At 40.4% G+C, this 57,671-nt stretch carries 54 protein-coding genes and 1 pseudogene (1 of these 55 running past the window's edge); 21 read left to right on the top strand and 34 right to left on the bottom strand.

Going from position 1 to position 57,671, the window contains the following annotated elements; translation table 11 throughout:
• The 4 genes from R0J88_RS10550 to R0J88_RS10535 all read right to left on the bottom strand — a co-directional run.
• A protein-coding gene (locus tag R0J88_RS10550; protein ID WP_243532075.1) for a sensor histidine kinase crosses the window boundary here: on the bottom strand, window positions 1–825 show its 5' portion. Its footprint begins 657 nt before the window's first position; 825 of the gene's 1,482 nt are visible here — the first part of the coding sequence; the start codon lies at window positions 823–825; its stop codon lies beyond the left edge, outside the window.
• A 9-nt stretch (window positions 826–834) separates the two neighbouring features.
• Window positions 835–1,560, bottom strand: coding sequence for a response regulator transcription factor (locus tag R0J88_RS10545; RefSeq protein WP_006792495.1), 726 nt, complete (start codon window positions 1,558–1,560; stop codon window positions 835–837).
• Window positions 1,561–1,648: 88 nt separating this feature from the next.
• Window positions 1,649–2,371, bottom strand: a complete 723-nt coding sequence (locus R0J88_RS10540; protein ID WP_058551219.1) for a spondin domain-containing protein — start codon at window positions 2,369–2,371, stop codon at window positions 1,649–1,651.
• A 10-nt stretch (window positions 2,372–2,381) separates the two neighbouring features.
• Window positions 2,382–3,083, bottom strand: a complete 702-nt coding sequence (locus tag R0J88_RS10535) for a spondin domain-containing protein (RefSeq protein ID WP_006792493.1) — start codon at window positions 3,081–3,083, stop codon at window positions 2,382–2,384.
• A gap of 182 nt (window positions 3,084–3,265) precedes the next feature.
• On the opposite strand from R0J88_RS10535, the gene R0J88_RS10530 reads away from it, so the two are divergent.
• Together R0J88_RS10530 and R0J88_RS10525 are read left to right on the top strand one after the other, a co-directional pair.
• The gene (locus R0J88_RS10530; protein ID WP_006792492.1) at window positions 3,266–3,631 is read left to right on the top strand and encodes a DUF4870 domain-containing protein; all 366 of its coding nucleotides are present in this window, start codon (window positions 3,266–3,268) and stop codon (window positions 3,629–3,631) included.
• A 69-nt stretch (window positions 3,632–3,700) separates the two neighbouring features.
• Window positions 3,701–4,135, top strand: coding sequence for a YqaA family protein (locus R0J88_RS10525; protein ID WP_006792491.1), 435 nt, complete (start codon window positions 3,701–3,703; stop codon window positions 4,133–4,135).
• A 12-nt stretch (window positions 4,136–4,147) separates the two neighbouring features.
• Here R0J88_RS10525 and folX read toward each other — a convergent pair whose 3' ends face one another.
• The 7 genes from folX to ycaO form a co-directional block, all read right to left on the bottom strand.
• Window positions 4,148–4,504, bottom strand: a complete 357-nt coding sequence (gene folX, locus R0J88_RS10520) for a dihydroneopterin triphosphate 2'-epimerase (protein ID WP_008129424.1) — start codon at window positions 4,502–4,504, stop codon at window positions 4,148–4,150.
• 3 nt (window positions 4,505–4,507) lie between these two features.
• Window positions 4,508–5,062: a GTP cyclohydrolase I FolE gene (gene folE / locus R0J88_RS10515; protein ID WP_006792489.1), complete on the bottom strand. Its 555-nt coding sequence runs from the start codon at window positions 5,060–5,062 to the stop codon at window positions 4,508–4,510.
• Window positions 5,063–5,079: 17 nt separating this feature from the next.
• Window positions 5,080–5,799, bottom strand: a complete 720-nt coding sequence (folM, locus tag R0J88_RS10510; RefSeq protein WP_410899863.1) for a dihydromonapterin reductase — start codon at window positions 5,797–5,799, stop codon at window positions 5,080–5,082.
• A 135-nt stretch (window positions 5,800–5,934) separates the two neighbouring features.
• Complete coding sequence (gene nadE / locus R0J88_RS10505) at window positions 5,935–6,765, bottom strand: ammonia-dependent NAD(+) synthetase (protein WP_410899862.1); 831 nt, start codon at window positions 6,763–6,765, stop codon at window positions 5,935–5,937.
• A gap of 68 nt (window positions 6,766–6,833) precedes the next feature.
• Window positions 6,834–7,463, bottom strand: coding sequence for a YceH family protein (locus R0J88_RS10500; RefSeq protein ID WP_203985432.1), 630 nt, complete (start codon window positions 7,461–7,463; stop codon window positions 6,834–6,836).
• A gap of 51 nt (window positions 7,464–7,514) precedes the next feature.
• On the bottom strand, window positions 7,515–10,871 hold the full coding sequence (locus R0J88_RS10495) for an ATP-binding protein (protein WP_410899861.1): 3,357 nt from the start codon (window positions 10,869–10,871) through the stop codon (window positions 7,515–7,517).
• Between the two features lie 111 nt (window positions 10,872–10,982).
• On the bottom strand, window positions 10,983–12,743 hold the full coding sequence (gene ycaO / locus R0J88_RS10490; RefSeq protein WP_410899860.1) for a 30S ribosomal protein S12 methylthiotransferase accessory factor YcaO: 1,761 nt from the start codon (window positions 12,741–12,743) through the stop codon (window positions 10,983–10,985).
• Window positions 12,744–12,890: 147 nt separating this feature from the next.
• Here ycaO and R0J88_RS10485 point away from each other — a divergent pair, with 147 nt between their 5' ends.
• From R0J88_RS10485 to R0J88_RS10470, 4 genes are all read left to right on the top strand, one after another.
• Window positions 12,891–15,173, top strand: a complete 2,283-nt coding sequence (locus R0J88_RS10485) for a penicillin acylase family protein (protein ID WP_410899859.1) — start codon at window positions 12,891–12,893, stop codon at window positions 15,171–15,173.
• 57 nt (window positions 15,174–15,230) lie between these two features.
• Complete coding sequence (locus R0J88_RS10480; RefSeq protein WP_006792482.1) at window positions 15,231–16,079, top strand: MBL fold metallo-hydrolase; 849 nt, start codon at window positions 15,231–15,233, stop codon at window positions 16,077–16,079.
• An 88-nt stretch (window positions 16,080–16,167) separates the two neighbouring features.
• Window positions 16,168–17,700: a bifunctional GNAT family N-acetyltransferase/carbon-nitrogen hydrolase family protein gene (locus tag R0J88_RS10475; protein WP_008129436.1), complete on the top strand. Its 1,533-nt coding sequence runs from the start codon at window positions 16,168–16,170 to the stop codon at window positions 17,698–17,700.
• Window positions 17,700–18,017 (top strand): DMT family transporter, encoded by a 318-nt coding sequence (locus R0J88_RS10470; RefSeq protein WP_004588993.1) that lies wholly within the window; start codon window positions 17,700–17,702, stop codon window positions 18,015–18,017. The genes R0J88_RS10475 and R0J88_RS10470 overlap by 1 nt, the downstream gene beginning before the upstream one ends.
• Before the next feature lie 63 nt (window positions 18,018–18,080).
• On the opposite strand, the gene R0J88_RS10465 is transcribed toward R0J88_RS10470, so the two are convergent.
• Window positions 18,081–18,761 (bottom strand): hypothetical protein, encoded by a 681-nt coding sequence (locus R0J88_RS10465; protein WP_410899858.1) that lies wholly within the window; start codon window positions 18,759–18,761, stop codon window positions 18,081–18,083.
• A 17-nt stretch (window positions 18,762–18,778) separates the two neighbouring features.
• On the bottom strand, window positions 18,779–19,657 hold the full coding sequence (locus tag R0J88_RS10460) for a multidrug transporter (protein WP_410899857.1): 879 nt from the start codon (window positions 19,655–19,657) through the stop codon (window positions 18,779–18,781).
• 256 nt (window positions 19,658–19,913) lie between these two features.
• Here R0J88_RS10460 and R0J88_RS10455 point away from each other — a divergent pair, with 256 nt between their 5' ends.
• Complete coding sequence (locus tag R0J88_RS10455) at window positions 19,914–20,297, top strand: MAPEG family protein (protein WP_010557925.1); 384 nt, start codon at window positions 19,914–19,916, stop codon at window positions 20,295–20,297.
• Between the two features lie 73 nt (window positions 20,298–20,370).
• Here R0J88_RS10455 and R0J88_RS10450 read toward each other — a convergent pair.
• From R0J88_RS10450 to R0J88_RS10440, 3 genes and pseudogenes are all read right to left on the bottom strand, one after another.
• Window positions 20,371–21,590, bottom strand: a pseudogene (locus R0J88_RS10450) (TonB family protein).
• 2 nt (window positions 21,591–21,592) lie between these two features.
• Window positions 21,593–21,973, bottom strand: coding sequence for a BlaI/MecI/CopY family transcriptional regulator (locus R0J88_RS10445; RefSeq protein WP_410899856.1), 381 nt, complete (start codon window positions 21,971–21,973; stop codon window positions 21,593–21,595).
• Between the two features lie 102 nt (window positions 21,974–22,075).
• The gene (locus tag R0J88_RS10440; protein WP_410899855.1) at window positions 22,076–22,768 is read right to left on the bottom strand and encodes a pseudouridine synthase; all 693 of its coding nucleotides are present in this window, start codon (window positions 22,766–22,768) and stop codon (window positions 22,076–22,078) included.
• Window positions 22,769–22,860: 92 nt separating this feature from the next.
• On the opposite strand from R0J88_RS10440, the gene R0J88_RS10435 reads away from it, so the two are divergent.
• Both R0J88_RS10435 and R0J88_RS10430 read left to right on the top strand, forming a co-directional pair.
• Window positions 22,861–23,166: a DUF6482 family protein gene (locus R0J88_RS10435; protein ID WP_006792473.1), complete on the top strand. Its 306-nt coding sequence runs from the start codon at window positions 22,861–22,863 to the stop codon at window positions 23,164–23,166.
• Window positions 23,167–23,206: 40 nt separating this feature from the next.
• Complete coding sequence (locus R0J88_RS10430) at window positions 23,207–23,614, top strand: GNAT family N-acetyltransferase (RefSeq protein ID WP_410899854.1); 408 nt, start codon at window positions 23,207–23,209, stop codon at window positions 23,612–23,614.
• A 36-nt stretch (window positions 23,615–23,650) separates the two neighbouring features.
• On the opposite strand, the gene R0J88_RS10425 is transcribed toward R0J88_RS10430, so the two are convergent.
• The 7 genes from R0J88_RS10425 to lptM all read right to left on the bottom strand — a co-directional run bounded on the left by R0J88_RS10425 (window position 23,651) and on the right by lptM (window position 28,667).
• On the bottom strand, window positions 23,651–24,007 hold the full coding sequence (locus R0J88_RS10425; RefSeq protein ID WP_410899853.1) for a HopJ type III effector protein: 357 nt from the start codon (window positions 24,005–24,007) through the stop codon (window positions 23,651–23,653).
• A gap of 47 nt (window positions 24,008–24,054) precedes the next feature.
• Complete coding sequence (locus tag R0J88_RS10420; protein WP_410899852.1) at window positions 24,055–24,765, bottom strand: HAD-IA family hydrolase; 711 nt, start codon at window positions 24,763–24,765, stop codon at window positions 24,055–24,057.
• A gap of 9 nt (window positions 24,766–24,774) precedes the next feature.
• Window positions 24,775–25,719 (bottom strand): tyrosine recombinase XerC, encoded by a 945-nt coding sequence (locus R0J88_RS10415; protein WP_008129459.1) that lies wholly within the window; start codon window positions 25,717–25,719, stop codon window positions 24,775–24,777.
• On the bottom strand, window positions 25,716–26,327 hold the full coding sequence (locus R0J88_RS10410) for a DUF484 family protein (RefSeq protein WP_410899851.1): 612 nt from the start codon (window positions 26,325–26,327) through the stop codon (window positions 25,716–25,718). The genes R0J88_RS10415 and R0J88_RS10410 overlap by 4 nt, the downstream gene beginning before the upstream one ends.
• Window positions 26,324–27,154, bottom strand: coding sequence for a diaminopimelate epimerase (dapF, locus tag R0J88_RS10405; RefSeq protein WP_010557932.1), 831 nt, complete (start codon window positions 27,152–27,154; stop codon window positions 26,324–26,326). Before dapF ends, R0J88_RS10410 begins: the two co-directional genes overlap by 4 nt.
• Window positions 27,155–27,218: 64 nt before the next feature.
• Window positions 27,219–28,472 (bottom strand): diaminopimelate decarboxylase, encoded by a 1,254-nt coding sequence (lysA, locus tag R0J88_RS10400; RefSeq protein WP_410899850.1) that lies wholly within the window; start codon window positions 28,470–28,472, stop codon window positions 27,219–27,221.
• Window positions 28,473–28,667, bottom strand: coding sequence for an LPS translocon maturation chaperone LptM (gene lptM / locus R0J88_RS10395; RefSeq protein ID WP_006792465.1), 195 nt, complete (start codon window positions 28,665–28,667; stop codon window positions 28,473–28,475).
• Between the two features lie 157 nt (window positions 28,668–28,824).
• Between lptM and cyaY the strand changes: the two genes are divergently transcribed.
• The 7 genes from cyaY (at window position 28,825) to add (ending at window position 35,998) form a co-directional block, all read left to right on the top strand.
• Window positions 28,825–29,148, top strand: a complete 324-nt coding sequence (gene cyaY, locus R0J88_RS10390) for an iron donor protein CyaY (RefSeq protein WP_006792464.1) — start codon at window positions 28,825–28,827, stop codon at window positions 29,146–29,148.
• Complete coding sequence (locus tag R0J88_RS10385) at window positions 29,145–29,801, top strand: alpha/beta hydrolase (RefSeq protein ID WP_410899903.1); 657 nt, start codon at window positions 29,145–29,147, stop codon at window positions 29,799–29,801. Before cyaY ends, R0J88_RS10385 begins: the two co-directional genes overlap by 4 nt.
• Before the next feature lie 22 nt (window positions 29,802–29,823).
• Window positions 29,824–30,816: a DUF2914 domain-containing protein gene (locus R0J88_RS10380; RefSeq protein ID WP_410899849.1), complete on the top strand. Its 993-nt coding sequence runs from the start codon at window positions 29,824–29,826 to the stop codon at window positions 30,814–30,816.
• 31 nt (window positions 30,817–30,847) lie between these two features.
• Window positions 30,848–31,786 (top strand): hydroxymethylbilane synthase, encoded by a 939-nt coding sequence (gene hemC, locus R0J88_RS10375; RefSeq protein ID WP_008129468.1) that lies wholly within the window; start codon window positions 30,848–30,850, stop codon window positions 31,784–31,786.
• Window positions 31,787–33,619: a uroporphyrinogen-III C-methyltransferase gene (locus tag R0J88_RS10370; RefSeq protein WP_410899848.1), complete on the top strand. Its 1,833-nt coding sequence runs from the start codon at window positions 31,787–31,789 to the stop codon at window positions 33,617–33,619.
• Window positions 33,616–34,728 carry a heme biosynthesis HemY N-terminal domain-containing protein gene (locus R0J88_RS10365; RefSeq protein ID WP_410899847.1) on the top strand — a complete coding sequence of 371 codons (1,113 nt, stop codon included), beginning with the start codon at window positions 33,616–33,618 and terminating at the stop codon, window positions 34,726–34,728. Before R0J88_RS10370 ends, R0J88_RS10365 begins: the two co-directional genes overlap by 4 nt.
• A gap of 268 nt (window positions 34,729–34,996) precedes the next feature.
• The gene (add, locus tag R0J88_RS10360) at window positions 34,997–35,998 is read left to right on the top strand and encodes an adenosine deaminase (RefSeq protein WP_010557938.1); all 1,002 of its coding nucleotides are present in this window, start codon (window positions 34,997–34,999) and stop codon (window positions 35,996–35,998) included.
• 95 nt (window positions 35,999–36,093) lie between these two features.
• Here the strand turns inward: add and R0J88_RS10355 are convergent, their stop codons facing one another.
• From R0J88_RS10355 to R0J88_RS10335, 5 genes are all read right to left on the bottom strand, one after another.
• Window positions 36,094–36,504: a CBS domain-containing protein gene (locus R0J88_RS10355; protein WP_006792457.1), complete on the bottom strand. Its 411-nt coding sequence runs from the start codon at window positions 36,502–36,504 to the stop codon at window positions 36,094–36,096.
• Window positions 36,505–36,662: 158 nt separating this feature from the next.
• Window positions 36,663–37,376, bottom strand: a complete 714-nt coding sequence (gene fre / locus R0J88_RS10350) for an NAD(P)H-flavin reductase (RefSeq protein ID WP_006792456.1) — start codon at window positions 37,374–37,376, stop codon at window positions 36,663–36,665.
• A 148-nt stretch (window positions 37,377–37,524) separates the two neighbouring features.
• The gene (gene ubiD, locus R0J88_RS10345) at window positions 37,525–38,991 is read right to left on the bottom strand and encodes a 4-hydroxy-3-polyprenylbenzoate decarboxylase (protein WP_006792455.1); all 1,467 of its coding nucleotides are present in this window, start codon (window positions 38,989–38,991) and stop codon (window positions 37,525–37,527) included.
• 73 nt (window positions 38,992–39,064) lie between these two features.
• The gene (locus R0J88_RS10340) at window positions 39,065–41,095 is read right to left on the bottom strand and encodes a methyl-accepting chemotaxis protein (protein ID WP_410899846.1); all 2,031 of its coding nucleotides are present in this window, start codon (window positions 41,093–41,095) and stop codon (window positions 39,065–39,067) included.
• A gap of 67 nt (window positions 41,096–41,162) precedes the next feature.
• On the bottom strand, window positions 41,163–41,444 hold the full coding sequence (locus R0J88_RS10335; protein WP_410899845.1) for an MliC family protein: 282 nt from the start codon (window positions 41,442–41,444) through the stop codon (window positions 41,163–41,165).
• A 293-nt stretch (window positions 41,445–41,737) separates the two neighbouring features.
• Here R0J88_RS10335 and R0J88_RS10330 point away from each other — a divergent pair, with 293 nt between their 5' ends.
• Window positions 41,738–42,649, top strand: a complete 912-nt coding sequence (locus tag R0J88_RS10330; RefSeq protein WP_410899844.1) for a DUF808 domain-containing protein — start codon at window positions 41,738–41,740, stop codon at window positions 42,647–42,649.
• Between the two features lie 25 nt (window positions 42,650–42,674).
• Here the strand turns inward: R0J88_RS10330 and R0J88_RS10325 are convergent, their stop codons facing one another.
• From R0J88_RS10325 to R0J88_RS10315, 3 genes are all read right to left on the bottom strand, one after another.
• Window positions 42,675–43,616, bottom strand: a complete 942-nt coding sequence (locus R0J88_RS10325) for a tetratricopeptide repeat protein (RefSeq protein WP_410899843.1) — start codon at window positions 43,614–43,616, stop codon at window positions 42,675–42,677.
• An 86-nt stretch (window positions 43,617–43,702) separates the two neighbouring features.
• Window positions 43,703–45,106, bottom strand: coding sequence for a M20/M25/M40 family metallo-hydrolase (locus tag R0J88_RS10320; protein ID WP_410899842.1), 1,404 nt, complete (start codon window positions 45,104–45,106; stop codon window positions 43,703–43,705).
• Window positions 45,107–45,244: 138 nt separating this feature from the next.
• Entirely contained in the window at window positions 45,245–47,323 is a 2,079-nt protein-coding gene (locus tag R0J88_RS10315; RefSeq protein WP_410899841.1) for a TonB-dependent siderophore receptor, read from the bottom strand.
• Window positions 47,324–47,520: 197 nt separating this feature from the next.
• Between R0J88_RS10315 and dbpA the strand changes: the two genes are divergently transcribed.
• Window positions 47,521–48,909, top strand: a complete 1,389-nt coding sequence (dbpA, locus tag R0J88_RS10310; RefSeq protein ID WP_039038219.1) for an ATP-dependent RNA helicase DbpA — start codon at window positions 47,521–47,523, stop codon at window positions 48,907–48,909.
• A 5-nt stretch (window positions 48,910–48,914) separates the two neighbouring features.
• Here the strand turns inward: dbpA and R0J88_RS10305 are convergent, their stop codons facing one another.
• Window positions 48,915–49,490, bottom strand: a complete 576-nt coding sequence (locus R0J88_RS10305) for a DNA-J related domain-containing protein (protein ID WP_410899840.1) — start codon at window positions 49,488–49,490, stop codon at window positions 48,915–48,917.
• A 76-nt stretch (window positions 49,491–49,566) separates the two neighbouring features.
• Between R0J88_RS10305 and R0J88_RS10300 the strand changes: the two genes are divergently transcribed.
• Window positions 49,567–52,377, top strand: a complete 2,811-nt coding sequence (locus tag R0J88_RS10300; RefSeq protein ID WP_410899839.1) for an ATP-binding protein — start codon at window positions 49,567–49,569, stop codon at window positions 52,375–52,377.
• A gap of 64 nt (window positions 52,378–52,441) precedes the next feature.
• Here R0J88_RS10300 and rho read toward each other — a convergent pair whose 3' ends face one another.
• Both rho and trxA read right to left on the bottom strand, forming a co-directional pair.
• Window positions 52,442–53,701, bottom strand: coding sequence for a transcription termination factor Rho (rho, locus tag R0J88_RS10295; RefSeq protein ID WP_006792445.1), 1,260 nt, complete (start codon window positions 53,699–53,701; stop codon window positions 52,442–52,444).
• A 182-nt stretch (window positions 53,702–53,883) separates the two neighbouring features.
• On the bottom strand, window positions 53,884–54,210 hold the full coding sequence (gene trxA, locus R0J88_RS10290) for a thioredoxin TrxA (protein WP_006792444.1): 327 nt from the start codon (window positions 54,208–54,210) through the stop codon (window positions 53,884–53,886).
• Between the two features lie 91 nt (window positions 54,211–54,301).
• On the opposite strand from trxA, the gene rhlB reads away from it, so the two are divergent.
• Window positions 54,302–55,579 (top strand): ATP-dependent RNA helicase RhlB, encoded by a 1,278-nt coding sequence (gene rhlB, locus R0J88_RS10285; protein ID WP_006792443.1) that lies wholly within the window; start codon window positions 54,302–54,304, stop codon window positions 55,577–55,579.
• A gap of 43 nt (window positions 55,580–55,622) precedes the next feature.
• The gene (gppA, locus tag R0J88_RS10280; RefSeq protein WP_410899838.1) at window positions 55,623–57,116 is read left to right on the top strand and encodes a guanosine-5'-triphosphate,3'-diphosphate diphosphatase; all 1,494 of its coding nucleotides are present in this window, start codon (window positions 55,623–55,625) and stop codon (window positions 57,114–57,116) included.
• The last annotated feature ends 555 nt before the right edge of the window (window positions 57,117–57,671 follow it).

The following is a 57,671-nucleotide window of genomic DNA, read 5'->3' as shown; positions in this document are numbered from 1 at the left end:
ATGAGATAAGTGAGTAAGTAGCTCTTTGCGTTGTTTATCGCCTTGCTCTAGTGCTTTAAATTGCTCATTTATACGTGTGAGCATTGCTTGAATAGTTCGGCTTAAGCTATGGACTTCATTACTTTTTTGAGTTGAATAAATACTCAGTTTTGTGTCGTTTAGGCTGTAGTTTGCAGCCTCTATTTTGCTTACATCTTTTGCAAGGCGTTGAATAGGGTTTGTAAAAAATCGCAGTAGAATAAGCATCGCAATAAATAAAAAAACGAGTGCTGAGCCTAGCCATATGGCAGCCAATAATAACGAGTCGTTACTTTTTATATGATTAAGAGAGGTGTCGTATGCCTCACCACCAATAATCACATATAAATACCCTTGCAATGTGTTGTTATTAAAAACAGGCGCCACAGAAAATATTTTTTGTTGATCAGGGTTTCTTGGGTTGTCGCCATAAACTGGTGTAGCACTTGGGTTAGCTATAAGGTGCTTTAATGGCGTTAAATTAATATGTGTACGCTTCACTTTTCCGGGTTCTGCGGAGTAAGTTAATATTTTTCCGTTTTCGTCTACAAAGTAAAATTCAAAGGCGGGGCCGAGTAACATTAAGGTATGAAATAGGTTTTCAAGGGCTTCGTAATCGTATACGCCTTCTTTTATCAATGGGTTATCTTGTACTAAATGCTCAGCTAGCGCTAAATGTAAATTTTGTTCTCCATGGTGTTTAGAGTTGAGTTCTAGTTGTTTACTCCAGCTATAAACCAGCGCGCAAATAAAACAAAAAATGACGGCTAACGACACTGCTAATTTTTGGTACAAAGAAAGTCTCATAATAAAATCTTAATTAAGTTGGCTTGGATTGAGTTTGTATCCCACACCCCAAACGGTTTCTATAATAGGTGTCGATTGATGCAATTCAAGCTTTGCGCGCAACCGATTAATATGTGAATTAACAGTATGTTCGTAACCGCTATGTTGGTAGCCCCAGACTTTATCAAGTAGTTGTTGGCGACTAAATACATGGTTAGGGTGGCGTGCAAAATACACCAGCAAATCAAACTCGGTGGCAGTTAGGTTAATTGCCTGTTCGGCCAAGTACACTTGATGAGAGTCAAACTCAATGTTTAATGAGCCAACTTTAAGGGTTTGTTCACTTGCAACAGAGGGTTCATCGGTATTTTGGCTGGCGAGTAACTGTGCTCTGTGTCGAAGTTGGGTTTTTACTCTGGCTTGTAGTTCACGTGCAAAAAAGGGTTTACAAATATAGTCGTCTGCGCCCATTTCTAGGCCAATAACCCTATCCATGTCACTACTTAGTGCGGTGAGTAAAATAACGGAGGTCGTTGGATAGTGCTCTTTTATTTTACGACATAAACTTAATCCATCCATTTGCGGCAGGTTTATATCCAGTAAAATAAGCCCGTACGGATGCTTGGCAATTTTTTTTAGAGCCAGTTCAGCACTGATCACATGATCCACATGTAAATTTAGCGATGTAAGCTGTGTGGTAATTAATTTACCAATTTCTCTGTCGTCTTCAACTATGAGTAATTTTTCATGACGCATTGTTTATCCTCGTAAAAAAAGGGGGCTTCCATGCGCCCCTACTTCCCCATTACAAGCTGGTATATCAAGGTCAATACTGATAAACGAATTACTGAGTGCGGGTAATAACTACTTTTGCTAATGGGTTATCAAACTTATGTTCAGGGCTAAGTACTGAACTAGATAAGCCATCTTCATTTGTAACTACACCTGGGTGCCTTGCTACAAAATTAACATCATCACGGGCTTCATTAAAACCTTCTCCGCCATCAGCAGGACCGGGTATCGTACCAGCTGCTTCTGTATTTGCTTCAGTACCTGCATCGTAAGCAACTGTGGTGCGAGTTAAAGAGTCGCCCACGGCTAATGAAGATACGTCTAAAGCACTAAGACCGGTAAATCCATCATTCGTATTCACCATCATAGTGGCAAGCGACAGCTTAAGTGCTTCAAGTGAGTCCGTGGTTAATGTGATCGTGGTATTAGCACCAGGTCCAACAGGGCCTTCGCTTGATGCGTTGGCAATGGCGTTTTCTAATGCAAGTAGTTGGCTGTTGTCGCCTCCTTCAGCCATGGTTTCTAATGCAACCGATGCCGCACTGCCAATTTGCCAAAGTGTGCCTTCTGTATGTGCAATAACGGCAATAGGCGATAGTGGCTGCCCTGCGGTTAAATTACTGACGGTTACATCAAATGTATAGCTTACAGGCTCAGGAGTCGGTGGTGTGACAACTTGAACAGGATCGTTACTGTCGTTGTCGCCACAGGCTGCAAGTGAAGCTGCAAGTGCAACAACCACGATGCTTTTTTTAAAGTTATTTAAAGATACCATGATTACGCTCCTACTTAACCGTAACGGTTAGCTTAGCTACAGGGTTTAACCATCTGTGAACCGTGTTGCTTAAATCACTATTACCAGCGGTTAAGTCGTCGTCACCTAGTGTACCAGGATGAATATGCACATTAATGTTGCTATCGGTGCTTGTTAAGCCTGCGCCACCTGTACCCGCATCACCACCTGGTGCTGCAGGAATACCTGGTGTACCAGGTGCTCCAGAACCTTCAACCACTAGCTCATTATTTTGCTCAGTGCCCGCATCGTATGCATTTAAATAAACTGTGTAGGTACCGGCTTCGGTTGGTATTTTCCAGCTATCAAGGCCAACAAAGCCATCGTTTGTAGGTAGTAACATAGCGGTCACTGATAAGTAATCGTTACCGTCTGTCGTCATTAGTGTTGTCATGGTTGATGACGATGGTGCTAATAGACCTTCTGCTGGGTTTGCAGCCATATCGCTACCTGCTGCAGTGGCTTGTGCCATTAGCTCAGCAATGTTGCCGCCTTCAGCCATTGTTTGTAATGCGGTAGAAGCTTCAGTTGCAACTTCAAAAAGCTTATCTTCACTGTTGTGTGCTGTAACGAGTAGCGGAGTGAAGTGAATGCCTTGGGTTAGGTTGGTTATTGTTAAGTCTAACTCTGCAGCCATGGTTGACTGGCTAGCTACCGCTAAAAGAGTTGCAAGTGTAAAAGTTGAAGCTTTCATTTTTTATTTCCTGTAAGTGATGATTCGAGATAAGTATTGAACAATCGTCTCCAGAAACTCTCACAAACTTATCACTTTTTTATCACAGGAATGTAGGTTGTGATTTTTGTAAATAAATACGCCAGAAAATTTATAGACCTGTGTATAATTAAACCGCATTATAAAAATTAAAGGATTGTGTTATGGAAGAAAATCAACAGGTTAAAGTAGTAAATAAAGATGAGCGCACATGGGCAATGTTGTGCCATTTAAGCGCGTTTGCTGGATTTATTGTGCCGTTTGGTTCAATCATAGGACCATTAATTATTTGGTTAATTAAAAAAGATGAAATGCAAATGGTCAATGAGCACGGTAAAAAAGCGCTTAATTTTCAGATAACCATGGCAATTGCCTATATAATTTGTTTTGTATTGATGTTTGTTGTGATCGGTGTAATTTTATTACCTATTGTGGCTATCTTTTCTTTTATTATGGTGGTTTTAGCGAGTATTAAAGCCAATGAAGGTAAAGAGTTTAATTATCCACTGAGTTTAAATTTGATAAAATAAGCGCTCAATTATTTGTATAAACCGACCCTAGCCTTAGGCTGGGGTTTTACCTTTTCCCGCAAGGTTATTATGCTTTATCTAACGCTGTTTTTAAGCGCATTTATTTCAGCTACGCTATTGCCGAGTTCTTCAGAGGTGATCATGGTGGGAATGATCACACAAAGCCAAGTTAACCTTTGGCTTTTATGGTTGGTAGCAACACTAGGTAATGTATTGGGAAGCTGTGTTAACTATTGGTTAGGCACGCAAGTTTTACGTTTTAAACATAAAAAGTGGTTTCCGGTATCAGAACAAGGGCTTGAAAAGGCACAAAATCAGTTTAATAAATATGGCGTATATAGCCTATTGTTTGCATGGCTGCCTGTTGTTGGCGACCCATTAACAGTTATTGGCGGTATTTTTAAAGTGAGGTTTAGCGTGTTTTTACTTTTAGTAACACTTGGCAAAGGCGCACGCTATTTAGCGGTTATTGCCCTTGCCGTGGGAGTCGAAGCTCTTATTTAAGCTATACGCACACTACTTTGTCCAATCAAGTGTTAACGATACAGAGTCAGCAAAGCGAAGCGCATGCGGTTTATCTACACGGGCTTTGGCATAATTTACACTCGGGTGTGAATGACAAACAGCAAGAATTTCAGCGACTAGCTTTTCTAGTAATAAAAAGTGTCCTTGCTCAACTAAACTAATCACCTCTTTGGTGATCACTTTATAGTTAAGTGCTTGGTCTACTTCATCGGTTTTACATGCGTTGTCGGCAGGGTAGTGAATCTCAAGGTTGATCACTACGTCTTGCTTTTTTTCACGCTCTTCAGGATTAAAACCAATAAATGTACGTAAGCGTAAGTTAGTAACATTAATAATTGCGTTGGCCATAGATTACCCTTTAATAAGCTGCAAAAATTCGTTGCGTGTTTTAGGGTCGCTTCTAAAGTTACCCAGCATTACTGATGTACGCATGCTTGAGTTTTGCTTTTCTACACCGCGCATCATCATACACATGTGCTTAGCTTCAACAATAACGCCTACACCTTTTGCGCCAGTCACTTCTTCAACGGCTTTGGCAATTTGATGCGTTAACTGTTCTTGTATTTGAAAACGACGCGAAAACATATCAACAATACGCGCAAATTTAGATAACCCCAGCACCTTGCCGTTTGGAATATAAGCAATATGGCAGCGGCCAATAAATGGTAGCAAATGATGCTCACACATAGAGTAAAGTTCTATATTTTGCACAAGTACCATGTCGTCTGCATCAGAGGTAAATACGGCATTATTAGTAATTTCATCAAGCGTTTGGCGATACCCTTGTGTCAGGTATTCCATTGCTTTTGCAGCACGTTTTGGTGTGTCTAATAAACCTTCGCGTTCAGCGTCTTCGCCTACGGCGGTTATAATTTTTTGGTAGCTGTCTTTTAATTCGTTATGCATAGGTGTCTCAGTGTTTTTTACTTTAAATGACGTCCGCCATCAACAGGGATAGAGCGCCCTGTTATGTACTGACTTTGTAATAGTAAATCAATGCTGTTTATAATTTCTTGGCACCCAGGTTCGATGCCCATCAATGATTTTTTGAGTGTTTTAGCGCGGTATTGTTCGTCGTCGTGCTCGTTAAAAATAATAAGCGAAGGCGCAACCGCATTTACTTTTATATTTGGTGCGTATTTAGCACTAAACGATTTTGTTAGATTATCAAGTGCGCCCTTGCTTGCCGCATATGCCAAATGCTTAGGGCTTCCTGTTTCAACTATATAGTCAGTAAGGTGTACAATATCTGCCGCAGTACCGCTAGCTTGCTGGTACGCTAAAAGTAAGTCAGCGCACTGCATATTAATTAAGTAGGGTGTTTTGGCATGAATGCGCATCATGTTATCAAAAAGCTTGGCGTGGTCTGGGTTATTTGCTTCACAATCCCAGCTAGACGCATTGTGTATAATAGCCTTTAAAGATTGGGTATGAGCCTTCAACGTATTAATAAACTCATTAATTCCCGCATCAGTACTGAAATCGGCATGGATACAAGTCACTCCCTGCTGCGCTAGTTTTTCTACGGCATCATGGCGAGTACGATAAGTAATAATCACTTTTTGCCCTTGGGTTAAGTAATGCTGAGCAAGGGCTAGGCCGATTCGTTGGCCTGCGCCAGTAATTAAAATAGGCGATGTCATATAATGCAGTGTTCTCTTTGGCAAGTTTTTAATAAATATTAGTACGTTAAGTGCAATGTGTACGTAATATTTGAATAGGGCGATCAAAAAAGCAATTAAACTAGATGCTGTTAATTGCTTTTTATATCACTTATATCAATCGTAAATTGTTGGTATTGGCTGGCGTTTATGTTGCGTGCGCAGATATATACCGATTAACTTTTTCTCCACCTCTTCAGAGACAGGTTTGCCCTCTAAAAAATCATCAATTTGATTGTAACTTAAACCGAGCGCTTCTTCATCGGTGAGGCCCGGTCGGTCGCTTTCTAAATCGGCTGTAGGGGCTTTTTCAACAAGCACTGCTGGCGCACCTAGGGCAGTCGCTAGTGCGCGAACTTGGCGCTTAGATAAACCAAAAAGAGGCGCTAAATCACATGCACCATCGCCAAATTTAGTGTAAAAGCCTGTAATGTTTTCTGCGCTATGATCGGTACCTACAACTAAGCCTTGGCTAAAACCAGCAATTTCGTATTGAGAAACCATACGTTGGCGTGCTTTAACGTTACCTTTAATAAAATCTATTTGAGCTTGCTCTGGTAATACGTCACCGCTGCTAGTCATTGCGATTAACACTTGCTCATGTAACGCATCAGCAGCAGGCTGAATATTAACGGTCATACGCTTACTTGGCTGAATAAAATCTACCGCCATTTGTGCTTCGTCTTCATCAGCTTGCACGCCGTAAGGTAGGCGCACAGCAATAAATTGATATTTGTTGGTGCTGTGTTCTTTATTTAATTCGTTAACAGCTAATTGGCATAAACGGCCGCAAGTTGAAGAATCAACCCCGCCACTAATACCAAGCACAAGCGAGCGTGAGTGGGCTGCAGCTAAACGTGCTTTTATAAAGTTAACTCGACGAGAGATCTCAGCGTTTACATCAATGGTTGGCTGAACTTTCATTTCAGCCATTATTTCGGCGCGCATTGCCGGCTCCTTGTAAGATTTTAAATGTGATACGCAATAAACTTATTATGTGATTTAGTTTTACTTATTTAAAGCCCTAAATGTGCTTTTATCTGGTTAAGTTCTGCTTTTAGCTCTTCTACTTCGCGTAATAAATCGTTTAGCTCTTTATCTTTAATGGCTTCGCTGGGTAAATTAATGGTATCGCTATCAGGCGTAATTGGTTGTTCACCAAATAAATGAATATATCGGCTTTCACGTTTACCGGCTTCGCGCGGTAACTTTGCAACTTGCTCATTTTCAATTAATTTATTTAGCGCATTTTCAACTTCATCTACATTATTAAAATCAGCGAGACGAGCGCTGCGTGTTCTTAATTCACCGGGTGTTTGGGCGCCGCGTAACAGCAATAGGCAAATAATGGCACGTTGTTGTGCTGAAAACTGTAAGCTACTAAATTCGGTATTACAAAAGCGGTGGTCGTATTTATTTACTCGCCCCGAAAGTGCTTCATCAACAGTAACTAGGCGCATGTCACTAAGTTCATCTAGCGCAACTTGCACATCACTTTCGGTTAAATTAAGAACAGGATCGCGATTCGATTTTTGATTACATGCATTGGTTAACCCATTCAGTGACAAAGGATAATGCTCTGGTGTAGTGCTTTGTTTTTCTAGGAGACAACCAATAACACGTTGTTGGTGTGGTGATAACTGCATAAGTACCCTTAAAAATATTAATTGTTAATGCTAATTAGTGGTAAGCCTTATTTAACTGCCAAGCCAGTGCTGCAACTTGGGTTTTAAGGCGGCCATATCAAGCGGCTTAGTTAAGTAATCGTCCATGCCCGCAGCAATACATTTTTCTCTATCGCCTTGCATGGCATTAGCCGTTAAAGCAATAATTGATACAGCATTATATTTTTCACCTGCTCCGCCTTGTCTGATTGCCTGCGTGGCTTGATAACCATCCATTATTGGCATTTGGCAATCCATTAAAATAAGTTTATACGGGTTATTTTGTTTGGCGTTTAGTTTGCTAATTGCTTGCTCACCATTTTCAGCAATATCAAAGATCACCCCGGCCTCTTTTAACAATGCAGAGGCCACAACTTGATTTATTTTATTGTCTTCTACTAACAATAAAACGGGCTCTGATGAATCTTTAATAGGTGCTTTTGTAAGTGTATTAGTGAGTTGCGCCTGATTTAATTGCTGCTCTAAAAATTTTTCATTAGTGAGTGAATCAAACAGATCTGATGGCGTAAGAGGTTTAAAAATCATGCAGTCGACATTCATTTTAAGCGTTGATTCTTTTTGTGAATAACTCATTGGCGCCATAATTACTGATTTACATTTAAACTTTTTAATAAAGTTTTGTAAGGCGGTTGTTTGCGTTTTTGCAGCAACAGAAAAAAAGTGATAATCAACTAAAATTGCATCGTATGAACGAGCCATCTCTTCTAAGTGTATCAGCACCTCATTATAGTCATTAATAAACTCCACATGGCCCCCCCAAATTGTCAGCTGTTTAGTGGCTATACTGGTATTTAAGTGGCACTCATCAATAATTAAAATACGTTTGTTGTTTATTAGATGGCTTGGTAAATCTTGCTCTTTACTTAATCTAGGCTGTATTTTTACACTAAATGAAAACGTACTGCCTTCGCCTTCAACACTGTTGACACTGACGCTTCCGCCCATTAATTCACATAGTTGTTTTACTATCGTTAGCCCAAGGCCTGTACCGCCAAACTGGCGCGTAGTTGAAGTGTCGGCCTGTGTAAATGAATTAAATAATGATGTATGCTGGTTTTTATTAATTCCAATACCAGTATCAATTACTGAGCACTCTAAAAAGGAGCCATCGGTGGAGTCGTCCACTCTGGCTATAATAATAACGTCACCGTTTTTAGTAAATTTAACAGCATTGCCAATCAGGTTATTAAGAATTTGCCTAAGCCTATTCGGATCACTAATTATTTCACTTACTGTAATTTGGGTTGCGTCTAAAATTAGTTTTGTATTGTTTTGCTCTACTTTTAGTGCAAACGATTCAACCACTTCACCTAATAATTTTGGGAGATTAAATTGAATACTATCAATATTAAGTTTACCCGCTTCCATTTTAGAGAAGTCTAATATGTCATTAATAATATTAAGCAATGATTCGGCAGATGATTGCGCAAGCTCTATATGATGTGCTTGTTGTTGATCTAACTTTGTTTGCTTAATTATATTTAGCATGCCTAGCACCCCATTCATAGGAGTGCGAATTTCGTGGCTCATAGTTGCTAAAAATTCACTTTTTGCTGCCACCGCTTGTTCGGCTAATTCCTTAGCTTCTACTAATTCTTGTTCTGCTTCTATGCGTTGCTGGCTTGAATGTAAACTGCCTATAAGCGTAGCCACTGTGATTAAAAAACTTTCTTCGTTTTTTGTCCACAAGCGTGTGGTTTTGCATTGCTCAGCACATATTATTCCTAATACTCCGTTGCCGGCAGGGATTGTTACGCACAGCATCGATTTTATTCCCAATGGCAATAAGTAATATGACGACAAAGGAGATAGCGCTGAATTATGAATAACGTCGGGAATATTAAAAACAGCTTGGTGATCAAGCATATTAAAAAAGTCAGGAAGGTGTTTTCTAAGCCAAGTTAGTTCAACGCTCTCGGCCTGTGTTAATTCGCTATGGAGTGCAAACGGTATTAACTGTGTTTGGTCTTCGTTATAAAAACGAATGCTGGCACGCTCAATTTTTAAAGCATGGCAAATAGCCTCAGTGAGTATGTCTTTTGATTGGCTAAGTTTACCGTTTAAAATGAGCTTATTAACTGTTAATGAGGCTAACGTTTCATTGTGCAGCGCTGTAAAGCTGTTTTCTAATTCAATTTTTTTACGGGTATCAATATTTTGTAGCGAACCAAAAATACGCACACATCGACCATTTTTATGTTCAGCTTCTGCGTTAACAAGTACCCATACCGCTTCCCCTTCACCGTTTATTACCTCTAGTTCAACTTCATAACTATGGCCATATTTAATAGCACGTTCGAGTAGAGGTTTGATCGTTTCTCTGCTTTCGCCCTCTTTAAAGTAGCTTAAATCTTCAGGCCATTGTGGCTGGGTATTGAGTGGGTATTTAAACAGTTTTTTAGTCATATCTGACCAATAAACTTGCTTAGTTTCTAAATTAAACGACCACGCACCTATTTGCGCCAAATCGCTCATGGTTTCTAGCATTCTTTCGTTTTTTTGCTGGCGGTCAAGCATTTTTAAAAAGAACAAAAATGCCCATGTAAGTAACGCACAAATAATAATTATTGCTAAACGTAATGGCCAAACTGCTGAGTTGGGTGGGCTCCAGCCCTGCTTGGGTGCAACGTATAACTGCCAGCTTCCGCCTTGAAAGTTTAACGAAAATGCGAGGGGATCTTGATTTAATATTGCGGCGTCACCAAAAAAAAACTCGCCTTTATCGCCCAGCCCATTTCTGCCTTGGAGTGCAACGTTATATTTTTCTTTAAGATCTAAAATTCCGGCGTTTTTATAAATTTTATTAATATCTAGAACAACAGAGAGTAATCCCCAAAAATTTTTATCAGGCGGGGTATAGACTGGCACACGCGCTATGAGTGCCTCACCTCCTTGCACTAGCGTTAACGGGCCAGCCATTATAATTGTGTTGGTGTCTCGCGCTTTAATAGCGTCAGCGCGTTGATTTTTATTCGCCAGCAAGTTGAGGCCCAGAGCCGCTTCATTTCCTTCAAGCGGGTAAGTCATTTTAATAATCATATTGGGTGCACCGCCAATATTTCTAAGCTCTTTTGATGTATTAAAAAGGGGGGCTGCAATTTGTGCAAAGCGTTCTTGATTTAAGTTAGGCTCTGCAGAAACAGCCACGCCTAAGCCGCGTACTAACTGAATGTTAGAAATTAAAATGGCTTCTAGTTGTGCTCTATAGGTGCTTACATCGGAGAGGATTTGAAGGCGATGAGCGTCTTTCACGCGAGTGTAATTAATGCGCTCTAGTACAACACTAATAAGCAGTAGTAGTGTCATCGATAACCAAAAAGTTCGGTTATAGTTGTGCGCACTTGCTTTTTTATTGTTAGTTGGTGGCATTAGCTACTATTGGCTTGAATTTAGGCTATTCCACTATAGCTATTTATTGTACAAATTAAAATGACGCTTATGCATAAGCGCCATTTTATTTCTATAGATAGCATTTTAAAACTATGAGTCGCTTACTTCACGCGCCCAATGATTTTGCTTAGCTACATGTAACTTGCGGTAGCCATCAAGTAGCGCTGCATGCTTTTTAAAGCCTTCAAGCGATAAACCTGGGAAGGTTAAACCATTAAATAATGTACGGCCTTCAGCAATTTCAATTGCAAGCGCTACGTTGTCGCTACCAAACATTAAACCCAGTGCATCTTGGTAGTCGGCGTATTCACGCTCGTCATCGTATTTAATTTCAAGAATGGCTTTTAAGCAGCGGAAATGGCGCATTGCCTCTTCGTTTACTTGGCCTGTATGCAGTATCCAATCAACCCAATCAATGGCTTCTTCGCTGCCTGCGGCTAAACATAGGTGCGCTTTAAGCTCACCAATACGTAGCGTATGCCAAGGTGTATCGGCATCGGTTGCAAGGCCAATAAACTCTGCTGCGCGAATAATATCGCTGTGGCCGGCTTCTTCTAAGCTATCGTAAATGTCCATCCATTGCTCAGCATCGTACTGATCAAGCGATAGGAATGCTTCACGGAATTTAGCGCCTTCGTTGTTGTTACGCCAAATCAGCTCATCTACTGGGTAAATGTCTGACATGCCCGGTACTAAAATTCGACATGCATACACGTTTAAGTGCGTGTAATCCATAATGTAAATGTCGTGGTTCATGCTATGAATTAAATCTGTACAGAAGTTATATTCTTGCTCTGTTGTACCGCTGAAGTCCCAGTGTACAAAGTCAAAATCAGGCGTTGCACGGAAAAAGTCATGCGATATTAAACCGCTAGAATCAATAAAGTGCAGTTCAATGTTTTCAGGCGTTGCTACTTCGTCGTTATCAAATGTAGCTGGTTGGAACACATCAAGCTGATCAAGGCGGCGACCTTGTAAAAGTTCGGTAACCGTACGCTCAAGGGCTACTTCAAATGAAGGGTGAGCACCAAACGAGGCAAATACAGAGCCATCTGTTGGGTTAATCAGCGTTACGCTCATTACTGGGTATTTACCGCCTAGTGATGCATCGGCAATACGTAAATGAAAACCATGGCTACGCAGTTCTTCACATGCTTCGTGAATTTGTGGGTACTGCTTAACAACCTCTTCAGGCACGATTGGTAAACAAATGCCTTCAGCAATAATACGGTTTTTTATTGCGCGTTCAAATACTTCAGACAAGCCCTGAACTCGCGCTTCAAACTTGGTGTTACCTGCGCTCATACCGTTAGATACAAAAATATTACCAATCACGTTTACTGGAATGTACACGTCTTGGTTATCGCGTTGGCGCGTGTATGGCAATGTACAAATGCCGCGCTCGTTATTACCAGAGTTAAAATCAAAAAGGTGTGATGCATTAAGTTCGCGCTCTGGATCAAAGTAATCCCACAGGCTTTCATCCATTATGCCCTCAGGCACTTCTTCACCTTCAACTTTAAACCATTTTTCGTTTGGGTAATGAGTAAACTCGCCGTTGGCAAATTCTTCACCTAGGTAAAAGTCAGCAAAAAAGTAGTTACAGCTTAAACGCTCAAAATATTCACCAAGTGCAGAAGCAATAGATGCTTTATCAGTTGCACCTTTACCATTAGTAAACATAACACCGCAGTCGCTATCTTTTATATGAACCGAATAACAGTTAGCTACAGGTTTAAGCCAAAGCGCCTCTTCAACATTAATATTTAGGGCTTTAAGCTTGTTTTGCATGGTAGAGATTGACGATTCTAAATCGCGGTCTTTACCTTTGATAAACGTTTTTTCAGTCATATTGATCTCAACTAGTTCTGCACGATGTGTGGAAGTGACATTATCGTGGATTTTGATGTTTATTTCATCCTTTGCGAGCAAGATCATGATTATTTAATAAATCTGTGGTTATTATATAAGCAACGCAAAGGGTGGAAGGGCAACTCAATGTATAAACTAATCAAACGCTTGTTGTTATTAATTGTAATTTTAGGGCTGAGTGGCACCGCTGTTGTGTATGGGGTACTTAGCTTAAGTTTACCTGCACTTGATGGCAACGGGCGCAGTATGGCAGTGAATGACCCCGTTAAAATTTCCCGTGATACATTGGGCCAAGCTGTTATCAACGCTAAAAGTCGTAACGATGCCGCTTATGGCTTAGGGTATGCGCACGGACAGGACCGATTTTTTCAAATGGACCTACTTAGGCGTAATGCTGCAGGAGAGCTAAGTGAATTATTTGGTAAAGCCGCTGTTGAGCTTGATAAAAAAATGCGTTTTCATCAACTACGAAAACGTAGCCTCGCTATTTTAAATACCTTACCAGAGCGCGATAAACAGCTGTTAAAAAGTTATGCTCAAGGCGTAAACGAAGGTTTAGCCCAAGTAGGGTATGCAAGCTTTGAATATATACTTACCGGCGCAACTCAAAAACCGTGGCAAAGCGAAGACAGCTTATTAGTGATTTTTAGCATGTACTTAGATTTACAAAGTATGACATTTAATCGCGATCAAACTTTGATTCAATTAGAGCAAATATACAGTAAAAATATGGTTGATTTTTTAACGCAACCTAGCCGATACCAAGCTGCGCTTGATGGTAGTAAATTAGCCCCATTTGCAGGTGAATTACCCATTCTTACATCGCAAACGACTCATGTTGCAAGCCACATTGAAGCCCCTCCAGAGCTTGGTAGTAACAATTGGGCCGTTACCGGAGAGCTTACAAAAACAGGTGCTGGTATGGTGTCTGACGATATGCACTTATCAATGGCGGTGCCAGTTATTTGGTACAGAGCGCAACTTAATTACACACAAAATGGTAAACAATCTCAAATAACAGGCGTATCACTTCCTGGCACTCCTGCCATTGTAGTGGGAACTAATAATAAAATTGCATGGGGTTTCACTAACGGTTATTTAGATACTGCCGATTGGATTGAGCTAAATAGCGATAGCAAAACATGGCTTGTTGATGAGCCTATTTTATTACCTGAAGGAGGCGTTGAAACTTACTCGCTAATAATGAGCGAATACGGCCCAGTAAAATACATTAACGAAAAGCCTTATGCACTTAGTTGGGCGGCGCATCAACCTTATGCGGTCAACATGCAGCTATTAAAGCTTGAGCAAGCAGATACTGTGGACGATGCGCTCGCCCTTGCAAGTAATGTGGGTATACCTGTACAGAATTTAATGGTTGTTGATAGCCTAGGTAATGCGGCATGGAAAAATATAGGCGGTATTCCGGCGCGTACAAATGCCAGTGAGTTAAGTGTAAATGCACAGCACTACTCTGCACTTTTTGAGCAAAACGAAATTAATCGTCCATTTGTTAAAAACCCACCCAGCGGGCGATTATGGACAGGAAACTCTCGGGTTGTATCTGCCAGCGACAATGCACGTTTTGGTAATGGCGGCTACGCATTAGGTGCACGTTCAAGCCAAATTCGTGACCGTTTATTTGAAAAACAAACCTTTGCCGAGAGCGACTTTTACGCACTACAGCTTGATAACCAAGCCCGCTTTTTAATGCCATGGCATGAGTTGTTACTCAAGCAGTTAAAAACCAATGAGGTTAAAAATGCGCAGTACATCACAGAGCTTGAAAACTGGCAGCAATGCGCATGCGCTTCTTCGGTAGGCTATACCCTGGTTAAACGCTATCGAGACGAAGTTATTAACCTTGTGTTTAACCATATTGAAGTCACTCTTAATGAGTATGAGGGCACACTTAAGCCTATCAAGCGTGGGTTGGAGCCTGCGCTGTGGCAACTTATTAATAATAAACCTGCATCTTGGATTAACCCTCAATTTAATAGTTGGGACGAACAATTAGCGGGCGCTTTTGATCACACTGTAAATAAATTGAGTGAGCAATTTGGCACTAATATAAAACAGTGGCAGTGGGGTAAAGTAAATGAGCTGGTAATCGAGCATCCTTTTGCAAAACAAATCCCTTTATTGGCAAAATTACTTAATATGCCAACCGCTGCAGGATTTGGTGACTCCTATATGCCTGCGGTACAGGGGCGGAGTTTTGGTGCATCACAACGTTTTATTGCTCAACCAGGGCATTTAGAACAGGCTATTTTAAGCGTGCCGGGTGGCCAATCGGGTCACCCGCTATCAGAGTTTTATAGAGCTGGTTTTAGCGACTATATTGAAGGGAAGCAAACTGCGCTATTACCACAAACGCTAATGCATCAAATCGTTATCTCACCAAAGTAGTGTGAGCCAAAATGTAAGTAATCACGTTCTATATAACTCTAACAATGGAGAACTAAAATGAAAAAATTACTACCCGCGTTAATAACAGGTTTACTACTGAGCGCATCGGCTCATGCAGACGATAACCCCGTTACCGCAGAAAAATTAAGTGAAAGTGTCTATGTACTATTTGGACAAGGTGGCAACATTGCTGCAAGTGTGGGTGATGACGGCATTTATATTATTGACGATCAGTTTGCTAAGCTCTCAGATGATATAAAAAAAACCATCAGCGACTTAAAGCCTGGTAGCGCCGAATTTGTAATTAATACCCATCACCATGGCGACCATACCGGCGGCAATGAAAATTTTGCTAAAGCAGGTGCACATGTCATTGCGCACGACAATGTTCATAAGCGTTTGAAAGAAAAGCATGGTGAGGGTTCTAAATTTTTACCTCGTATTAGTTTTGGTCACGATTTAAAACTTCATTTTAATAACGAACACGCACATGTTGTGCATTACAAACATGCCCATACCGATGGTGACTCAGTTATCTTTTTTAGTAACGACAACATAGTTCACATGGGTGATATTTATTTTAATTTTGGTAGCTTACCGTTTGTTGATGTAGATAGTGGCGGCAGTGTTGATGGAGTATTAGCTGCGGTTGACGATGTTATTAACCAAATTGACGATAATACACAAGTTATTCCGGGGCATGGTCCAGTAAGTGACCGTTCAGGGCTGATAACGTATCGTAAGCTGGTGCAAAAAGCCAAAGATGTTATGCTTAAGGCAATGCAAAACGATGCAAGTTTGCAGCAAGTACTTGACGCCGACCCACTATCAGAGCTGGGTCTTAAATATGCAAAATGGCTACCAAAAGAGCGAGTAACCACATTGTTTTATCGTAGCTTAAAGTAACTTGCAAAGTGAGTTAGCACGCATAATATAGTTTATTAAGCTGAGCATTTGTTCAGCTTTTTTGTTCCCATGCCCCAAGGAGTTGTGTATGTCGGCAGAAAAAACCCACCTAGAAATTTGTAACTTGACCAAAGAGCAGTACCCACAAATAAAAACGCTAATGGATCAAGCTTACCCAGACTTAGGTGGCGCATGGCCAAGCCATACCATTTTTAGATTAATCGATCAGTTTCCAGAAGGGCAAATAGGCATAGTAGATGACGGCGTGCTGGTGGGGTTAGCACTCAGTGTGCAAGTAGACTACGCCCGCTTTTCAAATCCGCATACCTACGAAGACATTGCTGACGGCCATGACCGTGTATTTAGCGATACCGATGGCGATGCGCTATACGGTTTGGATGTTGCTATTAGCGAAACTCACCGAGGTATGCGTTTAGGGCGTCGCCTTTATGATGCCCGTAAAGAATTGTGCCGCCAATATAACTTACGCGCTATTTTAGCGGGTGGCCGTATTCCGCGTTATTACAATCACAGCAGTGAAATGACGCCAATGGAATACATTGAAAAGGTTGACCAAAAAGAGCTTTATGACCCAATTTTAAGCTTTCAGCTTTCTAATGACTTTCAGGTAAAGCGATTATTAAAAAAGTACCTACCAGAGGATCAAGAGTCTGTAGGTTACGCCACCTTACTTGAGTGGAATAACATAATGTACGAGCCAACCGACACCGTACTCGAATCGACTAAATCGATAGTACGAGTAGGGGCAGTGCAGTGGCAAATGCGTTGTGTTGAGTCGGTTGAAGAAATGCTCAAGCAGGTAGAGTACTTTGTAGATACGGTATCTGATTACAAAAGTGACTTTATTTTATTCCCTGAATTTTTTAACGCGCCGCTGATGGGATTAACCGAGCAAAGCAATCAAACTGAAGCAATCCGCTATTTAGCCGAATACACCGAAACATTTAAAAACGCCATGTCGCGTATGGCAATAGAATATAACGCCAATATTATTACTGGCTCTATGCCACTTGCCGAAGACGACAAAATTTATAACGTAAGTTATTTATGCCACCGTAGCGGTAAAATAGACGAGCAGCGCAAAATACATATAACCCCGCATGAACAAAATGATTGGGTTATTCAAGGCGGCGATAAAATTGCCGTGTTTGATACCGACGCTGGGCGCGTAGGTATTCAAATTTGTTACGATGTAGAGTTCCCAGAGCTTTCACGCATATTAGCTAAGCAAGGGCTTGATATACTGTTTGTGCCGTTTTGGACCGATACTAAAAATAGTTATTTACGGGTTCGCCATTGTGCACAAGCGCGGGCAATCGAAAACGAATGTTATGTGGTTATTGCAGGTTCAGTGGGTAACTTACCGCAAGTAGAAAGCCTAGACGTACAGTACTCGCAATCGGCAGTACTAACGCCATCTGACTTTTCGTTCCCGCACGATGCAACATTAAATGAAGCCACACCTAATACCGAAATGTTATTATTTAGCGACCTTGATATGGATAAGCTAAAAATTCTTCATAGCGAAGGGACAGTGCGTAATTTAAAAGATCGCCGCGAAGATTTATACGACGTAATTTTGAAAAAGAGAGATGTTTAATGGCGTGGGTTTATTTAGTGATTGCCGGTTTGCTTGAAATAGGCTGGCCAATTGGTTTAAAAATTTCACAAAATCCCGACACACGCTGGCAGGGTATAGTAATGGCCATTGCATTTTTAACAGCCAGTGGTTTTATGTTGTGGCTTGCACAAAAACAAATATCAATGGGGACTTCCTACGCCGTATGGACCGGAATAGGTGCTGCAGGTACGTTTTTAGTGGGTATATTACTTTACGGTGATGCAGCCACGTTTGGCCGTATTGCGGGTGTGCTTATGATCATTTGCGGTGTGATAACGCTAAAAATCAGCTCTTAATTTATATTTTATGGCGGCGCCTGATTTCACTAGCGCCGTTTTATTTAAATTAAAAATATTGAGTCATTTATTCTCATATATCTCTTTTTTTATAATGTCAGCACATTTAATAGGGTTTGTCTGAGCAATAAAATGCCCACCGGATATTGTGATTACCTTTGTATTATTAAATACGCTTTTAACCTCATCAACAGCACGGTTATTAACTAATATGTCGTTTGTAGGCTTAATATACACCACAGGTGTAGCGTGTGGGTTTTGAGGTTTACGTAATCGAGATATGTTCTGTAATCTATTTTTTAGTTTAGCTTTATTTGCGAAGCTAATTGATTTAAATACATCTAGAATTTGACTGTCACTTCCCGCACCTGCAAATCCTATTTTATTTAATAACCACATATTTAATTCTGATGCCTGCAAAGCAAATGTAGGGATTAGATGGGCACACCGAGATAATGAACTAGGCGCCGAAATAAAGCTTGCCAGAAATACAATCTGCTTTACATTACTACCCAATATATTACATAGCTCATATGCTATTGGCCCAGAGTATGACTCCGCTACGATAAATAATTCAGTACTTTGCAAATGTTCAGCTAGGTATTGTGCTTTTTTAGCATAGCTATCGCCTTCGAGTTCATCTAAACAAAACACTTGAATATTTAAAGCCTTAGGAAGTACTTCGAGTATTCCTTTAAAAAGCATTCCTGTTCCATCAAGCCCCGGTAGTAGTATTATTTTCAATTAAAACCCTTTTTTATTTATAGTGGTAACATCACCAAAATAGCGGCGATGGCTATAAGTATTAAGCCCGCGGTATCTTGCTTTTTAAGCGGTTGTTTTAACCAAAGAACGGCAATTAGCATGGTAAAAAATACCTCTACCTGACCAAGCGTTTTAACATACGCCACATGCTGTAAACTCATTGCACTAAACCAGCCAATAGAGCCTACACAACTAAAAACACTAATTGCGGCAGTAATGCCTTTATATTGCCAAAGTTTGCCAACTGTGTGTGGCTCTTTTAGTAATAAATAGCCAAGTAATATAAGTGTTTGTAGGCTTATTACAAATAGTAAAACCCATGCAGCCGAGTGCGGAAATAATAACCCTGAATTTAAACTCGCTTCACGCACCCACAGCGATGTAAGGGCAAAGCTGGTACCACAGGCAAGGCCAAGTAACGCTGTTTTAGCATCAAACTGTTTTACGCTGGTTATACCGCTAAGTAAAAGCACCGCAATAGCACCTAAAAATACACCCAGCCAGCCAAGAAGGCTAAGCGCAGAGCCAAAAAACAATACCCCTAAAATAGCCGCTACTAAGGCTTCACTTTTGGCAAGGCCTGCACCTATGGCGTAATTATTCATTTTAAATAGCTTTACCATTAAACCCGTGGCAAGTATTTGCATAACACTTGCGCCAATAACAAACCCCCAAAAGGCATTATTAAAGGTAGGCATGGCGGTATCTTGATATTGATACAAGCCGTACAAATACACTGCAGCAATGGGGCCGGCTAAAATAAAGCGTGAAAGCGTTACGCCAGCCACACTTGCATGTGCGCTTAATTTACTTTGCAGGGCATTTCGCCATGCTTGCATAAAAGCGGCTAAAAAAGTGAAAAAGATCCAGATCATGGGGGTCGTCTGTAAAAAAATAAGGTCTATAAGTTAGCAATCTTTGATTATTAAAGCGACGAATTAAGGGTGATAGTGAATATTCATCACCTGCGACATTATGCCGCACTGCTTTATGAGTAAACTTAGCTATAGTAAGTGTGATGTTATTGTTTAGCCGCCAGCGTTTGTCATAAAACGTATTGGCGGCTTTTTTTGTGCGTGTATGGTATATGTATTGCTCAAATTATCAGATTTTATAATAAGAGAATAAACTATGACGACATTAGTAGTATGCGCATTATTGGCCGTATTAATGCCTTACTTTGCAAAAGTGCCTGTGGCAGTTGCGATGGCAAAGCTTGGCCAATACGACAATAAACACCCACGTTCCCAACAAGCAAAACTAACTGGCTTTGGTGCTCGGACGCTCGCTGCTCATCAAAATTGTTTTGAATCACTCGCTGTTTTTGCTGTTGCTATTGCAGTGGTATTTGGTACTAACTCGGTAAACGCAGTAACCGAAACCTTGGCGGTTACTCATATAGTCTCGCGCATTTTGTATTGTATTTTTTATTGGTTGAACTTAGATATTATACGTTCGCTTGTATGGTTTATTGGCTTAGGTACTGCCATTGCCATGATTGTAGTGAGTATTTAACTTTATTGTTAAAACCATAAAGCAAGCGGCCTAAAAGGGCGCTTGCTTTATGCTCTTGTATTACCCAACAGCATTAATGTGATACTTTAATTCGCTCTATTAAATCGGTATGTGCAACCTCGCTGTTTATGGCAAAATCGAGCTGTACAAGTACATCATTAAAGCCTGCCTTAGAGGTTTTATACTCCCACTTTGCCAAGGCTTCCTTGGCTGCTTTATCAAAAACGTCTGACGGCTTAGATTGAATGACACTAATGTTTTTTGTTCTGCCATTAGCTGCAATATCGTATTTTAACACCACAGATCCGCTAATGCCTTGCTTAGCTGCTTAGCTGCTTGGGCTGGGTAGTGGGGCTCAATGCGAATTATTGGTGAAATATGATCGTGTTTAGCGCCCTCTGTTTGCGGTTGCTTTGCAATAGCGAGCGTGCTTAACATACTTGCTGCAACTAGCAGTAAGCCACCTTTGGCAAAGCGAGAATGATTGCCACTGTGCTTTATATTGGTAAGTCGTTGTAACATGGTTTTTTTATCTCCGTAGTGTGAATAAGCCATTAGGCCTGCGGGCGTTGCTGCCGCGCAGTTCACTAAGGCTTTGCTGTATAAAATGTGTTGGTGTGTGGTTTTATTGGCAAGTACCCGTTCATCACAAGTCAGCTCTTGTAGACGGCGCATGCTTGCGTAACAAAACCAAGCGAGTGGGTTAAACCAAAGTAAAATAGTGGGTAACAGCATGAATGCGTTTGTTAGGTTGTCTTTGCGTTGAATGTGTACGTTTTCGTGCTCTAAAATAAGCGCCAATGTGGCTTTATCAAACTGGGTATTATAATCACTTGGCAGTACTAGCTTGCTTTGAAAAATACCCACCACCATTGGTGTGGCTACATGTTGGCTGATATAAGTTTTAGCACTTGTAGTAAGTGTATGGTTAAAGTGTGTTAGCTCAGTTAGCTGCAGGCTTTTAACAAAACGAGTATGTGTAATAAAACTAGCTATTAATAACCCCGCAGTAATAAGTACATACATAAGTGCCCAGCTAATACCCATTTCATGTGTAAAAGGCTGGTTAGGGGTAATTAAGTAATGGCTAATATTGCTATTTTGCAGTGGTTTAATCGCATTGGGTAAATTAGCAATAACTATTGCCGCAGGCATTAACCACGCTAACTTGTATACAAACCGCGCGCCAAGGGTTTTTAAACCAAATCGCTCGAGTAAAATAAATCCACAAAACAAAATACTCAATAGTAGTTGTTGCTCAATTAACCAATTAAACCCAGTTTGAATATCCATAGCTAATCCTTACTTTTGTTTTTTTCCCAGTCATCAATGACTTTTTTAAGCTCATTTATATCTTGCTGCGAAAGCTGCTCTGATTTAGCAAACCCGCTTACCAGCGGCGCTATACGGCCACTAAAAAAGCGCTCAATAAAATTTTTGCTTTCTTTTAATGTGTAGTCGGCGCGCTCCATACAGGGAGTATAAATATATTGGCGGCCGTCTTTTTCAAAGGTCAGTGCGCCTTTTTTAACTAATCGACCCAGTAGGGTTTTAATGGTTTTTTCGTGCCATTGCTTATCATCGCTTAAGCGCTCAATAATTTGGCTCGCGGTTGCTGGGTAATTAATCCAAAGCGCATCAAGCACGTCGAACTCTGCTTTTGATAACTCAATCATTTTATTGCCTACAAATGTAATCTTTAAGTTAAGACTACACCTGTAATCTATTTTTGCAAGGTTATTTTTTAACTTTTTGCGGTGTAATTAAGCGATTTGGTATTAGATTTTCGAAATATCAGCTTTATTAATTTGTATAGAGTGGTTTTCAGGTAGGTTTAGGTTTGAGAGGGCGAGTTCGCTAAATTGCACTCTAAATAAATCAATTACTTTAAAGCCGCAGTAATGCGCCATTTTACGTATTTGTCTGTTAAGCCCTTGTTTTAAAATAATACTAAATTGGTTGTCAGCTATTTTAGTTACTTCACACGGTAAGGTTATTTGTTTATTAATGGGGATACCTGCAGCCATTTTTTCACAAAACGCGTTATTAATCGGTTTATCTACCGTGACTAAATAACGTTTAGGCTGGTGGAAGTCAGGGTGAATAAGTTGATTACAAAAGTCACCGTCGTTGGTCAAAATAAGCAAGCCGCGTGAGTCTTTATCTAATCGGCCAATGGGGTAAACCCGGGTGAGGGTAGGTAAATGGTGAATAAGGCTGGCGGGGTCATTTTCATTTAATTTGCAGTCAATACCTACAGGCTTGTGGTACGCAAAATAAACTAAATCGGCTGCCCCTTTAACTACTTGGCCATTAACTATTATGTCGTCTTGCTCATCAACGTGATCAATATGATTAGCAGGGCGATTATTTACCGTTACTACCCCTTCATCTATTAAACGCGATGCCTGTTTACGCGAGCACACGCCTGCATGAGCAATGTATTTAGCAAGGCGAATTTTGGGGCTCATAAAGTGTTCTCGTTAGTTGGCAATAAAAAACTGATCGCGATTATAGCAAAGCTGCGTATCGATAAAGCGATATTTAATTAAGGTGAACAAAAATGGGTATGAAATTTTCTGAACTAAAAAATCATGAGCCGCTACAAAAAGTAGTTGTTCACTCACTTGAAATGGCGCTGTATCAGGTTTCTGTGATCATTAATAATGTTGAATATTATGTAACAGAGGAAGATGGCGAATTTGTAAGAGCTGTAAGCCCGCTGCATGTACAAAAGCGGTTTGAAAAAATAGCGTACGCACAAATGATGCTTCGCCACACAAGCGCTTACGACGAAATGTGCGGGCAGCCCGAAAAAACTTCTAGCAACTTACTTGAAGTGCCTTTTGGTAAAAATAATCTTTTTTAATTAAGTGTGTTTGCTAATATCGCTTTTTTAGGAGCGGTATATGTATCAATTAAAATCTGATAACAGTGATGCGTTAAACTCAACTTTACGTAATAAAATAGCTGATTTTAATGCCAAGCATTTTGATGCGCAAAGAGTGCCACTCGGCTATAAATTTGTTGATAATAATAACGAACTAATGGCTGGTATTAGTGGTTGCGTATTTGGCAATTGGCTAATTATAAATTGGCTTTGGTGCAGTGAAATCGCTCGTAATGAAGGCCTTGCAGGGCAGTTGCTCACAGAATTAGAGCAAGCTGCGATATTGCTTGGCGCTAAAAAAGCCCAGCTAGACACTCTCGACTTTCAAGCAAAACCTTTTTATGAAAAACGCGGATACAGCGTAAAGTATCAACTTGATAACTACCCACTTTGCGGCACCCGCTATTTTATGGAAAAACCACTTTAATTTATAGCATAACTCAATTTTTTAACGGGAGCTCAGTTACTTAGCTGTTAAAGGCTCGCCCTCAAACGTAACGCCTAAAAATGGTGTCGTCTCTGGCGCTAACATAAACGTGCGAATGTTCATATGATCGTCGCCGTTAGGGTTTTTAAGCACCTCATCGCGGTAAAACTTACCAAAGCAATTAAGAGTGTTTTGCTTGCTAAGCCCATTGAGTTTTGCAAACGCAAAAATTTTACATGAACCGTTATTTTCACTCGCTGAACTCAGTAACCCGTGGTTATTAAAGGCACAAGCAGTAAAATCGTAATTGGCTTCAATCACCGCCATTGTATCGGTAAATTGAATGTTTTTTGGGTTCTCAGCAAGTGATTTAAGGTATTCGTTTAAAGTCATAATTGTTCCCTAAATTTAATTTATAAGGCTAATTTACTCGTAGCAATTTATGAACGAATAAAATGCGTTAATGCGTGAATATTGGTGATTTCCACGTCGGCTAGGCCTTTGTAGTCATACTTAGCGTTTTGATCGTTTAACCACACTGATTGGCAACCTGTGTTATTGGCGCCTTGTACGTCGGTATCTAGGCTATCACCAATATGAAGTATGTCGCTTTTGGTGACTTTTAAGTGCGCAGCTGCTTTGTCAAATAAGGTGCTATGAGGTTTAGCTTTACCGTGCATGCCCGCTTGTAGCACTAGCTCAAACTTATTGTGTAAATTAAAGCGTTCTATTTCAACATTGCCATTGGTTATGGCGATTAAGGTAAAATGTTGCGCTAAGTTATCAAGTAGCACTAATACGTCGTCGCTGACTACAATGTTACTGCGTGCATCGGCAAATGCGTTATAGGCGTTACTAGCGTGCAGTGCTACTTCTTGTTCAGTAAATCCTAACTTTGATAGTGCTAAACGCAATGTGTGCTTGCGCCACTGCGTTACATTGTCTTTTAGCTCTGGCTGTTGCAGGGCGGCAAGTTGCCGGCATTGTTGCCAGTATTGAGGGCCTTGTTCTTGGTAGCGTGGTAATGCATTTAAGTAATTTTGTTGGGCGCTAACGGCTGCTTTTATAATTGGGTGGTTGTTGTATAGCGTGTCGTCTAAATCAAAGCTCATGACAGAAAAAGGGCGTATTGCACGATTAAATCGGATCATTATAATTTCCTAATCAGTTTGTTTTTTAGCGCGCGGGTGGGTGTTGTCGTACACTTTGGCTAAATGCTGAAAATCTAAATGGGTATACACTTGTGTGGCCGACAAGCTACTGTGGCCAAGCAATTCCTGTACAGCACGTAAATCACCCGACGATTCTAAAATATGTGATGCAAATGAATGGCGTAATTTATGCGGATGCACCTGTGAGCTAATACCTTGCTTTATTCCCCACTCTTGCATACGCAAACGCACTTGGCGAATTGAAATACGATTTTTTTGGCTACTTAAAAATACACCTGGCTCGTCTGGCTTTGCAAACTGAGGGCGCACGGTTAACCATTTTTTTAATGCGTCTAATGCCTTTGTTCCCACGGGAATAAGGCGTTCTTTATTACCTTTACCGCGAACTAATATTTCGCCACTTTTGGCATTAATATCTTGCATGTTAGCGCCAACTAACTCGCTAATACGTAAACCTGATGAGTACATAAGTTCCATCATAGCTTTGTCTCTTATTGCTAAAGGGTCGTCGTCAGGAATTTCGAGCAAGCGAGCCATTTGATCAACGTCGAGGTTTTTAGGTAAAGGCTTGGCAAATTTGGGGCCTTTAATGCCGGTAGCAGGATTGTGATAATGCGATTGCTGTGCAATATTTTTAGCTTTTAAAAACTTATATAAACTTCTGATACAGCTCAATTTTAAGCTAATGGTTCGGCCACTTAATTGTTTGGCGCGTAAAGCCATACTGTAACGGCGAATATGCTCTGCCTGTACGCCAAACCAGTCATCGCATAATTTATTAAAATAAAGGGCTGCAAAACCAAGTTGGCTAACATACTGATTTACAGTGTGCGCTGAATATTGTTTTTCAAATTTTAGGTAGTCGCTAAATAGCGTAATGGGTGTTCGCCAGTTGTCACTTAATTCGCTTATATTAGGCGCATCATCACTCATGCGAGTTTTTGTAACCTTAACTGCAGGGCACTAATAAAATCCAGAACGAACAGGTTGTCTTGTGCGGGTTCAAAATGGTTCACGTTGTTGCTGCCAAACGCGAGTATGGCAATAGGTTGCTTTTCATCACCAATTAAATAAATAGCCGCAGATTGCGTGTCATCACTAAATAATAGAGCCCGTTCTTGTGCTGTAATACGGCCTAAGTAATGTCCAGAGTTTGTGAGGCGGTGTTCAATAAGCTCATCGTAGTCAGTGCTGTATTTTATTAATTTAAAGTCACTTATGTCGTTATTTGAACACACAATGGCGTGTAAATTTTTAGCGATGGTATCAAAGTCGTCATGGCTCCAAAGCTGGCGATGGCATTGGCTGAGGAGACGGTATACGAGCTCATTTTGAACTGCGTGCTGACTCATTGTATCGATTTGATTTTTTAAACGCGTATTGTGTTCACGCAATTGGCGCTGTTGAATATGAACTAATGACGTTGCCCCTTGCGCTTGCTGCTGAAGGTCTAGCTGAGCAAGCACGTTTGGGTGTTTAACTAAAAAGTCAGGATTTGCGAGTAAGTAGCTAGTAATTTGCTTTTCATTTAGCTCGCTCATAACGCGACTTGTCCATCGAATACGTGTTCAGCAGGGCCTGTCATTCGTACTGGATGACCTTCTCCACTCCAACGTATTTGAAGTGTCCCACCAGGTAGGTCGACTTGTACCGCGCTTGAAAGCTTGCTTTGCATATGGCCAATGACCATAGCAGCACACGCGCCAGTGCCGCATGCGAGCGTCTCGTTTACGCCGCGCTCCCATACTCTTAGCTTTATGTGCTCTTGCGATATAACTTGCATAAAGCCAATGTTAGCGCGCTGTGGAAAACGTTCGTGGTTTTCAAGCAGTGGACCCAATACATCAACCTGCGCTGTCGTAATATCGTCAACTTCAAGCACACAGTGTGGGTTCCCCATAGATACTGCGCCACTAAATACGGTGTGTTCTTCAGCCCTTATAATGTAGGTGAGTTCACGTTTGCTGGCTTTAAGTGGTATTTTGCTTGGCTCGAAATTAGGGTGCCCCATGTTAACCGTAACTTGGCCATCTTTTTCTATATAGAGCGTTAAGTTACCCGATTTGGTTGATACACTAATTTTATGTTTGTTAGTCAGGCCTTTCATACGCACAAAACGTGCAAAGCAACGTGCACCATTACCGCACTGTTCTACTTCGGTACCATCGGCATTAAAAATACGATAATGAAAATCAAGATCGGGAGAGTATGGTGCTTCAACCATGAGTAATTGGTCAAAGCCAATGCCAAAGTGGCGATCAGCCAGTTTTTTTATTTGATCTCGTGATAAAAATACATTTTGTGTAATGTTATCAATAACAACAAAGTCGTTGCCTAAGCCGTGCATTTTGGAAAAATTAACTAACATAGCGCTCTAATTCGTGTTTGCTCTGTGGTAATCATGCCACAGAGCAGCTAGTTGGCAAAAACGTTTATGGTAAAATTTTCTCACCTTGATAAAGACTCTCAATGGTTTCACGTTCGCGAATAAGATGGTGCTGTTCACCGTCTACCATTATTTCAGCTACGCGTGGGCGAGAGTTATAGTTTGAACTCATAGTAAAGCCATATGCCCCAGCACTTCGCTGCGCGAGTAAATCGCCTTGTTTCAGCGCCAGTTCTCGGTCTTTTCCTAAAAAGTCACCGGTTTCGCACACGGGGCCAACAATATCAAATTTGTGAGTTGGTGTATCGTCATCACGAACCGACACAGGTATAATTTTTTGCCACGCTTGATAAAGAGAAGGGCGAAGCATATCGTTCATGCCAGCATCAACAATGGCAAAAAATTTACTTTGGTTTTGTTTAATAAACTCAACTTGCGTAATTAATACCCCTGCGTTTGCAGCAATGGCACGACCTGGTTCAAAAATAAGTTCTAAATGGCGGTAGTTTTCTAGGCGAGCTGTTACTTGCTCTGCGTATTCACTAGGATGAGGTGGTTGTTCGTTGTCGTAAGGAACACCTAACCCACCACCTATGTCTAAATGGCTTAATTCTATCCCGACACTTTTTAGCTCATCTATTAGCGCAAGGAGTTTGTCAAGCGCTTCTAAAAACGGCTTTACTTCGGTTAACTGCGAACCAATATGGCAATCTACGCCTATTACGTTTAGGCCAGGTAAAGCCGCGGCTTGTTGATAAACACTTACAGCGGTTTGAATATCAATGCCAAATTTGTTTTCTTTAAGGCCAGTAGAAATATAAGGGTGCGTTTTTGCATCTATATCGGGGTTAACGCGAATAGAAATTGGCGCTACTAAGTTAAGCTCACATGCAACCTCTGAAATACGCTCTAATTCAGATGCCGACTCGACGTTAAAACATTTAATCCCTAACTTTAATGCATACGCTATTTCGTCAGCGGTTTTAGCAACGCCTGAAAATACTACTTTACCGGCGTCTCCTCCTGCTTTAATTACACGCGCCAGCTCACCTTTAGATACAATGTCAAAACCCGAACCAAGGCGGGCTAGAATATTTAATACAGCAATATTAGAGTTTGCTTTTACGGCATAACATACCAAGCTTTTATGGTTTTTAGTCGCATTGGCAAACGCAAGATAGTGGCGCTCAAACGTTGCACGAGAATAAACATAGCAAGGCGTGCCATATTGCTGAGCAATAGCGGCAATACCCACATCTTCAGCAAACAATTGATTGTTTTTATAGTTAAAAAAATCCATTTATTGCTCCTGTTTTACTGGTGTTGTAGGTTGCTTGGCCTCTGCGGCAGGCACCATAGTGTTTTCTGGTTGGTTTTGCTCGGCCTGTTGTTCAGGCAAATATAATGGGCCGCTTTGTCCGCAGCCAGCTAATGCGCCAAATAGGGCCGTGCAAATTAATAGTTTTTTTAATTGTAAGGTATGTGTCGCTTTCATTAGATTAATATTGTTGCTGGCTTTATAATCGCAGAGTAACAGAATATCTAAAAAATGCAGCTATTCGCGGATGATTTTATTCCTGTTACACTAGCTGCATATTTTTAACGCAATTACGTACCCAATATTAGGCGGCCCGCCTGCAAAGGAATCAACAATGACTGAACACGAATATCACCAATTAGCCGAAGCTCTTATGTTCACAATTGAAGAGCAAATTGATGATTGTGAAGCCGATTTAGATTACGAATCAGCGCAAGGTATTTTAGAAATTATTTTTCCTGATAAGAGTAAAATTGTCATCAATAAGCAAGCGCCTCTTCATCAAGTGTGGGTAGCAACTAAATTCAATGGTCACCATTTTGAAATGCGTGACGGTCAATGGATTGATAACCGCTCTGGTGCAGAGTTTTGGGAATTCATTAACGAAGCGTCAACTCGCCAAGCTGGCCAAGAAATTAAGTGGCAATCATCATTATGAGTTTAGAGTTTGTTCAATACCCCGCACAGAGCGCGCATAAAGCAACAGTTATTTGGTTACATGGCTTAGGTGATTCGGGTGATGGGTTTGCCCCTGTAGCGCCGCAATTAAATTTACCAGCCGAGCTGGGCGTGCGTTTTGTTTTCCCACATGCGCCTGTGCAACCGGTCACCATAAATGGTGGTATGGAAATGCGTTCTTGGTACGACATTAAGTCAATAGAGCTTGATAAACGTGCCGATGAAGAAGGAGTGAGGGAGTCTGCCGAAAAAGTAGAGGCGTTAATAAATACAGAAATAGCCAACGGAATACCTGCTAACAAAATTATTTTGGCTGGTTTTTCACAAGGTGGTGTTGTGTCGCTTCACTTAGCTCCGCGCTTTGAACAAAAGTTGGCGGGTGTTATGGCACTGTCTACGTATATGTGCGCGCCGCATAAATTTACAGATGAAGCAAAGCATATCGATTTAAATGTATTTATGGCACATGGTAGTCACGATAACGTGGTACCAATGAGTGCAGGTAAAAGTGCATTTGATGTATTAACAGCACATAACATGGATGTAAGCTGGCAGGAATACCCAATGGCACACCAAGTGTGTGCAGAAGAGTTACACGCTATTCGCCAATGGTTAATTGCCCGTTTAAGCTAATTTTGGAGCCGCTGAGGTCAATATGAGTCAAAAAATAGTTATTAAAGCAAATGTAAAACGCGAACCACAAAACAGCCTACCTACGGTAAGCTATGAATGGCATTGGCGTCGAATTGTGAGTTTGGCTATGTTGATAGTAATGACATCTGCGGCTGTGATATATGGTTTAACCAGCTCAGTAAATGCAGATCAGGGCGCACATCCCAATGAACAAACAGAGCTTTTAATTACTGATAGCACACAAGGTGATGAAGTAACTGAAAGCGAAACACATAATCCACCCAGCAACCAATTGCATATAGAGACTGAGCATGCTGAAACACTGCCTGCTGAGCAACTACCAACAACTCAAGAGGCAGACATTACCAATGCCTTACTTGAAAACGCTGAGTCAGTAACCGTTGCGCCAATCTCAGATGAGCCGACAGTAACCCAATCAACAGTTGACTCAATAACTGAAAAAACGAATACAGTTGATAACAGTAAAAACGATGCGTTGGTCACTAATGCAATAAGCGCTGATACAACAAGTGAAACTGTATCTGTACCTGCGTCAGAGCAAACTTCTGAGCTTGGCACAATCGCATTAGAGCCAGAGAGTAATATTGATGCACAACCTGTTACAGAGCAATTTGCTGAAGATGCCCATATTGCTAGCGTAGCACTCGGTGCTCAGATTGATACCAGTAAAATAAGCCGCGCAGTGCTTACACGCAGTGTAGCAAAGCGCGAACCTACTAATGTGTTTGCAGCCGACGTGCGTTTAAGTCAGTTTGAAGGTTCGTTATCATTTTTTAGTGAGCTTAAAGGACTGCAAGGCCAGCGCGTAAAACATGTTTGGTCTTTTGAAAGTGAAACAATGGCCGAAATTTCACTTAATGTTACTTCGCCACGCTACAGAACTTATTCAACAAAAAATATTATGAACACGCAAACAGGCCATTGGCGTGTAGCTGTTGTTGATGAGCAAGGTAATTTAATAGCTCAGAAAGAATTTAGAGTGTTAGCTAACTAATGCTAACCGCAGTAATTAATTGGATACCCCTATGACAGAAAAAACAAAATTAGTACGTATAGCAACCCGTAAAAGCGCTTTGGCGCTATGGCAAGCCGAATTTGTAAAAGCGCAGCTAGAGCATTTTCATGATGACGTGCGTGTTGAGTTAGTCCCTATGTCGACACAAGGGGATATTATTTTAGATACACCACTTGCTAAAATTGGCGGTAAAGGCTTATTTGTTAAAGAGCTTGAGCAAGCTATGCTAGATGGTCGAGCTGATATTGCCGTACACTCAATGAAAGATGTGCCGGTGGAGTTTCCAGAAGGATTAGCCCTTCATACCATTTGTGAGCGTGAAGATCCGCGCGATGCGTTTGTATCAAATCACTTTGCTAACTTGAATGAGTTACCAGAAGGAGCGGTAGTAGGTACATCAAGCTTGCGCCGCCAATGCCAAATTAGAGCACTGAGACCTGACTTAGAAATCCGTGATCTACGCGGAAACGTAAATACGCGTTTGGCTAAATTAGATGCTGGGCAATACGATGCGATTATTTTAGCAGCGGCAGGGCTTATTCGTTTAGAAATGGGCGAGCGTATTGCTGACTACATTGAACCAGAAGTATCGTTGCCTGCAAACGGCCAAGGTGCTGTAGGTATTGAGTGTCGGATTGAAGATGAAGTGACTAAAGCGTTATTAGCACCGCTTGAGCACACACATACACGTATTCGTGTTAATGCAGAGCGTGCAATGAACCGCCGTTTAGAAGGTGGTTGTCAGGTGCCAATAGGTGCCTATGCGTTAGTTGATGGCGAACAGGTCCATTTACGAGGGCTTGTAGGCGCAGTCGATGGCAGCGAAATTTTACGTGACGAAGTTGCGGGTCATATTAACGATGCCGAAAAACTCGGAATAGAGCTGGCTGAAAAATTACTTGCTCAAGGCGCAGATAAAATTTTAGCTGACGTATACAGAGATGCATAAATGACACATATTCTGATAACTCGGCCCGAAGGAAAAGGCGCAGCCCTTGCAGAGCAACTTGAGCAAGCGGGTTATCAGGCGTCATTGTTTCCTGTTTTAAATATTAACTATTTAACGCCCTCTAGTACTCAACTAAGCCCACTTATTAATGCAGATAAAATTATTTTTATCTCTCAGGACGCTGTTAAAGCACTGGCACAATTAAAGCCCGATATAAACATTAAAGCGCAGTTTTATGCTGTAGGGCAGCAAACTGCCGATACAATATATGAATTATTTGGTGTGCGTGCAGCCACGCCTAAGCAGTTCGATTCAGAAGGGATATTGGCTCTTAAGTCGTTGGCTCAGGTTGATGGTAGCAATATTGTATTGGTTAAAGGGCACGGTGGTCGCCCAGACATCGCCAAGGTACTTAAAGAGCGTGGCGCGTTTTTAAATAATTGTGTTGTTTATGAACGTGAGCCTGTGCCCGATTTAACCAGTAACTGGACTGACCACTGGAAAAGCAGCAATGTACACGGTATAGTCATAACAAGTAATGCAGCAGTTGATGCCATGTTTACCCCCCTTGCTGCACAACAATTACAATGGTTACAACAGTGCCACTTTTATGTTGCCAGCGAGCGCATAGCCGCATATTTACAGCAACAACATGTTAGTTTGGCAAATATCCATATTGCAGCAGGGGCTAGCGATAACGCTATGTTTACCTGTATTAATCAGCAAGGTAGCAGCATGAGTGAACAACCTAAGTCAATAACAACAGAAAACACAACATCAACAGCTTCGAGTTCAACATCAGTTAAAAATGAGCCGGCAAGCGTAAAAAACAAACCCGCAAATGACAAACAAAAAGTAAGTAAAGTGGCTTCACTTGCATTGTTAATATCGTTGGTTGTGGCCTCTGGAGTTGGCTACGAGTTTTATCAAAAGCTAAATGCAGGTAAAGCGCAAAACACAATTGTTAACGAGCTTAGCGAGCAAAACAAGCTGCTCCAGCAAGAGCTTGCTGCACTTAAATCTTCTCAAATGAGCTTACAACAAGCGTTATTTAATAGCGAAGAAAAAGTATCTGAGGCATTAACGCAAAGCACTCTTGAAAATCAGCAAGCATTAAAAGCTGCGCTGCAAAAAGCGCAGCAGCAAGGTTCATCTTTAAACCCACAAGAGGTCACCAGCTTACAACGAATGGCTGAGTTTAAACTGTGGGCCGAAAAAGATTACCAAGGCGCAAGCGCTGTACTAAAGCGTTTAGACGGACTGTTAAGTGAGTACCCTGGCACAATTGAAGTTCGCCAAGCCATTATGCAAGACATACAAACGCTTGATAGTTTAAAACCGGTTGCTACCGAGGCCATTTATTTACAGTTAAATAGTGTTATTAACCGAATTGACGAATTGGTGTTTAACGCGGTCAACTTACCAGAGGAAACATTGGTAATTGATGAACATGCACTCAGCGAAGATATTAACGACTGGCAGCAAAATATCAGTAATAGTTGGAATAAAATTGTTGATAGTTTTATTACTATTAGGCGCCATGAAGGGATTGCTATTGAACCTTTACTAACTGATCAAGAGCGTAATTTAATTAATCAACGAATTAAATTAAATATAGCACAGGCGCAGGACGCATTATTAAGTAAGCAAGCGAGTATATACTTTAGTGCGTTAAGCGAAGCTAAGCGCTTAACTGGCGAGTACTTTAAGCAAGATGATGACGCCACAAAATCAGTACTAAATACGCTATCTAAATTAGAAAAAGAGCAGCTCAATTTTAGCCAAGAGGTCACTCTGCAAAGTACACAAACGGTTAAGGAGTGGGTGCAATGATAGGCCTAATAATCTTAATTGTAGCTATTGTTGTTGTACTTGCGGTTACCCCCTTTGTACTGGACGAAAAAGGCTACGTGCTTATCTCGTTTAATAACACAACAATTGAAGGCACCATTGTTTCGTTTTGTATTATGGCTGCAATGACTGCAGCAACTTTATACTTTACGTATAAACTAATACGCTATTTATTATCAATTTATAGAAATACCAAACATGGCTTTTTTGCCCGCAGTGAAGAGCGTAAATTTGCCGCAATTGAACAAGCCCTTTTCAGTGCTATAAACGACGATTACGAACAAGTAGAGCGCGCACTTTCTGGTAACAGTGTACCAGATAAATTTGATGATATTCGTTTAGCACTATTGGCTAAAGCGGCACTTGCTAACAATGAGGCAGATAAAGCACTAGAACGATTATTTGAAATAAGCCCTGAGCAGCAATTGAAAGTAGCAAAACTATGGTTGGCAAGTGGCGATAGCAGTGCAATTGAATCGCAGTTGCGCGTTAATGCAGAAGCTAAAAAAGCCACTGCACTTGAGCTTAAACTGTACACTGAGGTATTGGTACAACAGCAGCACTTTAGCGTGCTAGAAGAGTTTTTACCCAAGCTACTGCGTAAAAAAGTGTTTTCTAGTGATCAGTGGACGCGTGTATTTACTGCCTATTTTTCGGCTCAATCAGCTGATGAACTAACAAATAAATACAAACAATTACCACGAAAACTTCAAACTTATGCGCATACTGCGTATTTAACTCAAATGGCTGCAACAGGTCAGCTTGCTGTTATTGAGGGCGATTTAACTAAAATGGTTAAGCACGCCAGCCAACATAATGAGCTTGCTACTATTTTAAATAATGCAAACCATGGCGAAGCGCACAAATTACAAGCCACTATTCAAGATCGCCTTAAAAAAGACGACACTAATACAGCACTGCTGTTGTCGCTTGCGTGCCTTGCTAATGCACAAAGTGACTATGACTTAGCAGCACGTGTGTTTGATAAAGCACTTAATGGTGATAATAAACATCAATTTGCAGATCAAGCAGCTTTGAGTTACAAAAATACGGCACAGGCTGAAAAGGCGCTCGTTTTATATAACAAATAAGTTTACTAGCTGATTAGTTATATATTTAGGCACAGGTTATAGGCGTTGTATAAATGCTTTGCCTGTGCTTTTTTATAGGTATTTTTTAAATTTAGCGAAATAATAAAAAGTAAGGCGATACTATTTTATACATATTATTGTTAAGTGCGCGAATATTTGCACAAAAAGCAGACATATGACCGCTTAATAATATTACAAAGCGTATAGACTTGAAAAATAACTCTATCTGCGTATTATGCGCAAAAATTTAATTAAACTGGGTGCTACTATGATCAATAGAAAACTACCTTTGCTAGATATTCACCGTCATTTAGATGGTAATGTTCGCGCGCAAACCATACTAGAACTTGGTCGTCAGTTTAATATTGATTTACCCGCAGATAACGTTGAACAATTAATCCCTCATGTTCAAGTGATAGATCCAGAGCCAAACCTTGTCGCTTTCTTACAAAAGCTAGACTGGGGTGTTACGGTACTTGGCGATTACGATGCATGCCGCCGTATAGCTATTGAAAATATTGAAGATGCACAAGCACAAGGTCTTGATTACGTTGAGCTTCGTTTCAGCCCTTACTACATGGCTCAAAGCCAAGGCTTACATCCACAAGGTGTTGTCGAAGCAGTGGTTGATGGTATTAAATCAGCAACAAAAAATGCCAATATTAAAGCTAATTTAATTGGTATCTTATCGCGTACTTATGGTGTTAAAACCTGCCAACATGAGCTTGATGCATTACTTGCGTTTAAAAATGATTTAGTGGCTGTTGATTTAGCGGGCGATGAAATTGGCTTTCCAGGAGAGTTATTTATTGAGCACTTTAAGCAAGTTCGTGATGCGTATTTAGCGTCAACCATTCATGCCGGTGAAGCACTTGGCGCTCCCAGTATTTGGCAAGCGATTAACGAGCTAGGTGCAAGTAGAATTGGCCATGGTGTAAAAGCAATTGAAGACCCAACGTTAATGGATTACCTGCGTGATAACCGTATTGGTATTGAGTCATGTTTAACCAGTAATATTCAAACTAGCACAGTCACCGACCTAGCTACGCACCCGCTTAAACAGTTTTTAGATCATGGCATTCTTGCTTGCCTTAATACAGATGATCCAGCTGTTGAAGGTATAGAAATAGAGCATGAATATACTATTGCAGCCCCCAAGGCTGGTTTATCTCAGGCTGATATAGAAAAAGCCCAAGCGAATGCGTTGGAAATTGCATTTTTAAGCGACGGCGATAAAAAAGCTCTACTAGCACAAGTGAGTGCACGTTAAGCAATGAAAATAAATATGCCGCTTTAAAGCCGCATATTTATAGACTTAACTTGAGCGCTAGTTAAGAGATTTACTGTCTAACGCTCAGGTTTAAATTAGTGCTCTTGACAGCTAAGGTAGTTATCGTAGAGCGCTTTGAGTACATCGGCACGATTTATCATTCCGACCACTTTTACGCCTTCTACCACAGGGTAGTTTTTAGGCTTACCCGGCTGCATTTGTTCAGCCAGTTCAATAATGTTTAAATCGCTACTTACTGTGACTACATTGGTTTGCATAAGCTGCGACACTTTTACAACCCCTTCGCAAAAATAACTGCTCTGCATTAAAGGCTTTAATAATTCTTGCTCTGAAATAAATCCGACAAGGCACTTTTCGTTGTCGAATACAGGCGCACCAAGTAATTTAAATTTTTGTAACTCGGCTATGGCTGTCGTCATTTCGGTGTCTGGTGTTATGTTTGGCAACTTACGTTGCATAAAATCTTTTACTTTTGTATTTAGCATTTGGGTCTCTCCCGCTGATGTTCTGTACAAAGTATGGTTTATAGATTGGATTTTAGGAAATTGTTTATATTGATGAATATGATAGGTTTAAACTATTAAAAATTTAAAGTCATAAAAAAAGCACCCGTAGGTGCTTATTATTAAACTATGCGATGAGTTTACTTTATAAATGCAAATGCATCGGCGTACATGTTTTCACGAATAGCGCCATGAGCTATAAAGTCGTCACGTACAATCCCTATCATGTCAAAACGACCCGCCATGTAAATGTCGTAAGGTTCAAGTGATACAATATCTTGCATTACTGCTTTGTGCACAAAACCAGTGTGACCTTGCCAATTAGCAGATGGGTTTTCGACAACAGGAATAAATTCAAAATGTTCATGGCTCTCTGCCCATAATTTCATTTCTTCATGTGCGTACAATGCCGACTCTTCTTTAACACCCCAATAAAATAATACAGGGCGGTCACAGTTTATTTCAGCTAAGTGATCTGCCATTGATTTTACATACGAAAAACCAGTGCCACCGGCAAGTAAAATAATAGGTCGATTACATTGTAATCGAAGTTGAGACACACCTAACCCGGCCTCTATATCAACCATTGTCTTGTTTGCATGTGCATTGCGTAAGTGTTCAAGCGATTGCATTGCGTATGAGTCTGCACCCGAAGCACCAATGTGTAGTTCTATTTCGTCACATTGAGATGGGCGGCTAGCAATAGAAAAAGCGCGTTTGTCTTTTTCACTTAACACCAGTTGCATGTATTGGCCCGCTTCAAAGGTCACAGGTTGTTGTGGCTTTAAAATTACTTTGTTAACAAATTCTGTAAGTGGGCTGATAGCTACAACTTCAGCTTTTAATGTTTGCATTTTTTACCTTTTAGCAGCGCTTTTGACAGCAGATACGCAATTGAATGAGTCGATTCTAGCATATCTACAGGGGTATTTTATAGCCTGTTTATAGCTTGTCCGAACGGTGGCAAATAAATTATTGGCCACCGCTTGGTTTGTTGAGTTGTTAGAGAATTTTAAGGCTATCCCAAATATCATCAACACGTTCTTTGGTGGCTTTGTCCATCACTATTGGTTCACCCCATTCGCGGTCGGTTTCGCCTGCCCATTTGTTGGTTGCGTCCATCCCCATTTTAGAACCAAGTCCCGATACCGGAGAAGCAAAATCTAGATAATCTATTGGGGTGTTTTCAATTAACGTAGTATCACGCGCTGGGTCCATACGAGTTGTTATGGCCCAAATAACATCTTCCCAGTCGCGTGCATTTATATCGTCGTCGCACACAATTACAAACTTGGTATACATAAATTGTCGTAAAAACGACCATACTCCCATCATTACGCGCTTGGCGTGACCAGGGTATTGTTTTTTCATTGTGACTACTGCCATGCGGTACGAACACCCTTCAGGCGGTAAATAAAAATCGACAATTTCGGGAAACTGTTTTTGTAATATCGGAACAAACACTTCGTTTAGTGCAACACCCAGAATAGCCGGCTCATCAGGCGGACGGCCAGTAAATGTGCTGTGATAAATAGGATCTTTACGGTGTGTAATGTGAGTTACGGTCATAACAGGGAAGTCATCTACTTCGTTGTAGTAACCAGTGTGGTCGCCATAGGGGCCTTCAGGCGCCATTTCGCCTGGCATAATATGACCTTCTAGTACTATTTCGGCACTGGCAGGTACTTGCAAGTCATTTGAAATCGACTTTACTACTTCAGTTCGGCTTCCACGTAATAACCCAGCAAATGCATATTCGCTAAGCGTATCTGGAACAGGAGTTACCGCACCTAAAATGGTCGCTGGATCGGCGCCTAACGCCACCGACACAGGATAAGGCTGGCCAGGGTTTTCTTTACACCACTCTTGAAAGTCGAGCGCGCCGCCACGATGCGACAACCAGCGCATAATTATTTTATTTTTACCTAATAGCTGTTGGCGATAAATACCCAGATTTTGACGTTTTTTGTATGGCCCTTTTGTTACGGTTAAACCCCACGTAATTAAAGGGGCTGCATCGCCCGGCCAGCAGTGTTGAATAGGTAGCTTTGTTAAATCAACGTCATCGCCTTCTAAAACTACTTGCTGGCAAGGTGCTTTTTTAACTTCTTTAGCTGGCATATTCAGCACTTTTTTAAACACAGGAATAGATCCAAGTGCCTCTTTAATACCTTTAGGAGGCTCAGGCTCTTTTAAAAACGCGAGTAACTTACCTACTTCACGCAGTTCGTTAACGTCTGTTTGACCCATCCCCATGGCAACCCGCTTTGGTGTTCCAAATAAATTGGTAAGCACCGGCATGCTGTGCCCTTTTGGGTTTTCGAATAATAAGGCAGGACCTTTTGCACGCAGTGTGCGGTCGGAAATTTCGGTCATTTCAAGATACGGGTCAATTTCTTGGGTGATGCGTTTAAGCTCACCTTTTTTTTCAAGTAAATTGATAAAATCGCGCAGATCTTTATATTTCATTATGGGCCGCTATTAAGCAAAAGAGTTGAACTATTATACCCATTTCATGCAAAGCAAGTCATTACACCTGTACTTAAAACTTAAAGCGCTCTACGGCACTTGTTAAAGAGTGTGCAAGTTGATTTACGTCTTCACTTTCGCTTGCTAGGGTGGTTGCGTTATTGGCATTTAAAGTGGCTTGTTCGGTCACCTTAGCCATTATTTTTTGAATATCATCACTGTTTGTTAACTGTTCATGAGAAGCCGTAGCAATTTGCTCACTCATGTGGTTAATTGAAAGTAATGTTCCTTTTATACGCTCAACCGCTTTATTTAGTTCAGCACTGTTTTCAACACACTGTTTAGCTTGTTGTTGGCCATCGTTAATTTCTTTTTGCGTCGTTTTTGTGTGTTGTTGCAGCGTTTGAATCATAGTGTGAATTTCACTTGTGGAGCTTTGTGTGCGTGCCGCTAATGAGCGGACCTCGTCAGCAACCACCGCGAAACCTCGGCCATTTTCTCCGGCTCTTGCCGCTTCTATTGCTGCATTTAATGCAAGTAGATTAGTTTGCTCTGCAATGCTGCTAATAGTGTTTACAATTGCGCCTATTAAATCTGTAAACTCAGCCAGCTCTTCTGTGCTACTTACCGCTTTATCGAGTCGATTTAAGAGTGCTTCAATACTTAAACTGTTGTCGTTAGCTATTTGGTTGACGTCGTTTGCAAACTGAGAGGCGTTGGTGATCTCGTTAGATGCATTATCGGCCTGCTCATAAACCGCTTGCGAATTATTTAACATGCTATGTGCAAGGTCTGTGGCTTGTGCGCTTCGTTCTAATTGTTGCTGAGCAACAATGGTCATTTGTTGACCTTTTTCACTTGTTTGAATGGCCGATTTATCAAGCTCGTGGGCATCATTACTAATTGCTTTTATAAGGTGTGATAAATCGTCACTAAGCTTATTAATGTTGTTAAGTAAAGTGCCAAACTCATCTTTGCTACGCGGTTGGCTGCGTTTGGAAAAATCACCCGAGGCAATACGTGCTAAATCGCTATTTACTTTTTTAAGCGGTTTTAGCATAGCATTGGTTGTAAATATTGAAATAACAATAAGTAATCCAATAAGTACAATCGCAATTATAACAACAGAGCTAGAGCCCATATTAATTGCCGACTTGGCACTGTTTTGTAGTGTTTGAAAACGCTCGTCAGCCAGCTTATTAAGCTGTAATAATTGGCTTTCTGTATCTATAAACTCTTGTTGAAAGCGCTCAAAACTTTGCTGTGCCATTTGGGTGTTTTTAAGCGCTTTATTTTGCTGAGCGTAAATACCGTCGGGTCCATTCAATCGTGATCTTAAGTTATTAAATTGCTCGGTGAATTGAGCCGCGTTTAAACTGTCACCAAAGGGAGTGGCTTGCTGTTCTAAATACACAAAGTTTGGCTGGATGTTATCAAGTAAAAATTGGGTATCTTGTTGATGGGCATTTAAGTCGCTAACACTTGTAGTTTGCGTAATACTTTTAATATTGTTGCTTAAATTAAATAGTAAGTCGTCTATGCGTGTTGCAGTGCCAAATACAGAGCTGAGTAAAGATTGCTGCTTTGCACTGACCTCTATGAGTTCTATATCGAGTAAGCCATTACTGAGGTTACTTAGCTCAACACCAAACTCTGTAATTAATAGAGCGGCAGCCGACTGCGCACTAAAACGCTGTTCTTTGGCATTAAACATGTTTGCGCTTGTTTTGCTTAGTTGCTCAAAGTTTTTTGAAGCGTCAACTAGCAAAGTTTGCATGTTTTGCTGACCCGTTAATTGCGGCTTAAGTGCATTGAGCATATTACTGAATTCTTGTTGCTCGCTAAGAGCTTCTTTTTTATTGGTCAGTAATAAATCAGGTTTTGTTTGGCTATAAGCTAGAGCATTGAATTTAGTAATAGAAAGAAGCGATAGCCTTAAGTCTTTACTTACTTGTTGGGCTGGTACGGCAAGGTTTTCTATACGTGAAGTTGTGGTGCTTATTTTATTTAAGGACCAGTAAAAAAATAAGCTACTAATAAGCATTAGTAAGCCAATGGCAGAAAAGGCTAAAATTATTTTATGTTTAATGGCAATAGAACGCATAACTTCATCAACAAAATTAAGACTTTTGTTAGTGTAGCAAGTTTTTTAATATGTTGTTAGTGGGTTGTTATTTTGTGCTGCAAAGGTGTTTATTCCCTGAAATTATAAGCATAGCTTTAGTGCCTTTCCCCCAAAAAAGGACTTTGTTACTAATGTATTTATTACCAGAGGCGCTTCTTTCATGCGTAAGATGATAGATTTTATTTTTAAAAGTGAGTGCTGCTTTTTCGTTTGCTAAGACATTAAGCACGGCTTTATTATCATTGCATACATAGTGTGTGGTTGTTGTTTTGTCATTGCACCCTATTAAACACAGTAAATAAACTACTAAAACGATTGTTGCTTTCATTTCCCCTTCCTTTATTTTTCACCGGCTATTCTATTTCAGAATAACAGAGCAAAATTAACCGTTGGTGAAAGACGTGCTTTACGTTATGTTGATTAAATTATTTATAAGATAGGGTCTGTTGATCTTTTCGGCTTGAAATTTGTTCACACTAGGGGCTATTTAATCGCAGCGCGAGGTTTGTAACCTAGTGGACTAAGTAAAAGCCGAGCAACAAAGAGTAAGTAGCCCTTAGGAAGAACCAAACAGGCTACTGCAAATTAACCTTTAAAGAACAACAGACCTTAGGAAGTACAATGGCAGGCACTAATCTTTTAACATTATTAGATGATATAACGGCTTTACTCGATGACATTGCAACTATGAGTAAAATTGCGACAAAAAAAACGGCGGGTATTTTAGGTGACGACTTAGCACTCAATGCACAGCAAGTAACGGGTGTGTCAGCCGACAGAGAGCTACCTGTTGTATGGGCGGTAGCAAAAGGGTCATTTTTAAATAAAGCCATACTTGTCCCAGCAGCTTTAATGATCAGCGTTTGGCTGCCATGGCTAATTACACCACTTTTAATTTTAGGTGGTTTGTTTTTATGTTTTGAAGGGGCTGAAAAAGTATTTGCGCGATTTTTACCTCATCACGATGATATTGCCGATGGCGACGAAACGCCTGATTTAGTTGAATATGAAAAGCAAAAAATAAAAGGCGCGATACGAACGGACTTTATTCTATCGGCTGAAATTATTGTTATTACGCTCGGCACTGTTGCAGGTCAAACATTGCTTAATCAATCTTTAGTGCTTTGTGTAATAGCCATTGTTATGACTATAGGTGTTTACGGACTTGTGGCTGCCATTGTAAAACTTGATGATGCAGGCTTGTATTTGGTGAATCAATCTAAAGTCTCTGGCAGTACGGTTAAAGAGTTTATAGGTAAAGGCTTACTTGCAGCAGCACCGCGACTTATGCAATTTTTAGCGTTTGCAGGTACTGTTGCTATGTTTTTGGTGGGTGGGGGTATTTTATCTCATGGTATTGAGTTACTGCACCACACACAACTTAATATGATTGGCTATGCGCAATCAATACTAGGCAATATAGGTGAGGTATTAGCTCCGGTTATTTTTGATGGGTTGTTAGGTGTTGTTGCCGGGCTGGTTATTGTGCTTTTTCATGTAGCTTATACAAGGTTATTTAAGACAAACAAGTAGAGCAGCGTTTTCTGCCCTACATAACTTATTCGCACGTTATAAATTTACACAACTGCTCAAGCTCGTAAGCTGCTTTACTATTACCTTGAGCAATTGCTTTTTTATACCAGTAAATAGCTTGTTGTGTGTTTTTGCCTGCACCTTGCCCGTCTCGGTACATTTGCGCAAGGTTAAGCTGACCCCATTGAGAGCCTGACTCTGCAGCAAGTTTAAAGCTCTCTAAGGCTTCTTCAAATTGCCCATCTTTAAAGTACATAATGCCTTGCTGGTTATTTTTATCTAGTTTTAAACCTTTGTATAAAGGCTTAGGTTTAGGCGGAAACATCACAAACCCACCATACAAGCTATTAGCGTGTGGGCGTAGTACATCGTAAATCACGTCACTGTCATATAAGCGCTTTACCTCATCACGCGGTAAGGTAATTGTGTTTGTTGAAAAATAATCGCGTTGCACTAATAAGCTGGTGCGCATCGCCGTGGTTATGCCTCGGTTGCGTTTATAGCTATAGTTGCTTACTTGAAAAGTAATAAATTGCTCGTCAAAGCTTAGCACTTGGGCCACTTTTAAATTTGTTAGCGTCCATGGTTCGTGAGTAAATTTATCGGCGTGAACTAAGTACGTATCAAATGCCTGTGGGTTATTTAAGTAGCTGTATTTGAGTGCTTGGTTATCGGTGTATTGTTGAAAAAAATACACCATTACCCACAATAATAAAATTAAGCCAACCCCGTATTTTGGCAGGCTTAGTTTTTCAATTAAGGGGAGTTTTTTTATACTAATGACTTCGTTATATCCACATTGGTAGCATTCGCGCTTGTAGTTTAGCTTTAACGGTACGATAGGAATAATCGTAAAACGTAAGTAACGGCTATGGTTTACTAAGTGATAGCTATCGCTTTGGCAGTTTGGGCAGCACTGCGTTTGTGAAAAGTGAGGAAAGGACTGACTGGTGTTGAAAAGCAGCATGCAATAATGCCCCGAGTTTTAATTTCTACTAAAGTAAATCAAGGGGCATATTTTTTAAAGCAGCAAACTGTAAGTAAGTATGTCTGCTACTCTTTTGTTGTTACTTTTGGTTTAATTGTTGTTTTTGCGTCTGCTGCCATAAGTGCAAATACCGCATAGGTTGCTGTATTTTGACGAAGCTTTGCTGGCGTTACTTTATCAAGCGTGTCGTCAGCAGTGTGGTGATAATCAAAGTAGTCTGTACCATCTTGGGCTAGCTCAAAAATAGGTGCCGAGACTGCATTTTTAAATGGAATTAGATCAGGTCCGCCGTTAGCTTGGTTTTTACCAATGTACTCAACATTTAAAGGGGCAAGTTCTTTCGCGATAGCGCGCACTACAGGCAGTGACGCTGCATCTACATTTGATTCAAAACCGTAAACTACATCAGCGCCAAAATCAGACTCTGCGGCAGCAACAATATTGTGTAAATCATTTTTATGTTTCGCAAAGTAAGCTTTAGCACCCCATAAACCAAGCTCTTCAGCGGCAAAAAGGACAACGCGAATACTGCGTTTAGGGCGTTTTACATCGCTAATATGTTTAGCTGCCGCCATAGTTAATGCAACGCCGGCGCCGTCATCAAGTGCGCCTGTGCCTAAATCCCATGAGTCTAAATGTCCGCCAATTAATACATATTGTTCAGGGGTTTCAGTCCCGTTAAATTGGCCTATAACATTGTAACTAGTGCCTTCGCCAAGGTTTTCGGTTTGTACATTTATATTTACCGATACATTTTTACCTAAAGCGACTAAACGGGCAATTTGATCGGCATCGGGGTTGGCAATGGTTACATTAGGTATTTTTTTAACACCTTCTTTGTAATAACTACCGCCAGTGTGGGCAAAACGGTGATGACCTGTACTTACTGAGCGCATCATGTAGGCCACAGCCCCTTTTTTAGATGCTTCAATTGCTCCAGTGGCACGTGCTTTAACAGCGGGTCCATAACCATTACCGTCTATATCACGATTCATTCGGTAATTAATGTAAGCAATTTTACCCTTTAAGCTATTAGCCGGTGCTGCTTTTAGCTCATCAAGTGTTTCGAATAATACAATGGGTGCGCTAATACCTTCTTTCGGTGTGCTTATGCTATTACCTAGCGCGGTTAAGTGAAGGGGTTGCTCGCTAGGCGTTAATATTTTTCCACTTTCGCTGTAGCGGCGCCACTCTGGGAAAGTTGCCTCTTCAAGCCATACCTTGTCAAAACCGAGTTCTTTAAATTTAGCTTGTGCCCATGCAACGGCTTTTTTGTCGTTTTCAGTGCCAGGTAAGCGCGGGCCAACTTCTGTTGTTAGTGACTCTAATAGCTCATAGCTTAGGTGGCTATTAAGTGCAGTGGTACGCACTTCATCTACTTGTTGTAATTGCTTTGGTGTAAATTCGTTGCTGCTGGCAGTAGCTGCCATACTACTGGTAAGCAGCAGCGCGGTGATGAGGTTTTTCATGGTAATTAGCCTTGTTTGTAATTGCGGCTATTAAAACATGTAATAAAGACGTAAAAAAATAGAATGAGATGAATGAGCGGCTTTAAAGCGCAAAAAGCCCGCGTATTTTAAGCGCGGGCTGGTAATTAAAGCGCTGAATTAAAAGCTAAACTGTGCAGCCAGTCTTATGTTAGTACCTTCACCTATTGTTACGTTATTTGTTCCGCCACCGGCTAGATAATCTTCATCAAATAAGTTTTCTATGTTTAGGCGTAAGTTAACATCGGTTTTGCTTACTTTAAGTTTGTAAGTTGCACCTACATCTACGCGTGTGTAGGCATCTTTAGTAATAGTATTGGCACTATCTGCAAAGCGCTCACCTTCGTAAAATGCACCCGCATTAAATGCAATCGCGTCGTTTAATTCGTAACGTGTCCAAAGAGATGCAGACCATTTAGGGGCATCGGTAGGGCGCTTGCCTTCTAAATCTTCGTCACGCTCGTAATTTGCATCTAAATACATAGTCGATGCCATTACGAATAAACGGTCAGTTGCCGCACCTTGCGCTGTTAGTTCAATGCCTTTGTGGCGCTGTTCACCAATTTGGTTTGTTTCAGAGATTAAATCACCCACTGGTATATCAAGTGTTTCTGTAACTAGTGTGCCATTTTTACTAATGTCAAAAAGCGCACCACTTAGCATTAAGCGATCATCAAACAATTGCCACTTAACGCCAATTTCTTTTTGCTCAGAGGTAACGGCGTCAAGCTTCATACCATTATTTATATCGTCTTCGTTTACAAGAGTATCGCTTCCTTGAGGCTCAAAGCCTTCAGAGTAACTCGCGTATATGGTAGCTGATGCATTAGGGTGATACAGAACACCTACTTTTGGCACAAACGATTCATTATTTGCATCTTCACGTGTTTGCTTATCGTAGCGACCACCAAGCGATAGCTGCCATTGTGGCGAAAACGTGATTAAGTCTTGCACATAAATACCGTAATAGTCGTATTCTGTTTCGCTAATAGTGTCGTCTGTTTTGTAACTGACAGTTGGACGATTTGGTTCTGCTTGGCCTGCTATAAAATTAAATGAATCAGCTGAGGTGCGACGCTGGCCATAATAATAATCAAGCGAGTTAGCACCAATTAATAATTGATGATGAACACCGGCTGTTTCAAATTCACCAATGAAGTCGATAAATGCTGTTTTAAATTGCCAGTCGTCGAATCGGTCGTACGGGCGAGACTCATAGCTGTCGCCTTCAACAAAATTACCCGGCTTACGTGGCGCTGACTCAAAACGTTGGCGCTCAAATGTTTGTTCGTTATAACCAAGTTTTACTTGCCAGTTATCGTTTAAAAACACTTTAAAATCTATGCCCGCATTTTCTACCGTTATGTCGGTAAACGCCCAAGACATATCGCGAATAGTTTTATCGTCGCCAATAACGTTGGCGTTGTCGTCTATCCATGCACCGGTGTCTAAACCTGCTTCGTCGTCTGTGCGGTCGTAATGCACACGTACTAAGGCATTATCACTAATGTCGTAATCAACAATAAATGCACCTAAAAAGCGGTCACGCTCGCGGTTTTCACCATTTTGGTATTCGCGCCAGTAATCAACATCTTGCTTAACTAAAATACCGCGTGCACGTAAATCTTCTGCATCCGTTAATGCTCCGCTAGCATCAAGCATAAACCGCGTTGAACCGTGTTGATCTACATCTGCACTGGCATTGAACAAAGTTTGTGCTGTTGGCTTTTTAGTGACCATATTAATTAGTCCGCCAGGGCCTGATTGACCATATAAAATGCTCGATGGACCTTTAATAACTTCTACTTGCTGTAAAATTTCAATGGGTTGTTGATAGTGCGACCAGTGCTGATGACCATCGCGTAAGTAACCCGTTGATGAGCTAAGTTCAAAACCACGTAAGTTAAATACTTCACGGTTACGTTGTTTAGAACCAGCCGTTAAGCTTGCATCGTTTGAAAGTACTTCACCTAGTGTTGTCGCAAGTTGTTCGTTAATAATAATATCGCTAATTACAGTCACTGATTGAGCAGTGTCGAGTAATGAAGTTGATGTTCTCATTGCACCATTTGCGTTATCTACTTTGTAGTCATTAAAGAAACTTCCTTTGACTTCAATATGTTCAAGGTCGGTAGAGTTTGCATATGTGTTTGTTGTTATTGTTGCTAATAGTGCGATGTAAAGTGAACTCAGTTTCATTTGATGCTTCCAGCTCATTATTTAAATAAAAAGTGAAGCGCAATCTTAATGAAAATAAATATCATTTGCAATGTGTTTTTATTAACAATGTTTTATAATGTGTTTGCTAATGGTTGCCAATAACGAATTCTGCTATTATTAGCGGCATATTTAGTGGGACTTTATCCTGCGTTATTTTTACTGCTATGGAATTTACTGTGACTTCAACTGCTTTTTCATCTTTGGCTTTACCAGCTGGACTTGTTGATAATTTATCGACGCTTGGCTACGCCCACATGACACCTGTACAGGCGCAAAGTTTGCCACCTGTACTTGAAGGTAAAGACATCATTGCTCAGGCAAAAACCGGCTCAGGTAAAACGGCTGCGTTTAGTTTAGGTGTGCTTGCTAAATTAAACGTAAAACGTTTTAGAATTCAATCGCTAGTTTTATGTCCAACACGTGAGCTTGCTGAACAAGTGGCTGTTGAAATGCGTAAACTTGCGCGTGGTATCCATAATATTAAAATATTAACGCTATGTGGTGGTGTATCAATTGGGCCGCAAATTGGGTCACTTGAACACGGTGCACACATCATTGTTGGTACACCAGGGCGCGTAGATGACCATATTCGCAAAGGGACTTTACGGTTAGACGATGTAGAAACATTAGTATTAGACGAAGCCGATCAAATGCTTGATATGGGCTTTCAAGATACCCTTGATGCGATTATTGAATGTATTCCACAAAACCGCCAAACGCTTTTGTTTAGTGCTACTTTTCCACGCGCAATCGAAGCGATAGCAAAGCGTGTACTTAGTAACCCAGAAATGATTAAAGTAGAAGAAGAGCAAGAAAAAAGCACAATAAAACAATACTTCTACAAAATGGATAACAATAAACAACGCTATCCAACACTTAAGTTACTATTACTTAAATTTACACCACAAAGTTGTGTTGTGTTTTGTAACACCAAGGTAGAAACGCAGCAAGTGTGCGACGATTTAGCCGATGAAGGTTTCAGCGCCGTGGCATTGCATGGTGATTTAGAACAACGTGACCGTGAGCGCACTCTGATTCATTTTGCTAATAAAAGTGCGTCTATTTTAGTTGCGACAGATGTTGCCGCACGTGGTTTAGATATTGACGATATGGACATGGTAATCAACTACCATTTAGCGCATGACCCGCAAACGCACGTTCACCGAGTTGGGCGAACAGGTCGCGCGGGTAAAAAAGGGATTGCTTGCTCAATTTATGGTGATGCAGAGCAATTCAAAGTAGCGCAAATTGGTGATCACTATGAGCGCGACTTTGAGCCAGAGCCAATGCCTTCATATAATTTGTTGGACAAACCACCGTACAAACCAGACATGGTCACTCTGATGATAGATTCAGGTAAAAAGCAAAAAGTGCGTGCTGGTGATATTTTAGGTGCGTTAACGGGTAAAGACGGTATTGCTGGGCGTCAAGTAGGTAAAATTAATGTTCTTGATAACGTCGCATTTGTAGCTGTTGAACGTAATGCGTCTAAACCGGCACTTCGCAAATTAACCGAAGGTAATATAAAAGGGCGCAAAATTCGTGCTCGTCGCCTAACGCGTTAATCAATTTATGAGCGAGCAGCCGATTTAAGCTGCTCGTACTCTACTTTTATTTGCTTGAATGCATTCTCGCAGCCAGTAGGTTTGTCTGGGTGGTGCGCCAGTGCAAGCTGTCGCCAACGTTTTTGTAGTTCTTTAAGCGAAAAATCATTTGTTAGCTGCCACTTTGCCAACAGTGCGTCAAAGTGATCTTCTGCTAAAGCTGGCGCACTATTTACCTTCTTAAACTTTTGCCAAAAACTTGTGAGTAGCTCATTAATTTGCTCTTCGCTTGCTTCGTAATTCCCCCAGTCTAAATAATAATCTTTTAAATTTGATTTAACCGTTGCAGGATTTTCTATTTCCGTTTCAATAAGTTCTATATGAAGTGTTGATATTAAGAGACTTTTAGGGTGAAGTTGTTCCTGTAGTTGATACAATGCATTCATAATTAAAAAATTACGCTTAAATAAATCACGTTCGGGATTTTTATCAAGTGGCTTAATTGCACCACAATTAATAAGCTCAGCTGCTAGGATATGAACTTGCCACACTTTTTGGATTAATATTAAGTCAAATATTCGGTCAATCAGTGGGTTAAGCATTGTTTAGGTCCTAGTATTTAGTGTATCTTCAGTACAGATTACATTGTTACACGTAACAATTTGAAGGATTAAAATTATGCATGGCAAGCTCAAGTGCCTCTTATTCATTGTATGCAGTTTGTTCTATTTGCCAAGTTATGCTCAACAATCAGAGCCATTATTAGAAGAGTTTAAACAACAACAACAATGGGATGCAAAGCTTGAATTAGGTAACGCCTTACTTAATAACCAACGTATTACAGCTCAAAGTCGTGCTGTAATATATGCAGGCCTTGCCGATACTGCGCTGTCGAGCGGCCACTATAGTGATGCTTTTAATTACTTTAAATCATTAGAGGAAGAAACTTCTGGATCACTTCTTCCTAGCGAGCACTTTCGTGCGATTAAAATGCAAGGTGTTGCACTTTTTTATCAAGGCTTGTTTAAACAAGCAATTACTCAATATACCCGTGCACTTGATATTGCAAAAATTAATAACCAACCATTAGAGCAAGCAAATTTATTGAATAATATAGGTTTGGTTTATTTTAATATGCATAAATTGGTAGCAACGCTTGATTATTATTTAAAAGCAAAAGAAATTTACGAAAAAGTGGGTAGTGAACAAGATAAAAGCGATATTTTACTTAATATAGCAGGCGTTTATATACGCTTATCTCGTTATGAAAATGCCATGAGTATTTATCAAGATGTGTTAAAAATTTTTCGCAAGTTAGATGATAATTTGGGTATTGCTTTGGTGCATAACAATATGGGGGTGGTTTATTTTGAAAGTAATCAGCTAGATTTAGCGATGCATTACTACCAATTAGCAACCCGTTATTACCTATCTGTCAATAATGTCAATAAGTTAGCTACTCAGTACACTAACCTTGCAAACGTCAATATCATTCTTAATAAAGTAGAACTAGCGTATGAACAAGCGCAATTAGCGATAGAGTACTCACTTAAAATTGATAATAAAAACTTAGAGCTCACTGCACTGCAAACTCTCGCAAAAGTCCAGCTTGTAAGGGGAATGTTAGATGAGGCAAAAGCGAACATTGAACGCGTTTTTGAATTACTTGAAGAGCATAGTAATGATCGCATAATGCGAGATGGACTTGGCACCCACGCTTTGATTGAAGCGAGCAGGGGAAACTACGAAAATGCAATGCAGTTGCATGAAAAATACAATAACGAATTACGTAAATTAAGAAGTGACTCTATTGTTAAAGCTTTAGCAGTATTGGAAAGACAGTTTAAAGCCACACAATTGAATCAAGAAATTAAAGAGCTGAAACAAGACCGTAAATTACAAGAACTAAAAATGCATCAGCGTTCGCAGTTAACGGTGTTTATTTTTGTACTGTTATTTTTAGTCATAGTGACAGGGGTTGCTTTATACCGACGCGGCGCAGAAAAACGGGCAAAACAATATTTAGCTGAGCAAGTGGCGCAACGCACAGCAGAGCTTCAAGCTGTTGCCCAAGAGTTGAGAGCTGCTAATGATGTTAAAAGTCAATTTTTGGCTAATGTTAGCCATGAAATAAGAACACCATTAACGGCGATTCTCGGACAAACAGACGACTTAATGAATGGTTTATACGAGCCTGAACAGCTAAAAGATGAGTTAGCTATTATTCAGCGGCACAGTAACCATTTAAAAAGTTTGATCAACGATGTACTTGATTTAAGTAAAATAGAAGCGAATAGGTTAGAACTTAATGTTTCTTGTTTTGACATGGTCCAACTAGTTAACGATGTGCACGCAATGTTTAACCCTCAGGCAAAAGCAAAAAATCTCAGGCTTGTGCTTGAAAATAAGGTGGGCGATGAGTTTTACACCCGCCTTGATATAATGCGAGTAAAACAAATTCTCATTAATTTGTGTGCCAATGCTATTAAGTTTACCCAATCAGGGCAGGTATTAATTGCATTAAATAAAACAGAGCAGGGTATTGTACTGATTGTTAAAGATACCGGTATAGGTATGAACTCATCGCAATTAAAGCTCATTTTTGAATACTTTAGCCAAGCAGATAACAGTATTAGCCGACGTTTTGGTGGTACAGGTTTGGGGCTTAGTTTATCACAGCAGCTCGCTTCTATGATGGGCGGGTATATTAGCGTGCAAAGTGAATATAAAAAAGGAAGTCAATTTTCGTTCTTTTTACCTTGTGCGCAAGTTTCTAGTGATCAAAGCGATATTGGGCAAATAGAGCAAAATAAAGTGCAACTAAGCGGTACTGTCCTGTTTGCAGAGGATCATGCAGATAACCGTAGGTTTATTAGCCGTTACTTGCGTTCACTAGGGCTTGATGTAATTGCGGTAGAAAACGGTGAGCAAGCTGTAGAGCGTTGCTTACAAGACTACCCAGATCTTGTATTACTCGACATTCAAATGCCTATAATGGATGGACGAGCGGCCTTTGAGCTATTGAAAAAATGTGGTTTTCAACGGCCAATTTTTGCGCTCACTGCAAACGCAATGAGTCACGAAATTGACGACTATCTTACATTAGGGTTTAACGGTTACCTTGCAAAGCCATTGGATAAAGACTTATTTTATAAAACCTTGTCAGAAAATTTAGACCAAGTTCATTCGGACGAACCTAATGTACCAAGTGAGATAGATATCAGTGATTTAATAATAAGTTTTAAACAAAGTTTTGGTTTAGAAAGCGAAAATATTACACAGCATTTTCTAAGTGAAGACTTTGACGCTTTGCAAAAAGATAGCCACCGAATATTAGGTGCAGCACAAATGTTCGCCTTAGAGGAAATAGCTTCAGCTGCGAAAAATTTAGACAGCGCCTTATTGCAAAAAGGCGAAAAAGATATGAAATATATTAATCAGCTTGTGTCAGAGCTCCAGGCTGTATTACACAAATACAATGAAACGTAAGTACACATTATAACAAATATAAAAAAAGCGCCCAGGGCGCTTTTTTTGTATTACTTAAATGCGTTTATTGGCGTTTCATCGAATCAAAAAACTCATCATTGGTTTTACTCATTGATAGTTTATCGATTAAAAATTCCATGGCGTCAATCTCTGACATTTCATGAACGATTTTACGTAAAATCCATAGCTTTTGCAGCTCATCTGGCTTAGTAAGTAGTTCTTCACGGCGAGTACCAGAGCGGTTAAAGTCGATAGCTGGGAATACACGTCTTTCCGCAATTTTGCGGTTTAGATGTAATTCCATGTTACCAGTACCTTTAAATTCTTCGTAGATAACTTCATCCATTTTAGAGCCAGTATCGATAAGTGCAGTGGCTATAATTGTTAAGCTACCACCTTCTTCAACGTTACGTGCGGCACCGAAGAAACGCTTAGGCTTGTGTAGTGCGTTAGCGTCAACACCACCGGTAAGTACTTTACCTGATGAAGGAATAACGGTGTTGTAAGCACGTGCTAAACGCGTGATTGAATCAAGTAAAATAACAACGTCTTTTTTATGCTCAACTAAACGTTTTGCTTTTTCGATAACCATTTCGGCAACTTGTACGTGACGAGATGCAGGCTCATCAAACGTTGATGCAATAACTTCACCTTTAACAAGGCGTTGCATTTCAGTTACTTCCTCAGGGCGTTCGTCAATTAGTAAAACCATTAACGTTACATCAGGATGATTATGCGTAATTGATTGTGCAATGTTTTGCAGTAGCATTGTTTTACCCGCTTTTGGCGGTGCTACTAATAAACCACGTTGGCCACGGCCAATTGGTGATGCTAAATCAAGTACACGAGCAGTGATATCTTCTTTACTACCGTTACCACGTTCCATGCGGAAACGTTCGTTTGCATGTAATGGAGTTAAGTTTTCAAAAAGAATTTTGGTGCGAGAATTTTCAGGTTTATCAAAGTTAACTTCGTTTACTTTAAGTAATGCAAAGTAACGTTCACCATCTTTTGGTGGACGAATAAGGCCTGAAATTGAGTCGCCAGTACGCATACTGAAGCGGCGAATTTGGCTCGGTGATACATAAATGTCATCTGGGCCAGCTAAGTAAGAAGCTTCTGATGATCTTAAAAAGCCAAAACCATCTTGCAAAATCTCAAGCACACCACCGCCGAAGATATTTTCTCCGCCTTTGGCATGGGATTTTAATATGGTAAAAATGATATCTTGCTTTCTTAAGCGGGCTACGTTTTCGAGCCCCATGGACTCAGCTAAGTTTACAAGTTCTTTTATAGACTTGTCTTTTAATTCGCGTAAATGCATATTGGTGGGTTCTTTATTACAATTGTCATACTCAAAGTCGCTTTGATCGTTGAGTGAGGTTGGTTGAATATAACTAAGGATTAGTTGGCTTTATAAACTAGCAGTTCACTGGCATAGCGTCCAGTGTTTATACAAAATAAATTCAAAAAAAGGGCAAAAAGCCCTTTTTTAGTTCTAGTCTATTAGATGTTGTTATCTAAAAACTCGATAAGTTGTGTTTTTGAAAGTGCACCAACTTTAGTTGCAGCAACTTGGCCATCTTTAAAAAGAAGCAAAGTAGGGATGCCGCGAATACCAAATTTAGGCGGAGTGCCAGCATTTTGGTCAATATTAAGTTTAGCAACAGCAACACGACCGTCGTATTCATCAGCAACTTCATTAAGGATAGGGGCGATCATTTTACAAGGTCCGCACCATTCAGCCCAGAAGTCTACTAGTACAGGCTTGTCTGATTGTAATACGTCAGCTTCAAAGCTATCGTCAGTAATTTGGATTATTTTCTCGCTCATTGCGCTCTCCGATTTAGTTAGGCGAAATATTTAGTGCGTATTTAAACACTCTTGTTTCTTATTGCAAGTTTAAACGTTATGCTTAAACGCTATGACTAAGACACATTTAACCGATAAAAAGTTTTCAGACTTTGCTATCGCACCGGAAGTGGTTGCCGGTCTAACCGAGAATGGGTTTGAATATTGCACACCTATTCAAGCAAAATGCCTACCTTTTATTTGTGATGGACGCGATATTGCGGGCCAAGCACAAACAGGTACAGGCAAAACGTTGGCATTTTTAACTGCTACGTGCCATCGGTTATTACAATCTAGCAAAGCACCTAGTAAACATCCAAGAGCCCTGATCATGGCCCCTACTCGGGAGCTTGCGATTCAGATACACAAAGATGCAAAAATTTTAGCGCCACACTGTAATCTTAACTTAGGTTTAGTATATGGTGGCGAAGATTACGAAAAACAACGTGCACAATTAGAAAAAGGCGTAGATATTTTAATTGGCACGACAGGTCGTTTAATCGATTTGTACAAGCAAGGCTGTTACACCCTTAATGAAATTGAGGTTGTCGTGCTTGATGAAGCTGATCGTATGTTCGATTTGGGCTTCATAAAAGATATACGTTATATGTTTGATCGTATGCCAGATACGTCTAAGCGATTAAACTTATTATTTTCTGCGACTTTATCATACCGCGTGCAAGAACTTGCTTTTGAACACATGACCAACCCAGAGCATGTACAAATTGAGCCAGACGTAAAAACCGGTAAACGCATAAAAGAAGAGCTATTTCACCCTTCACAAGAAGATAAAATTAAGCTTTTATTAACGTTAATTGAAGAAGAATGGCCTGATAAAGCCATTGTGTTTGCAAACACTAAACACAGTTGTGAAACCGTGTATGCGTGGTTAAAAGCTGATGGTCATCGTGTTGGTATGCTAACGGGTGATGTAAATCAGAAAAAACGTCAAAGCATTTTAGCGCAATTTAGCAAAGGCGAATTAGACTTTTTAGTTGCAACTGATGTTGCAGCGCGTGGGTTGCATATACCAGAAGTAAGTCATGTATTTAACTTTGACTTACCAGACGACTGTGAGGATTATGTTCATCGTATTGGTCGAACAGGTCGTGCAGGTGCATCAGGACATGCAATAAGCTTTGCGTGTGAACAATATGCATACAACCTGCATGAAATTGAAGAATACATAGAGCACAGCATTCCTTTATCGCATTACGATAAAGCCGCTTTGTTAGATGATTTAACTAAGCCTATTATTCAAAGAAAGCGCAACTATTCAAATGGTCCTCGTAATCGTAGTAACAATAACGGACGTCGACCAAATAATAGTTACCAAAAAGGACGGTCGTAATAGACCGTTTTTATAAGTAGTAGTAACTAGAGGTTTTTGAACGGTGGGGCAACTTATACCGCAAAAAAATGTATACGCAGTTATTGATTTGGGATCAAATAGCTTTCATATGCTAATTGCCAAATCAGTGGCTGGCGGTTTACAAACTATTGGTCGCGTAAAACGCAAGGTCAGGTTAGCCGCAGGGCTTGATAAAGATAACATATTAAGCACCGAGGCTATGCAACGAGGATGGGAATGCCTCGCGCTTTTTGCTGAGCGTTTACAAGATATTCCAAATCAAAATATTACAATAGTAGCTACGGCTACATTACGCTTAGCAACCAATGCTGAAGTATTTAAAGCGCAGGCTGAAAAAATTCTTGGCCATAAAATCAATGTTATCAGTGGTGAATTAGAAGCGCGTACCATATACAAAGGTGTAGCGCATACTTCTGCATGTACTGGCAAACAGCTTGTTATTGACATTGGTGGTGCAAGCACTGAAGTAGTGATTGGTAAAGAGTTTGATGCACTTTTATACAAGAGCCTCAATATGGGTTGTGTTACTTACCTTGAGCGTTACTTTAAAGATTGCTTATTAACACATAGCAATTTCAATACCGCTATAAAGGCTGCTCGAACTGTTATTGATAATATAGCTCCAGAATACAAAGCCGCAGGATGGCAAATAGCATCAGGCGCATCAGGTACAGTACAAGCAATTCAAGAAATTATGGTGGCACAAAACCTTGATGATCTTCTTACTTTAGAAAAGCTTAATTCAATAAAAGAGCAATCAATTGCATTTAAATCCATTGCAGCGTTAGAGCTTCCAGGTTTAAGCGAAGATCGTCGATTGGTATTTGTATCGGGCCTTGCTATTTTAATTGCTTTGTTTGAATCGTTAGAAATTGAAAAAATGGGACTGGCAGGCGGCGCACTTCGTGAAGGTGTTTTATATAGCATGGTGCCAGAGTTTCATAATAGCGATATAAGAAAGCGAACAGTTGATGGGTTTATGAGTCGATATCATGTTGACCAAAACCAAGCATCACGAGTCTCTAGTTTGGCAATTGAGCTCGCACAAAGCATCAATGAAGATTGGCCAATTAATCACTTAAATGGCTTACCCCTATTAAAAGCCGTTGCGCAGTTACATGAAATCGGCTTACTGATAGAGTATAAGCAGTATCATAAGCATACAGCGTATATTCTAGAAAATACTGACATGCCTGGTTTTTCGCAATCAGAGCACAGGTTAATTGTGGCAGTAGCCGATGCACATCGTTCTGATATACCAAAAGACAGCTTTAACGCGTTAGGTGCAAACAACCTTCTTGCGCAGTACATTGTAAGGTTACTTCGAGTGTCCGTTATTTTGTCGATGAGACGACAGGACGATGTTCTGCCAAATTTTGAATTAACCGCTAAGAATGAACTTTTAACATTAACATTCGAAAGTAACTGGTTAAAAGAACATCCATTAATGGCAAGTGAACTACAACAAGAGTCTAAACAGCAAAGTAAACTTGGTTGGAAGCTTATCGTTCATTGAGTAAAAAGGCCCTTGTGGGCCTTTTTAGTGTTTAAAGTAACCGTTTCGATGAAAATATGCGCGAAAGACACGTTTTTTTAAGTTTTCTTCAAAAAAGGGTTGATCTGTTTTCGGATCTCCCTATAATGCGACCCCACTGAGACGGCAGAGCAGGCAACGCTTAGCGAGGCAAGCAAGTCACTTAGTGAGTCGAGTAAAACTTGAGTTTAGATTTTTATAAAACTTAAAATTAAGTATTGACAAAAATACAGGAAAGCGTAAGATTCGCTTCCCTTGAGTCGCTAAGGCAACTCAAACGTTCTTTAACAATATAAAGCAATCATCTGTGTGGGCACTCGTACAGATTGAGTTCTAACAGCCAAGCTACTTAGGTAGTGAGGCAAACAAATTAGAGTCTCAATTGAAACTGAGTGACCAACAGAATAATTACTTAGGTAGTTATTCAGCACAGTCAATTCAATATCGAAAGATATTAAATAAATTCAGAATTCATTGAGCTGTCGAAAGACACAAAACTTTTTAATTGAAGAGTTTGATCATGGCTCAGATTGAACG

It is taken from the genome of Pseudoalteromonas sp. SIMBA_162 (assembly GCF_046535955.1).
GTDB classification, from domain to species: domain Bacteria; phylum Pseudomonadota; class Gammaproteobacteria; order Enterobacterales; family Alteromonadaceae; genus Pseudoalteromonas; species Pseudoalteromonas marina.
The sequence above is the reverse complement of the archived record's forward strand: the minus strand, read 5'-3'. Positions and strand labels throughout refer to the sequence as shown.

Excerpts from the sequence above, each read along its gene's own strand:
- R0J88_RS10545 (WP_006792495.1), bottom strand. The coding sequence starts at position 1,560 with ATGCGTCATGAAAAATTACTCATAGTTGAAGACGACAGAGAAATTGGT.
- R0J88_RS10540 (WP_058551219.1), bottom strand. The coding sequence starts at position 2,371 with ATGGTATCTTTAAATAACTTTAAAAAAAGCATCGTGGTTGTTGCACTT.
- R0J88_RS10535 (WP_006792493.1), bottom strand. The coding sequence starts at position 3,083 with ATGAAAGCTTCAACTTTTACACTTGCAACTCTTTTAGCGGTAGCTAGC.
- R0J88_RS10530 (WP_006792492.1), top strand. The coding sequence starts at position 3,266 with ATGGAAGAAAATCAACAGGTTAAAGTAGTAAATAAAGATGAGCGCACA.
- R0J88_RS10525 (WP_006792491.1), top strand. The coding sequence starts at position 3,701 with ATGCTTTATCTAACGCTGTTTTTAAGCGCATTTATTTCAGCTACGCTA.
- folX (WP_008129424.1), bottom strand. The coding sequence starts at position 4,504 with ATGGCCAACGCAATTATTAATGTTACTAACTTACGCTTACGTACATTT.
- folE (WP_006792489.1), bottom strand. The coding sequence starts at position 5,062 with ATGCATAACGAATTAAAAGACAGCTACCAAAAAATTATAACCGCCGTA.
- folM (WP_410899863.1), bottom strand. The coding sequence starts at position 5,799 with ATGACATCGCCTATTTTAATTACTGGCGCAGGCCAACGAATCGGCCTA.
- nadE (WP_410899862.1), bottom strand. The coding sequence starts at position 6,765 with ATGCGCGCCGAAATAATGGCTGAAATGAAAGTTCAGCCAACCATTGAT.
- R0J88_RS10500 (WP_203985432.1), bottom strand. The coding sequence starts at position 7,463 with ATGCAGTTATCACCACACCAACAACGTGTTATTGGTTGTCTCCTAGAA.
- R0J88_RS10495 (WP_410899861.1), bottom strand. The coding sequence starts at position 10,871 with ATGCCACCAACTAACAATAAAAAAGCAAGTGCGCACAACTATAACCGA.
- ycaO (WP_410899860.1), bottom strand. The coding sequence starts at position 12,743 with ATGACTGAAAAAACGTTTATCAAAGGTAAAGACCGCGATTTAGAATCG.
- R0J88_RS10485 (WP_410899859.1), top strand. The coding sequence starts at position 12,891 with ATGTATAAACTAATCAAACGCTTGTTGTTATTAATTGTAATTTTAGGG.
- R0J88_RS10480 (WP_006792482.1), top strand. The coding sequence starts at position 15,231 with ATGAAAAAATTACTACCCGCGTTAATAACAGGTTTACTACTGAGCGCA.
- R0J88_RS10475 (WP_008129436.1), top strand. The coding sequence starts at position 16,168 with ATGTCGGCAGAAAAAACCCACCTAGAAATTTGTAACTTGACCAAAGAG.
- R0J88_RS10470 (WP_004588993.1), top strand. The coding sequence starts at position 17,700 with ATGGCGTGGGTTTATTTAGTGATTGCCGGTTTGCTTGAAATAGGCTGG.
- R0J88_RS10460 (WP_410899857.1), bottom strand. The coding sequence starts at position 19,657 with ATGATCTGGATCTTTTTCACTTTTTTAGCCGCTTTTATGCAAGCATGG.
- R0J88_RS10455 (WP_010557925.1), top strand. The coding sequence starts at position 19,914 with ATGACGACATTAGTAGTATGCGCATTATTGGCCGTATTAATGCCTTAC.
- R0J88_RS10445 (WP_410899856.1), bottom strand. The coding sequence starts at position 21,973 with ATGATTGAGTTATCAAAAGCAGAGTTCGACGTGCTTGATGCGCTTTGG.
- R0J88_RS10440 (WP_410899855.1), bottom strand. The coding sequence starts at position 22,768 with ATGAGCCCCAAAATTCGCCTTGCTAAATACATTGCTCATGCAGGCGTG.
- R0J88_RS10435 (WP_006792473.1), top strand. The coding sequence starts at position 22,861 with ATGGGTATGAAATTTTCTGAACTAAAAAATCATGAGCCGCTACAAAAA.
- R0J88_RS10430 (WP_410899854.1), top strand. The coding sequence starts at position 23,207 with ATGTATCAATTAAAATCTGATAACAGTGATGCGTTAAACTCAACTTTA.
- R0J88_RS10425 (WP_410899853.1), bottom strand. The coding sequence starts at position 24,007 with ATGACTTTAAACGAATACCTTAAATCACTTGCTGAGAACCCAAAAAAC.
- R0J88_RS10420 (WP_410899852.1), bottom strand. The coding sequence starts at position 24,765 with ATGATCCGATTTAATCGTGCAATACGCCCTTTTTCTGTCATGAGCTTT.
- R0J88_RS10415 (WP_008129459.1), bottom strand. The coding sequence starts at position 25,719 with ATGAGTGATGATGCGCCTAATATAAGCGAATTAAGTGACAACTGGCGA.
- R0J88_RS10410 (WP_410899851.1), bottom strand. The coding sequence starts at position 26,327 with ATGAGCGAGCTAAATGAAAAGCAAATTACTAGCTACTTACTCGCAAAT.
- dapF (WP_010557932.1), bottom strand. The coding sequence starts at position 27,154 with ATGTTAGTTAATTTTTCCAAAATGCACGGCTTAGGCAACGACTTTGTT.
- lysA (WP_410899850.1), bottom strand. The coding sequence starts at position 28,472 with ATGGATTTTTTTAACTATAAAAACAATCAATTGTTTGCTGAAGATGTG.
- lptM (WP_006792465.1), bottom strand. The coding sequence starts at position 28,667 with ATGAAAGCGACACATACCTTACAATTAAAAAAACTATTAATTTGCACG.
- cyaY (WP_006792464.1), top strand. The coding sequence starts at position 28,825 with ATGACTGAACACGAATATCACCAATTAGCCGAAGCTCTTATGTTCACA.
- R0J88_RS10385 (WP_410899903.1), top strand. The coding sequence starts at position 29,145 with ATGAGTTTAGAGTTTGTTCAATACCCCGCACAGAGCGCGCATAAAGCA.
- R0J88_RS10380 (WP_410899849.1), top strand. The coding sequence starts at position 29,824 with ATGAGTCAAAAAATAGTTATTAAAGCAAATGTAAAACGCGAACCACAA.
- hemC (WP_008129468.1), top strand. The coding sequence starts at position 30,848 with ATGACAGAAAAAACAAAATTAGTACGTATAGCAACCCGTAAAAGCGCT.
- R0J88_RS10370 (WP_410899848.1), top strand. The coding sequence starts at position 31,787 with ATGACACATATTCTGATAACTCGGCCCGAAGGAAAAGGCGCAGCCCTT.
- R0J88_RS10365 (WP_410899847.1), top strand. The coding sequence starts at position 33,616 with ATGATAGGCCTAATAATCTTAATTGTAGCTATTGTTGTTGTACTTGCG.
- add (WP_010557938.1), top strand. The coding sequence starts at position 34,997 with ATGATCAATAGAAAACTACCTTTGCTAGATATTCACCGTCATTTAGAT.
- R0J88_RS10355 (WP_006792457.1), bottom strand. The coding sequence starts at position 36,504 with ATGCTAAATACAAAAGTAAAAGATTTTATGCAACGTAAGTTGCCAAAC.
- fre (WP_006792456.1), bottom strand. The coding sequence starts at position 37,376 with ATGCAAACATTAAAAGCTGAAGTTGTAGCTATCAGCCCACTTACAGAA.
- ubiD (WP_006792455.1), bottom strand. The coding sequence starts at position 38,991 with ATGAAATATAAAGATCTGCGCGATTTTATCAATTTACTTGAAAAAAAA.
- R0J88_RS10340 (WP_410899846.1), bottom strand. The coding sequence starts at position 41,095 with ATGCGTTCTATTGCCATTAAACATAAAATAATTTTAGCCTTTTCTGCC.
- R0J88_RS10335 (WP_410899845.1), bottom strand. The coding sequence starts at position 41,444 with ATGAAAGCAACAATCGTTTTAGTAGTTTATTTACTGTGTTTAATAGGG.
- R0J88_RS10330 (WP_410899844.1), top strand. The coding sequence starts at position 41,738 with ATGGCAGGCACTAATCTTTTAACATTATTAGATGATATAACGGCTTTA.
- R0J88_RS10325 (WP_410899843.1), bottom strand. The coding sequence starts at position 43,616 with ATGCTGCTTTTCAACACCAGTCAGTCCTTTCCTCACTTTTCACAAACG.
- R0J88_RS10320 (WP_410899842.1), bottom strand. The coding sequence starts at position 45,106 with ATGAAAAACCTCATCACCGCGCTGCTGCTTACCAGTAGTATGGCAGCT.
- R0J88_RS10315 (WP_410899841.1), bottom strand. The coding sequence starts at position 47,323 with ATGAAACTGAGTTCACTTTACATCGCACTATTAGCAACAATAACAACA.
- R0J88_RS10305 (WP_410899840.1), bottom strand. The coding sequence starts at position 49,490 with ATGCTTAACCCACTGATTGACCGAATATTTGACTTAATATTAATCCAA.
- R0J88_RS10300 (WP_410899839.1), top strand. The coding sequence starts at position 49,567 with ATGCATGGCAAGCTCAAGTGCCTCTTATTCATTGTATGCAGTTTGTTC.
- rho (WP_006792445.1), bottom strand. The coding sequence starts at position 53,701 with ATGCATTTACGCGAATTAAAAGACAAGTCTATAAAAGAACTTGTAAAC.
- trxA (WP_006792444.1), bottom strand. The coding sequence starts at position 54,210 with ATGAGCGAGAAAATAATCCAAATTACTGACGATAGCTTTGAAGCTGAC.
- rhlB (WP_006792443.1), top strand. The coding sequence starts at position 54,302 with ATGACTAAGACACATTTAACCGATAAAAAGTTTTCAGACTTTGCTATC.